The sequence below is a fragment of the Pseudomonas sp. RGB genome (genome assembly GCF_007713445.1).
Taxonomy (GTDB): domain Bacteria; phylum Pseudomonadota; class Gammaproteobacteria; order Pseudomonadales; family Pseudomonadaceae; genus Aquipseudomonas.
The window spans coordinates 55,903-113,573 of sequence record NZ_VMSH01000017.1 but is presented as its reverse complement, the minus strand read 5'-3'; the positions used below and the strand labels follow the sequence as shown (position 1 = coordinate 113,573).

The window sequence follows — 57,671 nt, the reverse complement described above, 5'->3', positions numbered from 1 at the left end:
TGGATGAACACGGTCAATGTGGGAGCGGGCTTGCCCGCGAATGAAGTGTGTCAGTTTGCACATTGGGCACTGACCCACCGCCATCGCGAGCAAGCCCGCTCCCACCTTTTGAAGTGCAGTGCACCAGGTAGCGGGTGTACTCGGTCACATGTGGGAGCTGGCTTGCCTGCGAAGCATCCACTGGGTACGCCTGATGTACCGAGGGGGCTGCATCGCAGGCAAGCCAGCTCCCACTTTGGGTCTGTGCAAGTCTCAGGAATCAGTGTTTCCAGGCAGCCGGGTTCACCAGGTTTTTCGGGCGGTCGCCGGCCAGCGCCGCCAGCAGGTTGTCCACTGCACATCGGGCCATCGCTTCGCGTGTTTCATGGGTCGCCGAGCCGATGTGCGGCGTGGCCACCACATTGTTCAAGCGCAACAGGGGCGAGTCGTGGTTCAACGGCTCACGCTCGAACACGTCCAGGCCCGCTGCCCGAATCGTGCGTTGCTGCAGCGCCTGAACCAGCGCCGCCTCGTCCACCACTTTGCCGCGCGAGATGTTGATAAAGACCGTCTCCGGGCCCATCAGTGCAAACTCTTCAGCGCCGATCAGCTTCTCGGTTTCGGCGGTCAGCGGCAAGGTCAGGCAGACAAAGTCAGCTTCCTTGAGCAAATCCACCAGGCTGCGGTACTGCGCGCCGAAGCGTTCTTCTACCAACGCCTTGGGCGAGTGGCTGTGGTAGATCACCGGCATGCCAAAACCAAAATGCCCGCGTTGGGCCAAGGCTTCGCCGATGCGGCCCATGCCGATGATGCCGAGGGTTTTGCCATGCACGTCGGTGCCGAAATGGGACGGGCCGATGTTCTTGCTCCATTGGCCGGCACGCACCATGTCGGCCAGTTCCACCACCCGGCGCGCGGTGGCCAGGATCAGCGCAAAACCGGTATCGGCGGTGGTTTCGGTGAGCACGTCCGGCGTGTTACTGAGCAGGATGCCGCGTTGGGTCAGGTAGTCGATGTCGTAGTTGTCGACACCCACCGAGACGCTGGCCACCGCTTCAAGGTGTGGCGCCAGGTCGAGCAGCTTGGCGTCCAGGCGCAGGCTGGCACCCAGCAGGCCCTGGGCGCGGGGCAAGGCCTCGCGCAGCTTGGCCAGGCCGGGTTCGTCGAGGGCTTCGATCAGCGTGACGTCGGCCTGCTCATGCAGGCGGGCCATCAAGGGCGCAGAGAGTTTCTTGTATAAAACGACAGACTTTTTCATCGGGTTTTCACCTTCAATCCAAGGGTCGGCATCGGCGCGCGTTCACGGTCGCTGGCGCCGGGCTTGAGGAAAATCGTCAGCACCACCGACAGCATCAGCGCACCGCTCATCAGCAGGTACGAAGCGCCAGGCGAACCGGTGGTGCTGTTGAGGTAACCCACCAGGTACGAACCGCCGAACGAGCCCAGCGCGCCCATGCTGTTGATCAGCGCCATGGCGCCGCCGGCGACGTTGGCCGGCAGGATCTCCGGCACGATGGCAAAGAACGGCCCGTAGGGCGCATACATGCAGGCGCCGGCGATGACCAGCAGGCTGTAGGACCACCAGAAGTGTTCGGCGCCCAACGCGTAGGAGGCGTAGAACGCAATGGAGGCAATCAGCAGGGGTGGCCACACAAAACGTTTACGTTTTTGCAGTTTGTCCGAGCCCCAGGACACCGCGAGCATGCCGATCACCGCCGCCAGGTAAGGCAACGCCGACAGCCAGCCGGCTTCGACCATGTCCATTTGCAGGCCGGCCTTGAGGATCGACGGCAGCCACAGCACAAAGCCGTAAACGCCGATGCTCCAGCAGAAAAACTGCAGCGCCAGGATGATCACTTTGGGCGAGCGGAAGGCCTCGGCGTAGTTCTTCACCGCCTTGATCCCGACTTGCTCGGCGGCCAGCGCGCTTTCCAGGTCTTTTTTGTGCTGCTCACTCAGCCACTTGGCGTCGGCGGGTTTTTCATCCGCCAGCTTCCACCAGATAAACGCCCAGATCACCGCCGGTATGCCTTCGATGATAAACATCCAGCGCCAGCTGAAATGCTGCACCAGATAGCCCGACACCACTGACATCCACAGCATGGTCACCGGGTTGCCGAGGATCAGGAAGGTGTTGGCGCGCGAGCGTTCGGCCCGCGTGAACCAGTGGCACAGGTACACCAGCATCGCCGGCATCACGGCGGCTTCGACCACCCCGAGCATGAAGCGAATGGCGATCAGCATGTAGGCGTTGGACACCACGCCGGTCAGGGTGGCAAGGCCGCCCCAGAGGATCAGGCTGACAAAAATCAGCTTTTTAACGCTGCGTTTTTGCGCGTAGATCGCCCCCGGCACCTGGAAGAAAAAGTAGCCGAGGAAGAACAGCGCGCCCAGCAGCGAGGACATGCCGGGGGTGATCATCAGGTCTTCGGCCATCCCGGAGGCGGCGGCGAAGCCGTAGTTGGCGCGGTCCAGGTACGCCAGGCTGTAGGTGATAAACACGATAGGCATGATGTACCACCAGCGGCGGGTGGCGAGTTTCAAGGTATCCATGGAGTTGCTCCTGAGCTTGTTGTAGTTGTGGCAACAGGGTGTAAGTCATGCAACGGATCGAGTGGGTAACTCCGCACGGGTGGGCAAACCTTCCATGTCGCCGCGGCTCTGCACGGCGCGGCTGCCGATCCAGTTGCCGCGCTGTACCGCTTCGGGGAAGCTGAGGTTTTCCAACAGGGCGCTGATCATGCCCACGGCAAAACCATCGCCGGCGCCGACGGTGTCGACGACTTTTTCCACCGGCACGGCGGCAACGAAGCCCTGGTCCATCTGGGTGCGGTAATAGGCGCCGTCCGGCCCAAGCTTGATGGCCACGGCCTCGGCGCCCTGGTCGAGGTAGAACGCGGCGATGTCGGCCGGGTCTTCAAAGCCTGTGAGCAAGCGACCTTCGCTCAAACCCGGCAAGACCCAATCCGCCATGGCGGCAAGGGCGTTGATTTCGGCGATCATCTGCGCCTGGCTGGCCCATAACGATGGGCGCAGGTTGGGGTCGAACGACACGCTGTGCCCGGCTTTGCGCATCTGTGTCATCAGCTCGCGGGACAGCTCACGGGTGGCCTCGGACAACGCCGGCGGAATGCCGGTGGCGTGCAGGTGACGCGCCTGCAGCAGCTTGGGGCTGATGGCGGCGATGGACAGGTGGCTGGCCGCCGAGCCTTTGCGGAAGTATTCCACCTGAGGGTCTGCGCCGGCCTCTTCGCGGGACTTGAACTGAAAGCCGGTGGGGTGCAGGGGATCGACCGCCACATGCCGGCAATCCAGGCCTTCCTTTTTCAGGGTGTCGACCACAAAACGCCCGAGGGAATCATTCCCCACGCGGCTCAGCCAGGCCACATTGAACCCCAGACGCGACAGGCCAATGGCGACATTGCTGTCGGCGCCGGCAATGCGTTTGTGGAACTGAGCCACCTGGGCCAGATCGCCGGTCTGCTCGGCGACAAACATCGCCATGGTTTCACCAAACGACAGGATATCGATCTCAGACATGGGCATTCTCCGCACGCGGTTGGCCAAGGACGGCGAGGGCGGCGACCTGTTGCGCGGTGACCTCGATCAGGTCATCGCCCTGCAACGGGAATTCCACGGCCCGGGTAATACCTTGGGTCATATGCTTGAGCAGTTGTTCCCACAGATGCAGGTCGGTGGCGCCGGGCGGCAGGGCCACCAGCTTGCCGTCCTGGCGCCGGGCCACGGCCTTGCAGTGCAGGTAATCCACGTGCCGACCGAGCAAACGTGCCGCGGTGAGGGCGGACTGGTCCTGCCATTGCCAGTTGCCGATGTCGAACGTCATCTTGACGGGCAGGCCCAGGCGCTCGACCTCGGTGAAGAACCGCTGCATTGGCTCTATCCGTCCGCCGTGCAGGGTCTGGTCGTTTTCCACCAGCAGTTGCACCGGGTGCCGGTTGAGCAGGGCGTGCAGGCTTTGCAGGTCGTTGGTGTCGGTGAAGTAGCCGAGGGAGACTTTCAGCCAGCGCGCGCCGAATGCCTGGGCGCGGTCGAGGGTGTCATTCAGCTCGGGGTTGGGCTGGGCGCGGCCGGCGACCCACAGTTCCAGCGGCGAGGAGTACACCGATTCCAGGCCATGCGCGGCCGCAGCCTGGGCCAGTGTGGTCGGGTGTTCGGTGGTCAGCAGTTCTTCACGCCATTCGATGCGTTGGGCGCCGGCAGCGCTCAGCACGTCGACAAAACTCAGTTGGCCCTGTTGGCGAACGAGCTCGGCGCCGTAGCTGGAAAGGCTGATGGAGACGGGGTATTTGTGCATTGTTGTTTACCTCTGAAACCGGTTTCATTTTTATACGCAAAACAGTGTGGGAGCGGGCTTGCCGGCGATGGCGGTGTGTCAGGCGACTACGGCTTCGCCTGGTAAACCGTCATCGCAGGCAAGCCAGCTCCCACAAGGGATTGTGTGGAACCACGGATGATTAATTCCGGCAAAAAATCCAGGGTGCGCGTCGGCGCGTCATCGCCGCGCAGGCGTTTGAGCAGGCAGTCGAAGGCACTGGCGCCGATCGCTTCAGTAGGCTGGGCGAGGGCGGTAATGCCATTGCCCACCAGCGGGTACCAGTCCAGATCATCCAGGGCGATCAGGCCGACATCCTCAAACAGCCGGCAGCCTGAAGCCTTGAGCGCACGGGTACAGGCCAGCGCGGCAATACCGTTGGCGCAGAACAGGGCTTTCGGGCCGGGCGTGGCAACGAAGGCTTGCAAGCGGCTTTGCAGCGCGTCGTCCAGTTCCAGCACCGCGCCGGTCAGCCCTGGGCGGCTGGCGATCTCGGCCTTGAAACTGGCCTGGCGCTCCAGGCGTGAACTGGTGCCATCGGCAGCTTCGCTGACCAGCAACACGTCGCGATAACCCTGCTGTTGCAAATGTTCGACGGCGATGCGCACCGCTGCGGCGTTGTCCAGCCCCACCAGGTCGCTGTGCAATGGCTCGACCTTGCGGTCCACCAGCACCAGCGGCATTTCCTGCTGCAGTTGCAGCAGTTGGTCAAGGTGATGGCCGAGGGTGTTCACGATCAGCCCTTCGATGTTGTACGAGCGCAGGGCTGCCAGGTGCTGGCGCTCCTGCTCGTCATCGCGGTCGGTGTTGCACACCACCAGGCTGTAGCCGTGCTTGCGGCAGGCGGTTTCGACGCCATGCATCACGGCAATGGAATAGGGGTTGCGGATATCGGCCACCAGCATGCCGATCAGGCGTGTGCGCCCACGTTTCAAACCACGGGCCATCTGGTTGGGGCGGTAGCCAAGTTCGCTGATGGCCTGTTCGATACGCTGCGCGATGGCGTCGGAGAGCAGGGCGCGGTCATCACCGATAAAGCGCGACACGCTGGCTTTGGACACACCGGCGCGCTCGGCAACGTCAAGCATGGTCACGCGGCTGCGCTGGGCGGCGGAAAATGGAGTCACGATTACGGGCCTTTCTTATTGGAGTTAGCCGTTTCACCGCCTGAGACAGGCTCTGAAACCGGTTTCATAAAATGCCAGGCGACGACTTTCGTCAAGGAATATTTAGAAATAGGCGCGTGCACAACGCTGAAAAAAACGACGAGTGGATGGGCCTACCTGTTAGTTCTGACAGTATCCGTGCGCAGGCTTTAGGCGTTTAATTTTTCCATGGCAGGCGCGAAGACCTTGCTCTCGTGACTCGCCGTGCTGAAACTTTTCCTGAGGCCGGAACATGTCAACTATCCGAAAGCCCTACACGCGTTCCCGGCCTTTAACCAAACTGGCTGTCATTGGCGACGGCTTGGATCCCGTTACGGTCCCAGGTGTTGTGACCACCGACGGCAGAGGGGTTGTGCCGCTGCAACTGCTGCTCAGCCCGTTGAAGGTGCGTATCCCCGCCTGGGAGCCGATGCCAACGCCTGCTGTCCCGGGTGACCCGGCAGATCCGGTGCATACGTGTGAACTTTGGTGGGAGAGCGATGATGGCATCAGGCTTCTCGACCGGTTCCTGATCGGGCCGCCACCACCGGATATTCCGGCGTTTTTTGAGCGTGAAATCAGCATGCTCAACCTGCGCAGCCGCACTCGAATTGCACGCCTTTACTACCCCGTCCGCAACGTCGGCGGGCAGAGCACCAGTTTGCCAGTGACGATCACGATCGACCTGGAACCGCCAAAATTGATCGCCCCGACGGACATGGCACGCTTTGTCGTGCCGCCAGAGCCGGCGATCAACGCCCAGTATTTGACCGACAATCAGCCCACGGCTTTTTACATTCCGGTCTACAACATCGGGGCGCCCAATGACCGTATTGAATTCTTTTTATCCAATTCGCCCGCGCCGCCGTTGAAGCTGGCGGACGGCGGCTCGCTGGTAAATTTCAGCACCACGCCCCCCACGGCAACCTTGAACTCAGATGCGTTTCGCGACCTGAACAATGGCCCTGGGTACCTGTTCTATCGAATTTATGACGAGACCGGCAATTTCAGCACGTTGAGCAGCGGGCTGCCTTTTGTGCTGTCCCTGGGGCTGCCCGCGCCGAGCATTCGTCCTCCGATCTACAACGATGAGTTGATCAAGCGCAATGACGCTCGCGTGGATGAAGGCGGCGGGGTGTTCGTGCGCATAGACAGCTACCCGGGCTGGTCCGCCGCGGCCAGGCATGAAGTGATTGTGTATTGGGATGACCGGCCAACCACGCGCCGCCTGGTGACGCAATTGCCATTCGACGTGGACATCCCCTGGACGGTACTCAGGGGGCCGAGTCCGGTTCTGGCGGCACAGACCGTAGCGGTGCGCTACGAAATCTACGGGCTCAACCCTTTGCCGACGTCGTCCAAGTCGCTTTCCGTCAATGTGAACCTGACGATCGCCGGCCAGGATCACGCCAATGCACCGGCATTGCTGAACCCGACGTTGGCGCCGGTGGAAATTGTGGGCCGCACAGGCACCAACACACTGGTTGATGCGGACCGAGGTTACCCCGTGCGCGTGCGAGTGCGGCTGTTTGATACGCCCCGTGTGGGGGACTCGATGAGCCTGTACTGGAATGGGGTGGGCCCGGTGGCCACCTATGCTGTGAGCGCCGCTGATAGTGCCGGTAGCTGGGTGTTTTTCAGCGATGTGCCGTGGTCCGTGATCAGTGGCGGCACTGGCGCGGTGTACGCGGTGCATTACACCACCACGAACGGCTTTAACGAGCAACGCTCTCCCGTTACCAATGTGAATACCCAGCTTGTCCCACTGCCTGCACCGCTTATACAGCACACGCTGACCAATGGTTACTTGACCTGCAGTTCGCAAACCAACCCGGTTAACGGTGTGCCCTGGTCAATGTTGAAAGATGGCGTGCGATGGTTAATAACGCCCAACCCCGCGTTACGGGTGGGCGACATGGTCAAGTTTATATGGCAAGGCTTCAATGAGAATAACTGGAGCACATTAAATACAAGCGTTGTCGTCACTCGGTCACTGTTATGGGAGACCGCACATACAGTCGCCGGTGCAGTTATTGTTCTGGATTCGTTTGATATGACGCTGCTGCCGGTGCGCAAGTACGGGTCGGCGACCGGCAGTTATGAAGTATGGCGTGAGGGTGTGAAAGTTGGCGAGTCACTCCCGGGGCGAGTCAGGGTTGATTTGACCTACGGTACAGGGCGGTATTGTTCTGCGAATGGAATCGTGTCGGATTGAATCATCGGTGTGTGTCATGTGTGCATTAGGTATTTGGCTTTTTACGGTAAGGCTTCGTGGTGGATAAACAAAGTTTATTCACTTGGCGAAGCGCATTTTGGTCTTAGCGGTTTAACTGTCCGGAGCAAGATAATGGAACTTACAAACAGACAAATCATAGATGCTTTTGTACCTAGGGCGCCCTCCGATTACACGCCCGAAAGATTTCAACTTGGCGTGTTTGCTGACCAAGTGATTGGATACACGGGGTTGCTGACGCGTGCGGCTTCAAAAGGACAGTCCACCAATTTGAATATTCCCCTGTGGGACGGCGCAAGTACCGACCCTGCGGCGATGGATGTATTAACTGTCGAGATTGCTCCGTACCTGGATCTGAGTGGTTTGGATGTAGAGGCCGAAGATGCCTATTTCGGCTCCAGCAGCACCCGGTTTCAACGCCGATTGACAAGTCAACCCGATCCAGTGCCGGTGGCAATACCGCAAGCCTATCGTCCCCCTGGTGTGTATTTGGTCAGGTACCGGGTGCTCATCGCCGACTCGGGCGTCGATAACTTTTCAGTCCCGCAGCTGCTGGTCGTCGACGAGACGTCTCCCTACGACCGCCCCCGCGTCAATCCGCCGGAACCCTCGCTGCCGGTGGGCTTGGTCGGGCCTCTGGACCTTGCCTATATTCAGAGTCAGCCAAACCAGACGGCGCTGTTTCCGATTCCCTATGATGCGCAAAACGGGTTATCCGATGGCGATTACGTCGAAATGTTTTTCGGCTCTTCGGATAAGCCTTACGCGTTTGCGCGGCCTAACCCGGAAACAAAATTCCGGATTGATCCGGCTGTGCCCCTGACGCTTCCGTTGCCGGCAAGTGTTGTCGCGGCTGAGCGCAGGGGCAACTACAGTATGCGCTACCGCCTGTTTGACGTGGCCGGCAACCCCTCCGAGCTCTCGTACAGCCTGGATCTGGCAGACCTGGCACAGGCGCCATTGCCCACCGAGTTTTCTGCGCCAACGGTTGAACTGGCAGTGCCCGGCGACGGCCTGATTGACCGTGCTGATGTGGTGTCGGGAGGCGGCGTGCGAGTGCTGGTTCCCAGCTACACGAATGCGCTGCGCCCCACCGATGAAATCGTCGTTACGCTGAGCTCAGCGTTCGCCTCAATTCCGGTCACGGTGGCGCTGGGCACTACTGCATTCCCGGTGCCAGCTCTGTTCACTGCGGCCAATGTGGATACGCTGTACGGGCCTCAAACCCCCGGCAAGAACCGGGTGCCTGTGACGGCTTCGTACGTCGTGCGTCGCGGCGCAACCACCTATCCGACGCCGCCTTTGGAAACACCGTTCGATCTTGACCTGTCTATCGTTGGGCCTGTGGGGCCGGTGATCGTGGGGCCTGGGAACTTGAATCCCAACCTGTCGCCAGTGGTGGTCCAGGCGATGCGCGCCGGGGGCACATTCGGGCCTGATAACCATCTGGAGGCTGATGACGTAAATCTGGCAGCAAGGGCTCGGATCCCATTGTGGACGACGCCCGCATTGCCCGCCGACTCACTGCCGTTCACAGTGACCTTGAATTATGGTGGCCGTCTGCAAGCGCAGAATGTCGTGACCCTGCCTGCCAGTGGGTTCGTGGATTTCACCATTCCCTTCAGTGACATCAGAAACTTGGGCGGCCCTACGCAGTTGGCGTCTTACACCATCACGTCGGCGGCCAGTGCAAACCCGAGTGTGTCGGTCAATACAACGGTGATCGTCGACTCTGTCATTTTGCGAATGGAAGCGCCGAGAGTCCTTAATAATACCGGTACGCTGAACTGCGACACGCTGAGGCCGATTAACAGTGGCAGACTGGTCATTCATATTCCAGGCTCGGATTATTTGAGCGCGGGGCAACTTATAAACGTGACGTTCGTCGGGTTCCAGAATAATACCCAGACACCACCGTCCGTGGTCACCGAGTCTCGAACTTTTACAGTGCCCGACGCCTCGGCTGCCAGTATTGGATGGGACCTTACATTTGACGTAAGTTCTACGGTCTTGTTTAACCCGATCAACGCCAACCGCTCGTTGTTGACCCAAGGTTCGGCAACAGTAACCTTTGATACTCAATATCTGGGGCAAACAGTGCCTTCGCTTCCCGCCAATTATCGTGTGCGGGGTTTCCGTCCTGGCACGGGAAGTTCCAACTATTGCGCCGGCGGCGTGGTGCCCGCTTAGTTTTAAATACAGGGGTAGTTACCAAAGAGGGGCGGCATCCTCTTTGGTACTCCCAACTTTGTATTGATTCCTTTAAAGGCGCAGAGGGCGCCATAGCCCCACAGCAGCTGTTGATTTTTATCAGATTGATTGGGAGAAATCCTACAGATTTTAAGCGAGTGCTCGTCAATCATGGCGCCGCTTAATGGGCTGGGTCCCACCAGATTTGGAACCCGCCCTATTGTTTCGTGCAGGAACTAGAGGTTCATTATATGTCGGCAGTATTTAACTTCAAACCAACACCCTTGAGCCTTGCGTTGTCAGCCCCGGCCGTCACGTTAATGTTCCTAGTGGCTCCCACTGCGCACGCGCAAACCCAAGTCATTTTGCCCAATACGTCGATATCGGCCGCTACGCCGCTTGATAACTATGTGCTGTCTGGCGGATCAAGCTTGATTGCGCACGGTGCGACGACCCGGCAGATTCAAATGGTTAACGCCGGTTTGACGCTGGAGCCGGGCAGCAAAACGTTAGATATCGAAGCCCGACTGCAATCGAAAGTGGTCGTTGATAACTCCCAGGTGACGGCGCGCCCCACGATCACCCAGGCCATTTCGGTCGCGGGTAACAGCAGTGCATTAATCACCAATAACAGTACGGTCACCAATGCCACGGGTTGGGGGGTGAGTGTCACCCGAACGACAGGCGGCACGGATGGTTCGTCCCTCACGGTAAAAGACAGCAGTGTTATCGGTGCAACTCGCGGTATTTCCGCCGCCGGCTACGGCACGGTGAACCTGGACAATGCCCGCGTCGACGCTACGGCTGCGACAGGTATAGGTTTGGTACTGCTTAATGCCGATGCTGTGGCGCGCAATAACAGCCTTATTACTGGCGGGGTGAACGGCGTCAATATGCGCATGGAGGGGGATCTGACGCGGACCAACTCCTTGATCCTGGATAATTCCGTGGTTCAGGGCAAAAGCGGCTCAGCCATCCTGGTCAATCCGCCGCTCACCAACAGCACCAAGGCTGATATCCAGGTTCTCAACGGTTCGAACCTGCTCAGCGGTAATGGTGTGCTGCTTCAAGTGGACAATAACTCCAGCGCCAACCTGTTCGTCGACAACAGCCAGTTGACCGGCGACGTGGTCATTGGCGCGGGCAGCACGGGCATGGTGCAACTCAACAACAATGCCTCGCTCACCGGCCAGTTGCGCAATGTCGAGCAACTCGATGTCAACAGCAATGCCCAGTGGGTGCTGGTGGGTGACAGCCAGGTCAATACCCTGAAAATGGGCGGCGGCAACGTAGTCTTTGGCGCCCCGGGCCAATTCTTTCAACTGAACACCAATAACCTGACCGGTAACGGCACGTTCAAAATGCACACCAACTTCAACACCGGCGAGACCGACCTGTTGAATGTCAATGGCAACGCCGAAGGCAATCACCAACTGTTGATTGGCGCCAGTGGCTCGGAGTTGGCCACCGGTGAGGCCATCAAAGTGGTACACACCGAAAGCGGCGGCGCCAGGTTCGGGTTGGTGGGCGATACCGTCGATGTCGGCGCTTTCGAATATGGGCTCAAGCAGGAAGGCACCGACTGGTACCTGGACACCGAGAAAAAGGGCACCAGTACCAGCGCCAAAGCCGTGCTGGCATTGGCCAACGCTGCACCTGCGGTACTGGTGGGTGAGTCGAGCATTTTGCGCACCCGCATGGGCGAAGTCCGCTTTGGCCAGGGCAAGAGCCAGGGCCTGTGGATGCGCGGCTACGGCAACAAGATTGACGTGGCGGCCAACAGCAACGGCGTGGGCTACTCACAGAACCAGACCGGCCTGACCATTGGTGCCGATACGGCGCTGGATGCGGGTGATGGCCAGTGGACGCTGGGGGTCATGGGCGGTTACAGCAACTCAACCCTGGGCCTGAGCCGTGGCAGCAGCGGTATGGTCAACAGCTACTACCTGGGTACCTATGCAACCTGGCTGGATGAAGAAAGCGGCGTGTACGTCGACCTGGTGGGCAAGGTCAACAAACTCAAAGGCCAAAGCCAGGTCAACATGAGCGACGGCCAACGTGCCAAAGGCAAATACACGCAAGATGCGGTGAGCGCATCTGCCGAGGTGGGCAGAAACATCAAGCTCGATGATGAGGGCCTGTATGTTGAACCGTTTGCCCAGTTGTCCATCGCCGCCATTGGCGGCGCCAACTACACCATGGACAACGGCCTGAAGGCAAAGAGCGATCGTGCTACGTCAGCCATCGGCAAAGTGGGTGTCACCCTGGGCAAAAATGTCCAGCTGGACAGCGGCAGCATTCTGCAGCCGTACCTGCGCACGGCGGCGGCGCGTGATTTCAGCCCGGACAACCGGGTGTACATCAACGATCAGAGGTTTAATAACAACCTCTCGGGCGCGAGCGTCGAGGTCGCGGGCGGTATGGCTGTTTCGTTGTCGAAAAACCTTAGCCTGCATGCCGAAGTCAGTCACAGCAAAGGCAAGGCGTACGACATGCCTTGGGGCGCAACTGCAGGGTTGCAGTACGCCTTCTAAAGTACGTGTGCACGTGAATAGGGGAAGCCTTGGCTTCCCCTTTTTTTCGCCCGTCTGATCAGCGCGCTGGGCCTAACTGAACAAGCCTGCGGCAATGTTGATCGAAAAACCCAGAATCGCCGTATTGAACAGAAACCCGATCAACGACTGGCCCAGCACCACTTTGCGCAGACCGCGCGTGGCCACGCCCACATCGGCTGTTTGCACCGCCACGCCGATGGTGAACGAGAAGTACAGGAAGTCCCAATAGTTGGGGTTGCGCAAGCCTTCGGCAAAACGCAATGCCGGCTCCTCGCCCTCCCAGGTGTAGAAAAGGCGCGCGTAGTGCACGCTGAAAATCACCCCGGTCAACAACCATGAGCCGACCACGGTCATGCCGGTAAAGCCGTAGTGCAGCAGGCGCGCTGTGCTGTCGAGGTCTTTGCTGCCCACCAGGTTCACCGTGATGGTCGCAAGGCTGGCAATTGCCGCGATGCACACCATGAACAGCACCAGCCCGGCGTTTTCGTCTTCAATCTCGGCGATGCGTTTTACGTCGTCGGCGCGAGCACGGGTCGCCAGCCACAGCATCAGCAGCAGGTAGGTCCAGACGCCGGCGTTCCAGCCGATGAGGATTTTGCTGATCAGCGTATCGGCAGGCGCCAGAATGCCCACGGCAAGGCCGAGTACGGCGGCGGATGAAAGGCGAGGGTGGGTGCGGGCGAGGAAGGCCATAGGTGCTCACAACAAGAGAGGTTGTGAGCACCATAGCGCATTTTCGGACGGGTTATGGACGCTTGCGCACCCACTTCATGACGACCACAAAGAACACCGGCACAAACACCACTGCCAGTGTTGCGGTGATCATCCCGCCGATCACCCCGGTGCCAATGGCTTGCTGGCTGGCGGAGCTGGCGCCAGTGGCAATCGCCAGGGGCACCACGCCGAGGATAAACGCCAGCGACGTCATGATGATCGGCCGCAAACGCAGGCGCGCGGCTTTCAAGGTGGCGTCGATCAGGTCCTCGCCTTGCTCATACAAGTCCTTGGCGAATTCGATGATCAGGATCGCGTTCTTCGCCGACAAGCCGATGATGGTGATCAAGCCGACCTTGAAAAACACATCGTTAGGCATGCCGCGCAAACTCACCGCCAATACCGCGCCGAGCACGCCCAGCGGCACCACCAGCAACACCGAGGTCGGGATCGACCAACTTTCATACAGCGCCGCCAGGCACAGGAACACGATCAGCAGCGACAGGCCCAACAGCAACGGCGCCTGGGAGCCGGACAAACGCTCCTGCAGCGACAAGCCGGTCCATTCCTGGCCCAGCCCTGCGGGCAGTTGGCTGACCAGGCGCTGGATTTCTTGCATGGCTTCACCCGTGCTGTGCCCTGGCGCCGCTTCGCCGCTGATGGCGATGGCGGGGTAGCCGTTGTAGCGGGTCAGCTGCGCCGGGCCCTGGGTCCATTTGGCTTCGACAAATGCCGATAACGGCACCATCTTGCCGGTGTTGTTACGCACATTGATCTTCAACAAATCCGCCACCTGGCTGCGCTGATCGCCTTCGGCCTGCACCACCACCCGTTGCATACGGCCCTGATTGGGGAAGTCGTTGATGTAGGCCGAGCCGATGGCTGAAGACAACACATTACCGACGTCAGCAAAGGAAACCCCCAGTGCATTGGCCTGCTTGCGGTCCACTTCCAACTGCACTTGCGGCGCCTCGGCCAGGGCGCTTTCACGCACGTTGGCCAGGATCGGGTTTTTCTCGGCGGCCGCCAGCAGCTCAGTACGCGCCGCCATCAAGGCGGCATGGCCGACACCGCCACGGTCCTGCAACCGGAACTCGAAACCACTGGAGGTGCCCAGGCCATCTACCGGCGGTGGCAGAATCGCATAGGCAATCGCATCCTTGAGCTCGCTGAACGCGGCGTTGGCGCGGTCGGCAATTGCCGCCGCCGAATCGTCGCTGCTGCGTTTGGACCAGTCCTTGAGCGTGGTGAACGCCAGCGCCGCGTTCTGCCCGGAGCCAGAGAAACTGAAGCCCATGATCATGGTGGTATCGCCCACCCCAGGCTCCTGGGCGTTATGCGCCTCGATCTGCTCGGCCACCTGCACCGTGCGGTTCTTGCTCGCACCCGGTGGCAGCTGGATGTCGGTGATGGTGTAACCCTGATCTTCCACCGGCAGGAACGAGGAGGGCAGGCGGCTGAACATCCAGCCCAGGCCCACCAGCAGCACCAGATAGATCAGCAGGTAACGGCCGCTGCGTTTGAGGGCGTAGGCCACCCAGCCTTCATAACGGTCGGTCAGGTGTTCAAAACGCGTATTGAACCAACCGAAAAAACCGCGCTTGGCGTGGTGCTCGCCCTTGGCAATCGGCTTGAGCAACGTGGCGCACAGGGCCGGGGTCAGGGTCAAAGCCAGGAACGCCGAGAACAGAATCGAGGTGGCCATCGACAGCGAAAACTGCTGGTAAATCACGCCCACCGAGCCCGGCATAAAGGCCATCGGCAGGAACACCGCGACCAGCACCAAGGTGATGCCGACGATGGCCCCGGTGATCTGGCCCATGGCTTTGCGCGTAGCCTCCTTGGGCGACAGGCCCTCGGTGGCCATGATGCGCTCGACGTTTTCGACCACCACAATCGCATCGTCCACCAGAATGCCGATGGCCAACACCATGCCGAACATGGTCAGCACGTTGATCGAAAACCCCAGCAACAGCATGGTGGCGAACGTGCCCATCAGCGCGATTGGCACCACCAGCGTCGGGATCAGCGTGTAGCGCACGTTCTGCAGGAACAGGAACATCACCGCAAACACCAGCGCCATGGCTTCCAGCAAGGTGTAAACCACCTTGGTGATCGAGACTTTGACGAAGGGCGAGGTGTCGTACGGGATCTTGTACTCCACATTGGCCGGGAAGTAGCGCGACAGCTCGCCCATCTTCGCCCGCACCAGCGTTGCGGTGCTCAGCGCGTTGGCACCTGGCGACAGCTGCACACTGACGGCGGTGGACGGCTTGCCGTTCAGGCGCGTGGAAAACTGATATTCCTGGCTGCCGATTTCCACCCGCGCCACATCGCCGATGCGCACGGTGGAGCCGTCCGGGTTGGCCTTGAGCACGATGTCGGCGAACTCCGCCGGCGTCGACAGCTGGCCTTTGACCAGAATGGCGGCGGTGATTTCCTGGGTGCTGGTGCCCGGCAAATCACCGATGCTGCCCGCCGAGACCTGCGCATTCTGTGCGCTGATCGCGGCGTTGACGTCGGCGGGCGTGAGGTTGAAGCCAATCAGTTTCTGCGGGTCGATCCAGATACGCATCGCACGCTCGGCGCCATACAGCTGCGCCTTGCCCACGCCCTCGATGCGCTTGAGCTCGTTCATCACGTTGCGCGCCAGGTAATCGCTGAGCGCCACGTCATCGAGCTTGCCGTCGTTGGAGGTCAATGTCACCAGCAGCAGGAACCCGGCGGAGACTTTCTCCACCTGCAACCCTTGCTGGGTCACGGCTTGCGGCAAGCGCGGCTCTACCGCCTTCAGACGGTTTTGCACATCGACCTGGGCCATTTCCGGGTCGGTGCCCGGCTGGAACGTCGCGGTGATGGTCGCCGAGCCCAGGCTGCTTTGGGACTCGAAATACAGCAGGTGATCGGCGCCGTTGAGCTCCTGCTCGATCAGGCTGACGACGCTTTCGTCCAGGGTCTGGGCCGAGGCGCCCGGGTACACCGCGTAGATTTCCACCTTCGGCGGCGCGACGTTGGGGTACTGGGCCACCGGCAGCTGCGGGATCGCAAGCGCGCCGGCCAGCAAGATAAACAGGGCAACCACCCAGGCGAAGATCGGGCGGTCAATAAAGAACTGCGGCATTGTCAGGTATTCCTTTGCTTAGCGGACCGAGGCCTGGGCATTCGGCGCAGGGCTGTCGTCCACTTCGACTTTTTCACCGGGGCGTGCGTGTTGCAGGCCTTCGACGATGATGCGGTCACCGGGCTTGAGGCCGTTGCTGACGATCCAGCGATCCTCGATCACTGCGCCAAGCTCCACCGGTTGCTGGCTGACGACCTGTTCGGCGTCCAGCAAGAGCACCATCGGGATGCCGGCGCTGTCGCGGGTAATGGCGCGTTGCGGCACGCTGATGCCTTGTTTGTCCACCGCCTGTTCCAGGCGCACGCGTACAAAGCTGCCGGGCAACAGGTCGAGGTCCGGGTTGGGGAACTCGCTGCGCAGGATGATCTGCCCGGTGCCGGGGTCGACGCTGATTTCGGCAAACAGCAATTTGCCTGGCAGCGGGTACAGGCTGCCGTCGTCCTCGATCAGCGTGGCTTTGGCCTGGTCCTGGCCGACCTGCTTCAAGCTGCCGGCACGGAAGGCACGGCGCAGGTCGTTCAACTCGCGGGTGGACTGGGTCAGGTCGGCGTGGATCGGGTCCAGTTGCTGGATGATCGCCAGCGGCGTGGCTTCGTTTTGCCCGACCAGCGCGCCCTCGGTGACCAACGCGCGGCCGATGCGCCCGGAAATCGGCGCGGTCACGGTGGCGTAGCCCAGGTTGAGTTTGGCGCGCTCGACGGCGGCTTTGTTGGCGGCGACTTCGGCATTGGTCTGGCGCACGGCGGCGCGGGCATTGTCGTAATCCTGGCCGCTGATCGCGTTGCCTTCGACCAACTGGCTGTAGCGCTGCTCCTGCAGACGCGCCTGGAAAGCGTTGGCCTGCGCCTTGCTCAGGTTGGCCTGGGCGCTGTCCAGGTCGGCTTTGAACGGGGCCGGGTCGATGCGAAACAGCACGTCGCCCTGTTTCACGTCGTGACCTTCCTTGAACACGCGCTGCACGACCACACCGGCCACCCGCGCACGCACTTCGGCAATACGCGGCGCGGCGATCCGCCCGCTCAGTTCACTGGTGATCGACAGGGGCTTGGCCTGCAGGGTCTCGATGCGCACTTTGGCCAGGGGCATTTGCGGCGCCTCGTCCGCCGACTGGCCACATGCGCTCAGGGCGAGCGCCAGGGCCAGCAGGCAAAACGGCGCAAACAGATTCTTCGACATGCTCATATCCCAATATTGACTGGCGCATCCTAAAGACACCTGCGCCGTGGTGCTGTGAAGCTGTGTAGCTCGTCTGTGAAGAAATGTAAGGTGCGACCCATAGTCGCCTGAGGCCGTATATCCTTGCACAATCCTGCAAACAGCAAAGATCACATGTGGGAGGGGGCTTGCCCCTAATGGCGGTGGATCAGCCAATAAATCTATCCACTGAACCACCGCTTTCGCGAGCAAGCCCGCTCCCACATTGGGTTTCTGTACACCTGATGAACTGCATTATTTGGAAACACCATGCCCAACATCCTCCTGGTGGAAGACGACGCCGCACTCTCCGAGCTGATTGCCAGCTACCTGGAGCGCAATGGCTACCATGTCAGCGTGCTCAGCCGTGGCGACCACGTACGCGAACGCGCGCGCCTCAACCCGCCGGACCTGGTGATCCTCGACCTGATGTTGCCCGGCCTCGATGGCCTGCAGGTGTGCCGCTTGCTGCGCGCAGACTCGGCGGGTTTGCCGATCCTGATGCTCACTGCGCGCGACGACAGTCACGACCAGGTGCTGGGCCTGGAAATGGGCGCCGACGACTATGTCACCAAACCTTGCGAGCCGCGCGTGCTGCTCGCCCGTGTGCGCACCTTGCTGCGCCGCAGCAGCCTGTCCGAACCTCAGGCGGCCAACGACCAGATCGTCATGGGCAACCTGTGCATCGACCTGTCGGAGCGCACCGTGAGCTGGCGCGAGCAGGCTGTGGAGCTGTCCAGCGGTGAATACAACCTGCTGGTGGTGCTGGCCCGGCACGCCGGTGAAGTGCTCAGCCGCGACCAGATCCTGCAGCGCCTGCGTGGTATCGAGTTCAACGGCACCGACCGCTCGGTGGACGTGGCCATCTCCAAGCTGCGCCGCAAGTTCGACGATCACGCGGGCGAGGCGCGCAAGATCAAAACCGTGTGGGGCAAGGGGTACCTGTTCAGCCGTTCCGAGTGGGAATGCTGATCCATGTTTCGTGTCCTGCTGCGCCTCTACCTGATCACCATCATCACCTTCAGTGCGGCAATCTTCCTGATTCCGCGGTTGGTGATCCAGCTGTTCGAACACCGTTACATGGACTACAACGTCGAGCAGACCCGTGGCCTGCAGACGCTCATCGTCAAACAATACCTGCGCGCGCCGGTTGAGCGCTGGTCCCAGGTGACCGAGCAATTGGGCCGCGACTTCGCGCCGCTGAAAGTCAAACTGCTGTTACGCCAGGACGCCAGCTACACGCCCGCCGAAGAAAAGCTGCTGGAGCAGGGCAAGCCGGTGATCCGCCTTGGCGAATGGGGCTGGATGGAAGAAATCAGTTCGCCGGTCAACCAGCAGTTTGCGGTCAAGCTGACGATTCCCCCTGACCCGATGGACATGAACCTGCTGTACTGGTCGATGAACGTGCTGATCGGCGCCGCGCTGCTGGCTTGCCTGCTGTTCTGGCTGCGCCCGCACTGGCGTGACTTGGAGCGCCTGAAAAGCACCGCCGCACAACTGGGCAAGGGCAACCTGGGCGAGCGCACGCAGATTCCGCCCAGTTCCAACATTGGCAGCCTGGCGTCGGTGTTCGACACCATGGCCGACGATATCGAGCGCCTGCTCAATCAGCAGCGCGACCTGCTCAATGCGGTCTCCCATGAACTGCGCACGCCGCTGACCCGCCTGGATTTCGGCCTGGCGCTGGCGTTGTCCGAAGACTTGCCCCAAGCCAGCCGCGAGCGCCTGCAAAGCCTGGTGGCGCACATTCGTGAGCTGGACGAGCTGGTGCTGGAATTGCTGTCCTACAGCCGTCTGCAAAAACCGGCGCAACTGCCGGAGCGAGTCGACGTGGTGCTCGACGAGTTTGTCGACAGCGTGCTGGGCAGCGTCGATGACGAGCTGGAAAACCCCGAGATTGTCATCGACGTGGCGCTTGATTGCGCGGTGGAGCGCTTCAGCCTCGACCCGCGCCTCACCGCCCGCGCGCTGCAAAACTTGTTGCGCAATGCCACGCGCTATTGCGACAAGCGCATTCAGGTGGGCGTCAAGGTGTGTGCCAAGGGTTGTGAGATCTGGGTGGATGACGATGGCATCGGCATTCCGGTAGACCAGCGTGAGCGGATCTTCGAACCTTTCTATCGCCTGGACCGCAGCCGCGACCGCGCCACCGGAGGCTTCGGCCTCGGCCTGGCCATCAGCCGGCGCGCGATGGAGGCCCAGGGCGGCACGTTGACGGCCCAGGCGTCACCCTTGGGCGGGGCACGGTTCCGGCTGTGGTTGCCCAGCGTCGGCTGATCAGAGCACCTTGACGGCGCGGCCGATCGCCTGGATCGGCCCGGTGGGTTTGCCGGTCGGCGAGCCATTCGGGTCTTCCAGGGTCAGCTCGAACAATTGGTTGGGCGCCAGTGGCGGCAGTTTGTCCAGCGGCACCGACAGCGTCTGGCCTGGCTTGACCAACCCCAGCGACACCGGGCCTTGCCAGCCATCCGCCTTGGTCCAGAACTGCAGCGCCTTGTCGGCAGGCACTTGCATCACACCCAATGGAATCAACTGGATCTGTTGAGTATTGCTGGCCTGGATCACCCAGCCCGGAGCCTGGCTTTGCGGCGCCACCAATACCACCACAAAAGTGGGTTCTGCAGTGGGCGGGCGGGTCAGCAGCAGCGTCGCCAGTACCCACGTCGCCACCAGCCCCGCGCCGGCCAAACCGCGCCATAGCGCCAGCAGGTTCCACCACGGTGTGTGCAGGTCGGCGCGGGTGTCGGCAGGCGTGACGGTCCGCTCGATGCGCCGCCACAGCTGGGCAGAAGGGGGTACCGGTTCGGCCAATGCGGTCAGCGGCAAAAGGCGCTGCTCCCATGCGTCCACCGCCGCGCGCAACTCGGCATCCTCGGATAAGCGTTGCTCAACCTCGGCGCGTTGCGCGGCGGGCAGGGTGCCCAGCACGTATTCGCCAGCCAGTTCGTCCAGAGGGTTGCTCATGCCATGCACTCCCGCAGCGCAGCGAGGCTGCGTTTGATCCAGGCTTTGACGGTCCCCAGTGGGGTGTTCAGTTTCTGTGCGATTTGGCTGTGGGAATAGCCGTCGACGTAGGCATGCAGGATGCACGCGCGACGGGCCGGGTCGAGCTGCTCCAGGCAGGCGTGGACCTGCCCCGAGCGCGAAGCGAATTCAACGGTGTCGGTTGTGGCGATGTGCTCGTGCGCGTCGCCCAGGGGTAATTCGCGGTAGTGATTGCGTACGGCATTGAGCGCCAGGTGCCGGGTCACGCTGAACACCCAGCCACGCGCCGAGCCGCGGCTGGGGTCGAAACTGCCGGAGCCCCGCCAGATCCTGATAAACGCGTCATGCACGATGTCTTCGGCCAGGGATTTGTCCCTGGCAATGCGAAAAGCCACGCCGAGCAAACGGCTGCTGTCCTGCTCATAGAGCTGGCGCAAGGCGCGTTGATCCCCACGGGCGCAGGCCAGTAGACAGGTTTCGTAATCAAAATCGGCGTCAGGCAAGGCCACGTGTTTCCACCATTGTCATAACAATCGCCACCGCGCTGCAGGGAGCCGGCATGCCGGCGAAAACGGGCACGGGCGCAGCGTAAACCCAGGTGCCCTGCGTCATCGTTGACGACCCTCGCCGGCAAGCCGGCCCTTACAGGGGCAGCGTAGCCGAGTTTGTTCTCAGTTGGCCGCCCAGAAGATGTAGTCGGCCTGGTACTTCACCACTGCCTGCGTGCCTTTGTTGGCAGCGCTGCACTCGGTGCTCGGCGCCACGCCACCCTTGAGCGCCACGCGCTGGATATAACTCACACCGCTCATTGCGCCTTTGCCTTCGGCCGGGTTGGCCTTGACCAATTGGTACGGCAGGTTGCCCGCACTGGACGGCGCCACGGCCAACTGCGTGCCGGTGATTTTCGAACCGTCCTGGGCTTCCCATGTAGCCGGTGGTCCGAAATAGGTGCCCACTGGCTTGCCACTGCGGTCATTCAACACCGCCTTGGGGCCGACGAACGTCCACTCGGTCTGGCCGGGGGCGTTAGCTTTGTCGCGGCATTCGTAGGTGATTTCGCCGACGCCTGTGGTCTCCAGCGCCACCTTGTGCCCATCCGGCACCTTGATGCTGTCGGGCAGGCCGGTCTGGGCGAAAGCCATTGGCGCGGCGGCCAGCAGGGCGGTCAGGCAGAACAGTGCTTTAGCGTTCATCGGTGTTTCTCCATTGAGTAAAACAGCGGGGTCACTGTAAGCACTACCCAGGCCGCGCTCGATTGGATGCAGTGATTAGAAAATAAATGCACAAGGGCGCACACTGTGCCCCCCGCTTTACCCGAGGAGAGATTGGCAATGACTGGTGTTCACACGTCTGCTCAACAGGGTTTCTCTACCCAGGCCGCCACTTACGCCCAAGGCCGGCCCGACTATCCACGACAACTCACCGGCTGGCTCACTGATGCGCTGCACATCGATGCGCAATCGACGGTAATCGACCTGGGCGCCGGTACCGGCAAGTTCACCCGTTTGCTCAGCACCCTGGCGCCAACGCTGGTGGCGGTCGAGCCGGTCGAAGCGATGGGCGCGCAGCTCAATAAACTGTTACCCGATGTGCGCTTGGTCAATGGCACCGCCGAATCCATTCCCCTGGAAACCGCCGTCGCCGAGGCGGTGGTCTGTGCGCAGGCGTTCCATTGGTTTTCTACCGAAGCCGCGCTGGCAGAAATCCACCGTGTGCTCAAACCCGATGGGCGCCTGGGGTTGGTGTGGAATGTGCGCGATGAATCGGTGGATTGGGTCGCCGCCATCACCGACATCATCACCCCTTATGAGGGCGACACGCCGCGCTTTCATACAGGCCGCTGGCGCGAAGCCTTCACCGGCGAGTATTTTTCCGCACCCGAAATGACCTGCTTTGCCTATCAGCATGTCGGCAGCCCTCAGGAGGTGATCATGGATCGCTTCCTGTCGGTGAGCTTTATCGCGGCGCTGCCCGCCGCCGAGAAAGCCCGCGTGACTGCGCAATTGCAGGCACTGATCGACACGCATCCTGCCTTGCGGGGGCGTGACACTGTGGCGTTTCCGTATCAGACGCAGGCCTACGTCTGTCAACGGCTGACACAAAAGGCATAAAGTCAGATCATATTGATATAAGTCGTTATAAGAAAAATCGCTATCCTGCGGCCAGAAATTTATAAGGCCGCGGGTAGTTGTATGGATGTGGGTAACTTTGGTTTTGTCATCGCCGGCCTGGTGGTTGGTTTTATCGTCGGCATGACCGGTGTCGGTGGGGGGTCTTTGATGACCCCGATCCTGTTGTGGTTCGGCATCAACCCGGCGACCGCCGTGGGCACGGACTTGTTGTACGCGGCCATCACCAAGTCGGGTGGCGTGCTGGTGCACAGCAAGAACAAGAATATCGACTGGACCATTACGGGTTGGCTGACCTTGGGCAGTGTGCCTGCGGTGCTGCTGACCCTGTGGTTCCTTGCCAGTCTGCACACCGACCCCAGCGCCATGAACGCGGTGATCAAGCAGGCGCTTGGTGTGGTGTTGTTGCTGACGGCGCTGGCGATTCTGTTCAAGAAAAGCCTGCTGGCTTTTGCACAGCGGCATGCGGGTGATGACTATCACATGAGCTCGCGCAACTTGAACCTGTTGACGGTGGTGACCGGTGCGATCCTTGGCACCATGGTTGCCCTGACGTCCATCGGCGCGGGTGCGCTTGGGACCGTGGCGCTGTTTATTCTGTACCCGTTTCTGGCGACGCGTCGGCTGGTGGGTACCGAGATTGCCCATGCTGTGCCGCTGACGCTGGTTGCGGGCCTGGGGCACGCGAGCATGGGGAATATGGATTGGCATTTGCTGGGCTTTTTGCTGATGGGGTCGTTGCCGGGGATTTACCTGGGGAGTCACATGACCGGTAAGGTTCCTGATGGTGTGTTGCGGCCTTGTCTGGCGGTTATGTTGATGACTATTGGCTATAAGTTGGCGTTCTGATGTTTTCAGGTTTCTGAGTGGGGTGAGTACATATCCGTTGCTGCGGTAACGGCGGCTGGCGGTTCCGCTCTTACAGCGGGTCACTTTTGGCAAAATCACAGCAACACACCTCTATCTGATGCACAGACACCCAAATGTGGGAGCGGGCTTGCCCGCGAATGCGGTGGTTCAGTCAGCCCATGTGTCACTGGCACACCGCCTTCGCGAGCAAGCCCGCTCCCACCTTTGACCGAGTACAAACGACACCCACCTACCTGACGCACAGAGATCCAAATGTGGGAGCGGGCTTGCCCGCGAATGCGGTGGTTCAGTCAGCTCATGTGTCACTGGCAGGCCGCCTTCGCGAGCAAGCCCGCTCCCACAAGTTGACCGAGTGAAGATGCCAGCACCTCACTGCTTGGCTTTTCTGTGGGAGCTGGCTTGCCTGCGATGCAGGCACCTCTGTGTATCATTGACACCCAGTAGATGCCATCGCAGGCAAGCCAGCTCCCACATTTGATTGAGTTCAGCTTCAAGGGTCAGGTCGGCTGTCGGGCAGCCTCGCTTCCGCTTTTGATCTAACCACTCAGGTCGGCTACCAGGCCGCCGTGCTCTGCTTTTGATCTCAGGCATACCGAAGCGTGAGCGAGGTGCCGAGTGCTGGGGCAAGAGCCCTTTGGTTACTTTGGGGCTTTTCCAGAGTGACCCGCCGTAAGGGCGGAACCTATCTCAGCCGTCACCCAAACAACGGATATACCCCCTAACCCTGATCGATCAGAAAGCCTATCCCTTGGCCGGCCCATTCCCGATTTGCCACACAAACGGCGGCTCAGTGCCGTTAATCACCCAGTCCCCCACAATCCGCGCCTTGTAGATCACCGGATTATGCGACGACACCGTACGGGCATTGCGCCAGTGGCGATCAAGCGCTTTACCCTGGCGCACATCCGACGCCCCCAGCGCATTGAACAACTCCGTGGTGGCCCGCTGCACCAGCGCCGACACCACCACCTGCGCCGTCGCCGATTCAATCTCGGCCGCCACATTCGCCTCCCGCTCGGCCACCTCATCCCCGGCAAACCGCGCCAGGTACGCCTGTTGCGCCGGCACCGCAGCCTTCAACGCACTGGCCTCGGCGGCATACACCAGCGCCGCCACTTCACCCACCACTTGTTGAACCTGCGCATCCTGGCTGACATGCGCGGCATTGCCGTGGCTGTAAATGCGTTTGCGACTGCGCACCTGATGAGCCACGTCGCTGAGTGCCGCACGGCCAATCCCGGCCAGGCTCGCCAGCAACACCAGCTGATAAAACGCGGTCTGGTACTTGAACCGGGTGGCAAAGTCGATGACGTTTTCCGCGTCCACCACAGCATCGGTAAAACGGCTGGTGCCACTGCCCGTGGTGCGCTGGCCAAAGCCGTCCCAGTCATCGCTTTGCACCACGCCAGGCTGGCGCGTGCGGGTGGCGGCGATCACATCGGCGCCGGTATCGCTGCGCTGGGCGTACACGTCGATCCAGTCGGAGAAAAGGCTGCCGGTGCTGTAGAACTTTTCACCGTTGAGTTTCCATTTATCGCCGTCGGGGCTCACCTGAGTGACCACCTCGCCGATGGCCACGTTGCCGATTTCGGTCCAGGCGCAGCCGACGATGTCGCCCTCGACAAAGCGCTTGAACCACAGGTCGCGGCCAGCGCTGGGTGGCGCATTCAGACGGTCCTCGGCGAAGGCGAAATGCCCGCGCAACGCCTGGGGCACATTCGAATCGGCGGCGGCCAGCTCGATCAGCAACTCGAACAACTGCGGCAGCGACGCGCCGCCGCCGCCGTATTCCACCGGCACCCGCACGGCGCCAAAGCCGGCCTGCTTGAGCCATTGGATCGGTTCATAGGGCAGGGCGCGGGTCTGTTCGCGCGCTACCGCACCTGCGGCAATGCGCTGGAAGATCGGCCGAAAACGCGCGGCCAACGTGGGGTAATCGACACCTGTGGACAGCGGGTTGATGACGTGTTGTTCGCTCATGGGGGGCAGCTCCTTGGCAGTATCAGTCCTTGGGTGATTGCACAGTTCGTGCCGATGGCTGCAGCCCGTGTTTGCAGGGGATGAAAGCCATCCACTGTTGCTCCGGCAACAGCAGATCGACAAATCGGTGTAATCCATGACATTGGCGGCTCAGCCCTGCGAGATGGGGATTTTTACCGCGACGCCCATGGCCAGGGCGTTTGCACCGGCCTGGCACGCTTGCTGCTCTAGCCCTGGAACATCCCTTCGTGCGAGGTACTGCCAGATGAGTCAGCAAGCCGTGAAATTTGCCTATTGGGTGCCCAACGTCAGCGGTGGGCTGGTGGTCAGCAAGATCGAGCAACGCACCCATTGGGGCATCGACTACAACCGCAAACTGGCGCAGTTGGCCGAAGCGGCCGGTTTTGAATACGGCCTCACGCAAATTCGCTTCACCGCCGGCTACGGCGCGGAGAACCAGCATGAATCCGTAGCCTTCAGCCATGCGCTGCTGGCGGCGACCACCACGCTCAAGGTGATCGCGGCCATCTTGCCCGGCCCGTGGCAGCCGGCCTTGGCGGCCAAGCAACTGGCGACGATCGACCAGCTGACCAATGGCCGTATCGCGGTGAACATCGTCAGTGGCTGGTTCAAGGGCGAGTTCCAGGCCATCGGCGAACCCTGGCTGGAGCACGATGAGCGTTATCGCCGTTCCGAGGAGTTTATCCGCGCGTTGAAAGGCATCTGGACCCAGGACGACTTCACCTTCAAGGGCGACTTCTACCGCTTCAACAATTACACCCTCAAGCCCAAGCCCCTGGGCCAACCGGAAGTGTTCCAGGGCGGCAGCTCGCGCGCCGCGCGGGACATGGCGGCGCGCGTGTCGGACTGGTATTTCACCAACGGCAACACCCCGCAAGGCATCAAGGCTCAGGTCGATGACATTCGCGCCAAGGCGGCGGCGAATAACCATTCGGTCAAAGTCGGCGTAAACGCCTTTGTGATCGCCCGCGACACCGAAGAAGAAGCCCGCGCGGTGCTCGCCGAGATCATCGACAAGGCCGATCCGGAGGCGGTGAATGCCTTTGGTGACGCGGCCAGGCAGGCCGGCAAAGCCTCACCGGAAGGCGAGGGCAACTGGGCCAAATCCAGTTTCGAAGACCTGGTGCAGTACAACGACGGCTTCAAGACCAACCTGATCGGCACACCGCAGCAGATTGCCGAGCGCATCGTCGCGCTCAAGGCCGTGGGCGTGGACCTGGTGCTGGCGGGCTTCCTGCATTTCCAGGAGGAAGTCGAATACTTCGGCAAGCGCGTGTTGCCGCTGGTACGTGAGCTGGAAGCCAAGGCCGGGATCAAGCAAGTGGCTTGAACAGCACCACCGCCGCGCGCAACTTGTTGTTGCCAAAGCGGCACATGCGTTCGAACTCCCCGTGGCTGACCGGCAAGTGCTGGCAGTCCAGGGGCTGGCGGTGCTGGCTGTGGTCCACATCCGGGTCGTGCAGGTAGACGAAGTCGTCGTCGCAATCGGTGACCATCACCCAGTGTGGCGACTTGGAGCGGGTGAGGCGGTAGCTGCTGATCAACACCAGCGGCTGCCCGCCATCGCGCAGTACCTGCGGCAAATCCAACGCGCCGCCGAACACCTGCTCGACGTCGCTGCCGGCCAGTTCTTCTTCGAACGCCTCGTGCACCAGACGCATGACGTCCTTTTTATGCTGGTCGCGCACGCCGTCCAGAAACAGCGGGCCGCGCACATTCACCTGCATGCGTACGCGAAAGCCCCGACGCCACGCCGCCAGGGCCAGGCCTTGCGGGCTGCAGCCGCCGTGGCCGGCGGTCATGAACACGGTGGTGGCTTCACGCCAGATTTGCAGCTCTTCGCGCCGGCCGGCCACGCGCGTCGGCACCAGTGCGCCCATGGCCATCAGCAGGCACGCGGCGCCACAGGTGAAGTCGGTGGTTTGCTGGTAATACGGCACGTTTTGCGGGCGCGCGTCCTGGTGCTGAACGATGCGTTTTTCCAGGCGCAGGGCCGGTGCATGGTCTTCGTAATAGTCATTGATCAGCGCGAAGCGCCGGTAGCCATTGCGCTCGTACAGGGCGAGGGCGCCGGGGTTGTCGGTGCGCACTTCCAGGCGCAGGTAGGCGCAATCATGCGCCACGGCGCAGGCTTCGATGCGCGAAAGCAGCTGCTTGCCCAGGCCCATGCCGCGTGCGTGTTCGGCGATGGCGATGGAGTACAGGCGCGCCAGTGAGGTGCCGCGATGGAACAGCACCAAGGCGTAACCGAGCAAAACACCGTCATTTTCGGCAACGAGCAACTGGCCATGAGCGCGGCTGATCATCCACTGGAAACTGCGCGGCGAAAGCCGGTCGGTGGTGAAACAGTGCTGTTCCAGTGCCACCAGTTCGGGCACGTCAGCGGGGGTTGCAACGCGAAAGGAAAGAGCCATATGACCGCCGTAAAAGTTGCGTAACGAAACGGGACTTCTCTAAAAGATCGTGCTTAATAGAAAAGGTCGAGTTCTCTAAAGCGGATCAAATATTATGTCGGCGGTACAAAGTCATTGGCGTGAAGTATCCGAGCAAACTGTCGCGGCGACAATAACTTCCACGGGTTATTTTTCTCCTCCCCTTAAAGGCTCCAGTCAAGTTGTGATCATTGTCGAACGCAAGGAAGATTGGGCCTCCTACTTTCCCAGCGAAGACATCGTCACCGCGCAGGAATACCTTGAACAAACCCGCGAGAGCGAGACGGGCAAGCGCGTGCAGGTGATCAACCTGTGCCGCAGCTACAAATACCTGGGGCATGGTTATTACTGCTCGCTGTTGGCCGAGGCGCGCGGGCACAAGGTGATTCCGTCGGTGCGCACCATCAGTGAACTGACGAAAAAGTCGCTGTATGGCCTGTCGCTGGATGACCTGGATAAAACCCTCGATAAAGCCTTGAGTCATCATCTCTACAGCAATACCGAAGGCTTTACCCTGACACTTTACTTTGGTCGGACCAATATAGAACCGTTGCAGGAGTTGGCCCGTCAGTTGTTTGAAACCTTCCCGTGCCCGATCCTGTTAGTTGAGTTTCGCAAGAACAACGGCTGGCACATCGAAGGGGTCAAATCTGGCGTGTTGCACAAGTTGCGTGACGACCAGGAAGACCAGTTTGCCCACGCCCTGGACAACTTCAGCCGCAAGATCTGGCGCCAACCGCGTTCACGCAGGCTGGCCCGTTACGACCTGGCCATCCTGCACGATCCGCAGGAGCAATTGCCGCCCTCCAATGCCCGCGCCCTGGAAAACTTCGTGCGGGTCGGCAAGGGCCTGGGCATCGATGTGGAACTGATCGAGCGCAAGGATTACTCGCGCCTCGCCGAGTACGACGCCTTGCTGATCCGCGAGACCACCAGCGTCGACAATCACACCTACCGCTTCGCCAAAAAGGCCGAGAGCGAAGGCCTGGTGGTGATGGATGACCCGGCGTCGATCCTGCGCTGCACCAACAAGGTGTACCTCACCGACCTGCTCAACAGCCACCAGCTGGGGATGCCCGCCACCGAGATTCTGTACAAGGAGCGACCGGAAGATTTCGAGCGGGTGGGCGAGCGCCTGGGCTTCCCGCTGGTGTTGAAGATCCCCGACGGCTGTTTCTCGCGCGGTGTGATCAAGGTGGAAAGCCAGGAGGCCTTGCTCAAGGCCACCGCTGAATTGTTCGAGCATTCGGTGCTATTGCTGGCCCAGGAATTTTTCTACACCGAGTACGACTGGCGCATCGGTGTGCTCAACCGCAAGCCGATCTTTGCCTGCCAGTACTTCATGTCCAAGGGCCATTGGCAGATCTACAACCACAAGGCTATCGGCCAGGACATCAACGGCGAATGCCGTACCCTGGCGGTCCACGAAGCGCCCAAGGCGGTGGTGGAGCTGGCGGTGAAGACCGCCAACCTGATCGGCGACGGCCTTTACGGTGTTGACCTCAAGCAGTCCGGCGACAAGGTGGTGGTGATCGAGGTCAACGACAACCCGAACATGGACGCCGGTATCGAAGACGCCTACCTGCAAGACGACCTGTACGCCCTGGTGCTGGAGGAGTTCGTGCGGCGCCTGGAGTTGAAGCGCCAGGGCCAGGTGTGGTGACGCGCGATGATCCAGCGCTTTGAATTGACCGGTGGAAAGTTGTGCGGCGCAGGAGGTGATGATGCGCCGATCATGTTGTTCAACAACCCGGACCTGGCCGAACGTGAATGGCTGCGCGACCACCACAAGCTGGATGAACATGCGCTGGCCTCGGCCCTTGACCCGGATGAAGTGTCACGCATCGAATTTCACCCCGACAACCTGTTCCTGATCTGGAAACGCCCGGAAAACTACTCCGGCGGCGGCAACCTGGTGTTTGAGGTGTCGTCGTGCGGCTTGTTGTTTTCGCAGGATCGCCTGCTGGTGATTGCCACCGATGAAACCCCGCTGTCGGGGCTCGGCGCGCGCCGGCCGCTGCACACGCCGTTGGATGTGCTGCTTGATTTGTTGCTCAACAACATCCACCACTACCTGGGCCACCTCAAGGTGATCAAGCTGGTTGCGCGCGAATTGCAGCAACAGTTCAACGCGTCGATGAGCAACCATCACCTGATGCAGATGTTCAGCCTCAGCGAAAGCCTGATCTATTACATCAATGCGCTGCACAGCAACGGCGCGGTGCTGTCGCGGCTGCGTAATCACGCTGAAAAAGAGCATTTCAGTGCCGAGATCCTGGGGTTGATCGACGACCTGATCATCGAAAACCATCAGTGCTACAAGCAGGCGGAGATCTATTCCAATGTGTTTTCCGGATTGATCGACGCGCGTGGCAACCTGATGAACAACAGCATGAACAACCTGCTGCGCAAGTTGACCCTGATTAACGTGGTGTTCCTGCCGCTTAACCTGATTGCCAGTGTGGGTGGCATGTCGGAATTCAGCATGATGACGGCGGGTACGCCGTGGTGGGTGTCGTACCCGCTGCTGATGGCCGCGATGGCGTTGGGGGCCGGCTTGATGGTGCTTGGGCTCAAGCGAATGGCGGGTGGGGCAAGTGTGGTGTGATGGGAGTACAGAGCCGTTGTTGCGGTAAGGCCGGCTTGGTAATGCGCTGGGGGCCTGCGTTCCACAGCGCATCACCCTGATGTCATCCGATCCAAAAATGTGGGAGCGGGCTTGCTCGCGAAGGCAGTGTGTCAGCTACACATGAGTTGACTGACCCACCGCCTTCGCGGGCAAGCCCGCTCTCACAATTTGACCGAGTTCACCTACCAGCACCGCGGTGCTTTGCTTTTCTGTGGGAGCTGGCTTGCCTGCGATGCAGGCACCTCGGTCCATCAGGTACTCCGGGTTGATGCCATCGCAGGCAATCCAGCTCCCACATTAGAGTGGGTTCAGCTTCCAAAATCAGGCCGCCTCGGCTTTGCTTGTGATCTAACCACTCAACTGCCGTCACCCCAAAAATGGGTATGCCCCAGCACCAGCCGCCACACCCACATCTACACGCCTCAATCCGTTACCTGCAAGGTAAGCACCTCAAACCCGTCGGCCGTTACCGCCACGGTATGCTCCCACTGCGCCGACAGGCTGTTGTCCTTGGTCACCACCGTCCAGCCATCTTTCAAGTCGCGCACCTTGGCGCTGCCCTGGTTAAGCATCGGCTCGATGGTAAACACCATGCCTTCACGCAGTTCCAGGCCGGTGCCGGGGCGGCCGAAGTGGAGGATTTGCGGTTCTTCATGCATCTGGCGGCCGATACCATGGCCACAGTATTCGCGCACCACGCTGTAGCCGTTGGCCTGCGCATGGCTCTGGATCGCATGGCCGATATCACCCAGGCGCGCGCCCGGCCTGACTTGGCGAATGCCGGCCCACATGGCTTCAAAGGTCTGTTCCACCAGGCGCCGCGCCTTGGGCGCCACGGTGCCGATCATGTACATCTTGCTGGCGTCAGCGATAAAGCCGCCTTTTTCCAGGGTGATGTCGATGTTGATGATGTCGCCGTCCTTGAGAATAGCCTTGGCGCTGGGCATGCCATGGCACACCACCTCGTTGATCGAGGTGTTGATGCAGAACGGATAGTCATATTGCCCCAGGCTTGCCGGGCGGGCTTTGAGGTCGTTACGAATGAACGCCTCGACGGCGCTGTCCAGCTCCAGGGTGGAGCGGCCGGCGGCGACAAAGCCGTCAAGCATGTCGAAAACCTGGGCCAGCAGACGTCCGGATTCACGCATCACTGCCAGTTGGGCGGCGGTCTTGATCATCAGCTGCGCCCCCGGATCAGGTCGGGCTTGTCCAGCAACAGTTTGTTGATCAGCTCGTTGTAGGGCAGGTGTGGGTTGAGTTCGGCGAGCAGGCCGATCTTGATCCAGAACTCGGCCTGGGCGTTGATGGAGCGGTCCATGGCAGCGCTGGCCAGGCGAAGCTGTTCGTGCAATTGGTCGGTGATCTTGACGATGCCCATGACGTTCACTGTGTGGAATTGATATACAAAGCGTATACGTTTCGTATGTTGTCCGTAAACCCCTGCCGGATAATGGGTAGTTGGGCATTGACGTGGCCGGTGAGTGGCGGTTAATTTCGTGACATGACATTTCAAGCCTTTCGCAGCCAGCCAAGCATTATTACCGCCATTCCTCATATGGCGGGATAGCACACGGCTGTACCCAAACCCGCCCTAGAGGCGGGTTTTGTTTTTCCGTCTCAGGGCCCTGTAAAAAAGCCAGGAGACACCCCATGAGCATGTGCCCCGTCCCCCACACCGCTGATACGGCATTGCTTGAACACTATGTGAAAAAGATTCTCGCCGCCCCTGTATATGACCTGGCAGTGCGCACCCCCTTGCAAGCGGCACCGGCGCTCTCGGCATTGCTGGGCAATCAGGTGTTGCTCAAGCGCGAAGACCTGCAGCCGACTTTTTCTTTCAAAATCCGCGGGGCGTACAACAAATTGGTGCAGCTCACGCAGGCGCAAAAGGCGCGGGGCGTGGTGACGGCGTCGGCGGGCAACCACGCCCAAGGTGTAGCGCTGGCGGCGCGCGAATTGGGGATCAAGGCAAGCATTGTGATGCCGTGCACCACGCCTGAGCTGAAGGTGCTCGGCGTTCGCTCCCGAGGCGCCGAGGCGGTGCTGCACGGTGAGAGCTTTGCGTTTGCCCTGGCGCATGCCCTGCAATTGGCCGAGACCTCGGGTTGCACCTTTGTCTCGCCGTTCGATGACCCGGACGTGATCGCCGGCCAAGGCACCGTGGCGATGGAAATTCTGCGCCAGCAACAGGGCGCGCTGGACGCGATCTTCGTGCCGGTGGGCGGCGGCGGTTTGATCGCCGGGATCGCGGCGTACGTCAAATACCTGCGGCCCCAGGTGCGCATCGTCGGTGTCGAGCCTGAGCGGTCCAGCTGCCTGTTGGCGGCGCTGCGCGCGGGCGAGCGCGTGGTGTTGCCCAGCGTGGACGGGTTTGCCGACGGCACGGCCGTGGCGCAGATCGGCGCTTATGGTTTTGAAATCTGCCGCGACTGGGTGGACGAAGTCATTACTGTCAGCAACGACCAGCTGTGCAGCGCGATCAAGTTGATCTATGACGATACGCGTTCCATCACCGAGCCATCCGGGGCACTGGCGGTAGCGGGCATCCGCAAGTACATGGCGCAAAACGCGCTGCGTGGGCAAACCTTGGTGGCAGTGAACTCCGGGGCAAATATCAACTTTGATAGTTTGCGACATGTTGCAGAAAGAGTCGCAGCACAGGGTTCAAATTAGTGCATAACCGTTTAATCAACGCTGTTCGCCGAGAATTTGCGCGCAGTTCCAAGACTTATATAACCGCGCGTGCCGCTTATGAGGAAAAGTTACAACGAGAATGGATTTTGCCGAGTACGCTGGTGATTGTAAGCGTCTTCCAGGGTCGGTAAGACGTGGCAGACACGCATCTGCCGGACATAACAATCTGTTGGCAGTCTCATGAAAGGAGAGGTTGGCCATGCTTTCGGAATTAGAACTTCGCAGTATTATTGAAGGAAGTTTCCTGCCTAAACGGTGCGAATGCACCAAAGCCGAAGATGCTTCGTTGACGATCAAAGTCTATGACGACCGTGACCGCGACCGAGTGGATTTGGAAGTAAAAGGTATAAACGCTGACAAACTCGACAGCAGTCGAGCCATTTGCAACCTGATCAGCGGGTTGCGTGAAGACCTCAAGCACACCCATTCGCCCGCTCTGCAAAGAGTGGGAGGGCGCGGCTAGTAATCAGGCGTTGTGCGAGGTTGAGTCACTGGGGAACTGCGGGCCTGGTAGAAGCCAGGCCCAATACGGTTCTGTCGCCAGTGTAAGGAATCAATTCTGGAAATCGCAGGCTTCGGACATTTTCCGGTAGCCGACGTCTTCGACTTTGCCCGCGGTGTCGACAAACTTGATATCGGCGTTGATGACTTTGCAAACGTTGGTGTCGGTTTCATGCATCGCAATCACCGTTTTAACGTTCATGGGCATGCCGTACTGGTAGGGCACCGGTTTGGTCGCTGTGGCTTGGGTATCTGCCTGGGCCAGGCCCGAGACGGTTGCCAGCGCCAATGCGCCGCCAAGCATCAAAGTGCGCAGTTTCATGGTAGTTCTCCGCAAGTGGGTACACCTTCACTCTCGGCTCGCGGGATTAACCATCGATTAATTTTGCCTTGGCTGACAAAACCTTCATCTTTTTTACCAGCGCACGGTGTTGGCCGACATACAGCCCAACGCGTTGGATGTACCCGTCGCGGTCAGCAGGCTTTGCTCGCCCTGACGCTGACTGCAAGCCACGAAAATACGTGGCCTGCAGTCATGGGCAATCAGCCCAGCTGAGCGCGGTACGGCAAGTCCGGCCCGGTCTTGCTGCACGTCAGGGCGGCGGCGCGAATGGCGAAGTCGAGCATGCTGTCGATCTGCTCACGCGACAGCTGCTGCAGGCCCTCTACGGAGTCAAGCTGCTGCTCGGTCAGCCAGGCAATCAACGCCGCCTGGAAGGTATCACCGGCACCCACGGTGTCGGCGATCACCACCTTGACCGCCGTTGCAGACCAACTGCCGTGCTGGCGACTGAACACCGTTGCGCCGTCGCCGCCTCGGGTCAGAAACACCAGTTGGCAACGGTGCTGCAACCAGCCTTGCAGCACGCTTTCCGGTGACTGGTCGGGGTAGAGCAGGTGCAAGTCTTCGTCGCTGACTTTGATTAGGTCGGCATGCTTGACCAACTCGCCCACGCGATCACGCCACAGTTGGATATCCGGCTGCGGGTTGAGCCGCACGTTGGGGTCCAGGCTGATCAGGCGTTTGCCGCTTTCGCGCTTGACCAGGTTCAGCAGCGTGTCGCCGATGGGTTGCACCACCAGCGAAAACGAACCGATGTGCAGCCCACGAATTTCATGGCCCAGCGTGGGCAAATGCACCACCCGCAGCTGGCGGTCGGCGCAGCCTTCGTCGCGAAAGCTGTATTGCGGTGAGCCATTGGCGCCCACAGCCACCATCGCCAGCGTGGTCGGCGCGGGGAATTCCACCAGAAATTGCTCACTCACGCCCTCGTCCTTGAGCACTTGCAGCAAGCGCTGGCCGAGAAAATCATTGGACAACCCGCCGAACAACGCGGAGTCGATGCCCAGACGGCGCAAGCCCACGGCCACGTTGAACGGCGAGCCGCCGGCAATCGCCTTGTAATTGACCTTGGACGCCTGACCGCTGGCATCCTCCTCGCTGAAAAAATCAAACAGCGCTTCGCCACACACCAGATACATAGTCGTTCGCTCTTAAAGGGTTGCCACGAGTTGTTGATAGCGCTCGTAAGCGTGTTGGTAGGCACTGACACTGGCCGCCACCGGCAGCGTGCGGCTGGCCGGATCGACGCTGACGCATTTGTCGCACAAGCTGGCCAGGGACTCGCCGGACTGGCTCCACGCCGCCTGGATCGCCGCGCCCAGGGCGGCGGCTTCGCTTTGTTCGGTGCAGACCACTTCGGTGTTCATGATATCGGCGACCATCTGACGCCACACCGGGCTTTTTGAACCGCCGCCGATCAGGCGGATGCGCAGGCTTTGCAGGCCGCTCTGGCGCAGCAGGTCCAGGCCATAACGCAGCCCAAAGGTGGTGCCCTCGACCACCGCACGGCAGAGGTTGGCGCGCGTCAGGTTGGTCATGGTCAAGCCGTGCACGCTGCCGGTGGCGTGGGGCAGGGCGGGCACACGTTCGCCGTTGAGAAAGGGCAGCATGCTGACGCCGTCGGCGCCAATCGGTGCCTGGGCGACCAAGGCGTTGAAGGCGGCCAGGTCGAGGTCGAACAATTCGCGTATCACGCCGGTGGCGTTGGTCAGGTTCATCGTGCAAATCAACGGCAGCCAACCGCCGCTGGAGGAGCAGAAGGTCGCCACCGACGCTTGTGGGCTCACAGTCGGCTGATCGGCAAACGCATACACGGTGCCCGACGAACCCAGGCTCATGGTGATCACGCCGGGCGCGATGTTGCCGGTGCCGATGGCGCCCATCATGTTGTCGCCGCCGCCGCTGGAGACCCTGGCGTTGGGGTTGATGCCCAGGCGTTCGGCGATGGCGGGCAGGATCGTGCCCACGCTTTGATTCGCCTCGATCAGTTCAGGCAGGGCAGCTTGCAGGCGGCCGCTGGGGTCGATGTGCTGAAGCAGCGCCACGTCCCATTCGCGCGTGCGCACGTTGAAATAGCCGGTGCCCGACGCATCGCCGAATTCCGCGACGGCGCGGCCGGTGAGCCAGAAGTTGAGGTAATCGTGGGGTAGCAAGATATGCGCGATGCGTGCGAACACGTCCGGGTGCTGCTCGCGGGTCCACAGCAGTTTGGACACGGTGTAACCCGGTGCAATCGCCACGCCGAGGCGTTCCAGGGAGCCGCTTTCGCCACCCAGGTGTTGCAGCAGGCGGTCGTTTTCCGGTGCGGTTTCGGTGTCGCACCAGAGTTTGGCCGGGCGCAGCACCTGGCCCTGGTCATCCAGCAGCACCAGGCCGTGTTGCTGGCCGGAAACGCCGATGCCGAGGATGTCCTGGCCGTCCACGCCGGCCTGCTGCAAGGCGCGGTGCGTGGCTTCGGTAAAGGCGTCCAGCCATTCCTGGGTATGTTGTTCGCGCCGGCCATTGGCGCCGCTGATCAGCGTGTGCGCAGCGGCGCCCAGGCCCAGTACCTTGCCGCTTGTGGCGTCGAGGACGATGGCCTTGGTGCCTTGGGTGCCGCAGTCGATGCCAAGGTAAAGGTTTTGCTGGGTCATGGTGGAGTGCTCAGCAGTGTTGTTGTTTTGGATTGAAAACCCGATCAACGGTGGGAGGGGGCTTGCCCCCGAAAGCAGTGGGTCAGTGAAGGGCATTTGACTGATACACCGCCATCGGGGCAAGCCCCCTCCCGCAGGGTTAAGCCGGTTTCTTCAGGAGGTGCTGCAGGGTTGCGGTAACGCCGTTATCGCGAAGGCTTGCATAGCACCGCTCAAACGCTGCCACAAACTCGGGAGAGTTGGGAATAGCCTTGCCAAAAATCTCCTCCACACCCAGCAACCGCTGGCTGATCAACGCATCATCGCTCACCAGTCCCTGACAGAACGCCGCGCGCGGATCAGGGATTTTGTAGCTCACGCCATTCTCATCGACGCCCTTCAAGTACAGCGCCCAGGCCGCGACCACCAGCGCCGCGCGCTCGGTCTCACGCCCATCGGCAATCAAGCGATTGATGGTTGGCACGGTGAACTTGGGAAACTTCGACGACCCGTCCGAACACACCCGCTCCAACTGGTCGGCAATCGCCTGATTGGAGAAGCGATCCACCAGAGTCTGCTTGTACTCGGTCAGGTCGATGCCCGGCACCGGCGCCAGGTTTGGCGTAACGTCCAGGTCCATATAGGCGCGCATGTAAGCCACAAACACCGGGTCGTTCATGGTCTCGTGCACAAACCGGTAACCCTTGAGAAAACCCAGGTAAGTCAGGGCCAGGTGGCTGCCGTTGAGCAGGCCGATCTTCATCTCTTCGTAGGGCGTGACGTCATCGGTGAACTGTACGCCGACCTTTTCCCAGGCCGGGCGTCCATTGACGAACTTGTCTTCCAGCACCCACTGCACGAAGGGTTCGCACACCACAGGCCAAGCATCGTCGATGCCATGGTCGTCATGCAGCTGCAAGCGGTGGGCGGTGCTGGTCATCGGCGTGATGCGGTCGACCATGGCGTTCGGGAAGCTCACGTTGGCCTTGATCCACGCGTGCAGCTCGGCGTTGTGCAGGGCGGCGAAGGCCAGCAGCGCTTTGCGCGTGACGGCGCCGTTGTGCGGCAGGTTATCGCAGGACATCACCGTAAACGCCGGCACACCGGCCGCGCGACGTTGGGTAAGCGCCGCGCAGATAAAGCCGAACACGGTTTTCGGCGATTCGGGGTGCGCCAGGTCATGCTGGATCTGCGGCAGGTGGGCCATGAACTCGCCGTTGCTGTCGTCGATGCAGTAGCCGCCTTCGGTGATGGTCAACGAAACGATGCGAATCTGCGGGTCGGCCAGCTTGTCGATCAACGCCTGGGCGCCGTCTTCGGCCAGCAGCATGTCGCTGATCGAGCCGATTACGCGCACTTCGGTGTCGTCGGTATCGCCCAGTTCATACAGGGTGAACAGGTAATCCTGGCCAGCCAGGTCATCGCGGGCCTTGCGGTCTTCAGCGCGCAGGCCGACCCCACAGATGCTCCAGTCGAGGCCCTCGCCTGTGTTCATCAATGCGTCGGTGTAATACGCCTGGTGCGCGCGGTGGAAACCGCCGACGCCGATATGCGCGATGCCCTGCGTGGTGCTGGCAATCGCATAGGCCGGGATCTTCACGTGCGGCGCCAGTTGGGTCAGGTTCTGTTTATTCAGTTTCATCACAAATCTCGCGAAATCAGGCGGCAGCGCGCAGTGGACGGGCCACGGCCACGCCGTCGGTGTCGAACAGATGGCAGTGCGCCGGGTCCAGGTGCAGGTGCAGGGTCTCGCCGTACTGGCTGGCCATGTCACCACGAATGCGCATGGTCAGCGGCTCGCCGTTGGCGGTGATCACGTGGCAGAAGGTGTCGCTGCCCAGGCGTTCGCCAACGTCGGCGGTGACGGTCAGCGTGGTTTGGCCGGGCGAGGCGATTTCCAGGTGCTCCGGACGAATGCCCAAGGTCACTGCGCTGCCGACGCTCAGGGTGGCGCCGCTCAATGGCAGGCTGATGGTGGTGCCGGCGTCCAGTTGCACGTCGCAGCCCTGGCCTTCGACACGGGTGACTTTGCCCTTGAGAAAGCCCATTTTCGGCGTGCCCAGAAAACCTGCCACAAACAGGTTGGCCGGCTGGTGATACAGCTCCAGCGGCGAGCCGACTTGTTCAATGCGGCCGCTGTTGAGCACCACCACTTTGTCGGCCAGGGTCATGGCTTCGACCTGGTCGTGGGTCACGTAAATCATGGTCGCCTGCAGCTCTTTATGCAGGCGCGCCAGTTCCAGGCGCATCTGCACGCGCAGGGCGGCGTCGAGGTTGGACAGCGGTTCATCGAACAGGAAGATCTTCGGGTTACGCACAATCGCGCGGCCGATGGCCACACGCTGACGCTGGCCGCCGGACAACTGTTTGGGCTTGCGCTCCAGCAGCGGGCCGAGCTCAAGGATGCGCGCCGCTTCGCTGACCTTGCTTTCCACCAGCTTCTTGTCGACACCGGCCAGGTCCAGGGCAAACGACATGTTCTTGCGCACGCTCATGTGCGGGTACAGCGCGTAGGTCTGGAACACCATTGCCAGGTCGCGCTTGGCCGGGGTGACTTCGGTGATGTCGCGGCCATCGAGCTCGATGGTGCCTTCGGTGACTTCTTCAAGGCCGGCGATCAGACGCAGCAGGGTGGATTTACCGCAGCCCGAGGGGCCGACGAAGACCACGAATTCCTTGTCGTTCACTTCCAGGTCGATGCCCTTGATGATGGAAAAGCCTTCGAAGCCTTTTTGAAGATTCTTGATTTTCAGGTTGGCCATGGGATGGGCCTCCGCTTTGAATTTTTTATTGAAAGACCGTTATTTCACGGCGCCGAAGGACAAACCGCGCACCAGCTGTTTCTGGCTGATCCAGCCGAAAATCAGGATCGGCGCGCAGGCCAGGGTCGACACGGCCGACAATTTGGCCCAGAACAAGCCTTCGGGGCTGGAGTAAGAGGCGATCAGCGCGGTCAGCGGCGCGGCATTCGAGGAGGTCAGGTTCAACGACCAGAACGCCTCGTTCCAGCACAGGATCAGCGACAGCAACACCGTGGAAGCCAGGCCACCCTTGGCAATCGGCAGCAGCACGCGGACCATTTCCTGCCACAGCGTGGCGCCATCCAGGCGGGCGGCTTCGAGGATGTCCTTGGGGATGTCTTTGAAGTAGGTGTAAACCATCCACACCACAATCGGCAGGTTGATCAGGGTGTAGATGATGATCAGCGCGATGCGCGTATCCAGCAGGCCAAAGCTCTTGGCCAGCAGGTAGATCGGCATCAGCACGCCCACCGGCGGCAGCATCTTGGTGGACAGCATCCACAGCAGCGTGCCCTTGGTGCGCTGGGTTTCGTAGAACGCCATGGAGTAGGCGGCCGGTACCGAAATCAGCAGGCACAAGGCCGTGGCGCTGAACGAAATCACCACGGAGTTCCAGGCGTAGGCGAAGTAGTTGCTGCGCTCGTTGATGTGCAGGTAGTTCTCCAGCGTCGGCGTGAAGATGAACTGCGGCGGGGTGGCGAACGCGTCGATTTCGGTCTTGAAGCTGGTCAGCACCATCCAGAAGATCGGGAAGAAAATCAGGATCGCGATGGCCCAGGCCAGGGTGCCGAGCAACAGGCTTTGCAGGCGGCGAGATTGTTGAAGCGTCATGGCGCGGCCCTCAAGGCTTGTCAGTCAGGTTTTTGCCGATCATCCGCACCAGGATGATCGCCGCGATGTTGGCGATGACCACGGCAATCAAGCCGCCGGCCGAGGCCATGCCCACGTCAAACTGCACCAGCGCCTGGTTGTAGATCAGGTAGGCGAGGTTGGTCGAGGCGTACCCCGGACCACCGTTGGTGGTAGTGAAGATTTCGGCAAACACCGAGAGCAAAAAGATCGTTTCGATCATCACCACCACGGCAATCGGGCGCGCCAGGTGGGGCAGGGTCAGGTGCCAGAAGATCGCGATGGCGCCGGCACCGTCCAGGCGTGCGGCTTCCTTTTGTTCCTGGTCCAGGGACTGCATGGCGGTCATCAGCAGCAGGATGGCGAAGGGCAGCCATTGCCACGACACAATGATGATGATCGACAGCAACGGGTAGTGCGCCAGCCAGTCCACGGGCTCGGCGCCGAACAGCTTCCACACCGCGGCGAGAATCCCCGACACCGGATGAAAAATCAGGTTCTTCCAGATCAGCGCACCGACGGTGGGCATGATGAAGAACGGCGAAATCAACATCACCCGCACCACGCCACGGCCGAAAAACTCACTGGCCTCAAGCAAGGCGCTGATCAACACGCCGAACACCACGCTGATCAACAGCACGCTGCCCACCAGCAGCAAGGTATTGGTGGCGCCGGGCAGGAAGCCCGAGTCGGTGATGAAGTACGTGAAGTTTTCCAGGCCCACAAATTGGTTTTCGCCGGGGTAGAGCAGGTTGTAGCGGATCAGCGAAAAGTACAGGGTCATGCCCAGCGGCACGATCATCCACAGCAGCAGCAAGGCCACCGAGGGGCTGACGAGGAACCAGCCGGGGTTGGCCAGGCGGCTTTTGCGCGGCTTTTCAGGCGCGGCGGTTTGCACTTTGGCAGTGGTGGTATTCATAGGATCAGAACCAGTCAAGTACGTGCAGAGCGAGAGTCGAAGCGCGGTCAGTGTGGGAGCTGGCTTGCCTGCGATGGCATCAACTCGGTTTAAACAGAAAGACCGAGGTGTCTGTATCGCAGGCAAGCCAGCTCCCACATAACGCAGTTCCCACATTTACAGGGGGATGCCTGCTTTACTTGGGATAACCCGCCCGCTTCATTTCACGCTCGGTGGTGGTCTGCGCGGCGGTCAAGGCTTGATCCACCGTTTGCTGACCGGTCAGCGCGCCCGAGAAGAACTTGCCGACCTGGGTACCAATCGCCTGGAACTCAGGAATGGTCACCAACTGGATACCGATATACGGCACCGGCTTGAGGGTCGGTTTGGTCGGGTCGGCGACTTTCAGCGATTCCAGCGTTACCTTGGCGAACGGTGCGGCCTTCATGTATTCGTCGCTGTAGGTCGACTTGCGCGTGCCTGGCGGTACGTTGGCAATGCCGTCGGTCTTGGCCACGAGCTGGCTGTATTCCTTGGACGTCGCCCAACTGGTGAAGATCTTGGCGGCGTCCTTGGCTTTGGAGCTGGTGGGGATCGCCAGGCTCCAGGAGTACAGCCACGACGTGCCCTTGTCGGTCGTCTCGTGCGGGGCGAAGGTGAAGCCCACGTGGTCGGAGACCTTGCTCTGAGTCTTGTCGGTGACAAACGAGCCGGCCACGCTGGCATCGACCCAGATCGCGCACTTGCCGCTGTTGAACAGCGCCAGGTTTTCGTTGAAACCGTTGCTGGAAGCGCCCGGCGGGCCGGATTTCTTCATGTTGTCGACGTAGAAGTTCAGCGCGTCCTTCCACTCGGGGCCGTTGAATTCGGGTTGCCACTTCTCATCGAACCAGCGCGCGCCGTAGCCGTTGGCCAGGGTCGTGATCAGCGCCATGTTCTCACCCCAACCGGCTTTGCCGCGCAGGCACAGGCCGTACTGCTCTTTGGTCTTGTCGGTGAGTTTTGCTGCGAATTCGCCGATCTGGGTCCAGGTCGGGTGCTCGGGCATAGTCAGCCCGGCGTCCTTGAACAGGTCGGTGCGGTAGTAGGTGATCGAGCTTTCGGCGTAGAACGGCAGGGCGTACAGCGAGCCCTTGACGGACAAACCGTCACGCACCGAAGGGAAAACATCGTCGAGGTCGTAGGACGCCGGCAGATCCTTCATCGGCTCCAGCCAGCCTTTGGCGCCCCAGAGTGCGGCTTCGTACATGCCGATGGTCAGCACGTCGAACTGTCCGCCCTGGGTGGCGATGTCGGTGGTCAGGCGTTGGCGCAGCACGTTTTCTTCGAGCACCACCCAGTTCAACTTGATGTCCGGATGCTCGGTCTCGAAGGTCTTCGAGAGTTTTTGCATGCGGATCATGTCGCTGTTGTTGACGGTGGCAATGGTCAGGGTTTGCGCGCCAAAACTGACGGCGCTGAGGGTCATGCATACAGTCATGCAAGAACAGGCAAGCAGCGTTTTTGCTGTGAACTTCATCGCGCACTCCATTTCTGCGCCCAGGGGCTACAGAAGGACAGTTATTGTTGTTGTGTCTTCCCACGAACAGTCAGGAAGAGTGTGCGTTGATTACAGCCTTCAAATGGGGTTATGACAAATCCTTGGGCGCACTTGGACTGATACTTTTTTGCACTCATCACTTCGCTTGCTGAACCAGTTAAGCCAGGTTCTGTTCCGTCAGCCGCTGCACCGCCAAGCGCCGGTAGTGGGAGGGCGTCATGCCCTTGAGTTGCTGAAAGCGCCGGTTGAAGTTGGAGATGTTGTTGAAACCCGACTCGAAGCACACGTCGGTCACGGCTTTATCGCCGTCTGCCAGCAATTCGCAGGACTTGCTGATGCGCAACCGATTTACGAACTCGATAAAGGTGCGCCCCGTGGCCTGTTTGAATACGCGAGAAAAATACGTCGGCTTCATCCCCAGGTATTCCGCGACTTCCTCCAGCGATAATTCGCGGGCGTAGTGGGCAAAAATGTAGTCCACCGCGCGGTTGGTGCGGTCGATGCTGTGCTCGTCCGCCAGTTGCGGGGTGGTCACGCCAGACAACAATTGGTAGTGCTCACACGCGCTCAGCACTTCCAGCAGGATAAAGAAATGCCCCAGGCGCGCCATGCCCTGGGCGTCTTCGATGCGCTGCATCAACGTCATGGCCTGGGCGATGGTTTTTTTGCAGCGGAACTCGATACCGTATTGCGCACGTTCCAGCAACGGCGCCAGGCTCTTGAGCTCGGTAAAGATCTGACTGCCGCCCTCAAACAGCTCATCGGTGAAGTTGACCAGCATGTCGCGCTTGGGCACGACCTCGTCTTCCTCCACCTGGCTGATCCAGTTGTGGGGCAGGTTGGGGCCGGTGAGGAACAGGCTTTCCGGGTAAAAATTGCCGATGTAGTCGCCGATAAACACCTTGCCGGAGCTGGCGACAATCAAGTGCAGCTCGTATTCCTTGTGGAAATGCCAGCGCACCAGCGGGCACGGGAAGCCATGTTGGCGATAGATGATGGACAGACCGTTGTGATCGTCCATCAGCTCGTAGGAAGGGTCGGTGATTCGCGTTGCTCGGGTCATGCTGCCGTCGCTTTATTGTGGTTGCTGCCAAGGATAATGCCCCCTTGCGCGCGACCTCGCCAGCCTCGGTGTTTACACGCTGCGGTTTTTGGCCTCGATCCACTGGGACATGTACTGCGTACTTTTATGCGCATGGTGGCGCAGCATGCTGCCGGTGAAGTTGTCCCGGCGATGGGCCGCGAGCTGGAGGCGGCACTGCTCCAGGCATTGCACCAGCGCCGGGCCGTGCAGGGCCTGGTCGTAGCGGCGGGCAAGCAGGCGGCGGCCATCCTCCTGAGCCTGGGTCCACCGTTCGCGGTCCTGGTACAGCGCCACGGCGGCCGCTGCCAGGGCTGGCGCGCTATGTTCGATCGCACCCGGCCACGGTTGCTCATCACCCATGCCTTCGGCGCCGATGGGCGTGGTGACATTCGGCGTGCCGCAGAGCATTGCGTCCATCAGCTTGCCCTTGATCCCGGCGCCGAAGCGCAGCGGTGCCAGGCAGATACGCGCGGAGCCCATGACTTGCAGGGCGTCTTCGGCCCAGTTCATCACATGAAAGCCCTGCGCCGGGTTGTGCAATGCCGTGGCCTTGGGCGGGGTGTAGGAACCGTAGATATGTAACTGTGCTCCTGGCAATTGCTGACGGATCAGCGGCCACAGGCTGCTCTTCATCCACAACACCGCATCCCAGTTGGGCGCATGGCGAAAGTTGCCAATGCTCAGGAAGTGCGCGCGGTCCTCGAACGGTGCGAAGGGTTCGGTCGGCGGTTCCAGCATCAACGGGCACCCGTGGAGCAGGGCGGCGGGCACCTTGAACTGTACGGTGAGCAGGCGGATTTCCACGTCGGAGATCACCAGGCTGATATCACAGCGGTAAATCGCTGCAATCTCGCGCTTGGCCAGGTCGGTGTCGGCCATCCGCCGGAATTCTTCCTTTAATGCAGGATTGAACAGCGCGCTGAAGTCATCGCTCTCGGGGTGGGCCTTGAGGTGGTCCTTGAAACGCTGGTGGCGGGCGTCCCGCAAGCTTTGCAAGTCGGACGTTTCCAGCACGCGCAGGGCGTCGGGGCAGCATTTCTCCACGCGCCAGCCGAATTGCTCTTCCATCATGAAACGGTCGAACACCACAATATCCGGGGCCAATTCGCGAATAAAATCATCGAAACTGCTGTTATTGAGTTCGATGGCGCATTCGGTGATGCCCAACGCCGGCAAGTCGGCCTTGTGTTCGCCCACGGTTGCCGGGCTGCTGAACGTGATGTCCCAGCCCTGGTCCAGGAAGCTCTGCAATATCTGCATCATGTGCCCGCCGGCGGCCGAGGAGCGTGGTTCCGGCCAGACATAACCAATGACCAGGACTTTGGTAGCGGGCTGATTCATCAACAACGAATTCCTTGAAGGGCGGGCGAAAAGCGCGCAATTAAACCATAGCCGTTGTTAATCGGGCGCCCGCGTGACAATTTACGCCCGGCCATAGGTAGCTTCGCCCGTTTGTGGTTAACTTCTGCGTCTCGAATTCGTTTCAATAAACCCAGCATAAGGATTCTCTTCATGGCTCAAGTCACCCATCGTGGTAACCCAATCAAGGTTGAAGGCGAGCTGCCGCAAACCGGTACCCAGGCCCCCGATTTCATCCTGACTGCCGGCGACCTGTCGGACGCAACCCTGGCCACCTTCGCCGGCAAGCGCAAAGTACTGAACATCTTCCCAAGTGTTGACACCCCAACCTGCGCCACTTCGGTACGCAAGTTCAACGCCCAGGCCAACGACCTGAACAACGCCGTGGTGCTGTGCATTTCCAGCGACCTGCCGTTTGCCCAGGCCCGTTTCTGCGGCACTGAAGGCCTGGAAAACGTGAAGAACCTGTCGGATTTCCGCGACCCGGGCTTCGCCGTTGACTACGGTGTGTCGATTGTCGAAGGCGCGCTGCGCGGCCTGACCGCCCGTGCCGTTGTGGTACTGGACGAAAACAACAACGTGCTGCACAGCGAGTTGGTCAGCGAAATCGGCCAAGAGCCGAACTACGAAGCCGCCCTGGCTGTTTTGAAGTAACTGTATCAGCGCATTACTGTCTTTTCGCAGTAACACGCTTGATAGATGATTGCGGCCTGGCCTAGTCCAGGCCGTTTTCATTTAGAGTCAGCGGCTTAGCTAAATAGCCCATAAACTAAGGCCAGAAGTTAAAAGTTGTAATCCAAGGTAAATAGCCGGTAAAGGCGCTTTTCTTAATGCGCCTCAGTGCTTATCTTTCAGCCTCCCAAAGTAGAAGCTCTCGCGCCCAATGGTTGATCACTCCATGCAATCCTCCCCCCGCAACTCCCGCCGCTGGCTGTTCGGCCTGCTCGTGCTGCTGGTTATCGCCGTCCTGTGCTGGAAATTCTGGCCCGGCAGCCATAAGGATGCCGGCGAGAAAAAACCGGCCGGGCATGCCGGCAAGTCGGGGATGATGCGCCCGGGCTTCGGCGGTTCCACCGGCCCGATTCCCGTGCGCGTGGCGCCGGCGGTGCTGGGTGAGTTCCCGGTGTACTACAAGGCATTGGGCACGGTCACCGCGCTCAATACCATTAACGTACGCAGCCGGGTGGGCGGTGAGCTGGTGAAGATTGCCTTTGAAGAAGGGCAGATGGTCAAGGCCGGCGACCTGCTGGCGGAAATCGACCCGCGCAGCTACCAGAATGCCTTGCTGCAGGCCCAGGGCACGCTGTTGCAGAACCAGGCGCAGTTGAAAAACGCCCAGGTTGACGTCCAGCGTTACCGCGACCTGTATGCCCAGGACAGTATCGCCAAGCAGACCCTGGACACCGCCGAAGCGCTGGTCCTGCAATATCAGGGCACGGTCAAGACCAACCAGGGCGCGGTGGACGACGCCAAGCTCAACCTCGAATTCACCAAGATCCGCGCGCCTATCGGTGGCCGTGTGGGCTTGCGTCAGGTCGACGTGGGCAACCTGGTGGCAGCCAACGACACGACCTTCCTGGCGGTGATCACCCAGACGCAGCCGATCAGCGTGGTCTTCACTCTGCCGGAAAACACCCTGGACACCGTCCTCGCCCGTTACCACGCCGGCAACAAGCTGCCGGTGGAAGCCTGGGACCGTGGCGACGCCAAAAAACAGGCCGTGGGTGTGCTGCAAAGCCTGGACAACCAGATCGACGTGACCACCGGTACCCTGAAATTCAAGGGCCGTTTCGATAACAAGGACCAGGCGCTGTTCCCCAACCAGTTCGTCAACGTGCACCTGCTCGCCGACACCTTGCACAACGTGGTGCTGGCGCCGTCTGCCGCGATTCAGTTTGGCAACAACGGCACCTTCGTCTACAAGCTCGACGGCGACAAGAAGGTCAAGGTCCAGCCACTGGTGGTCGGCGATACCGATGGCGACAACACCGTGATCAAGGAAGGCCTGGCGGCCGGCGACCGCGTGGTGATGGAAGGCACCGACCGCTTGAAGGATGGCAGCGAAATCGAAGTGGTCAACGACAGCAGCGAGGTGCCGACCACCCCGACCGAGCACCTGCAAGGCAAGCCTGCGGCAAAAGGGGAGACCGGCGCTAACGCCGGCAAGGCGCAAAAGGTCGGTTCATGAACCTGTCGCGGCTGTTTATCCTTCGCCCGGTTGCCACCACGCTGAGCATGCTGGCCATTGTCCTGGCCGGCATTATTTCCTATCGCTTGCTGCCGGTATCGGCCTTGCCCCAGGTGGATTACCCGACCATCCGGGTGATGACCCTGTACCCCGGCGCCAGCCCCGATGTGATGACCAGCGCGGTCACCGCGCCGCTTGAGCGCCAGTTCGGGCAAATGCCCGGCCTGACCCAAATGGCGTCCACCAGCTCGGGCGGTGCATCGGTGCTGACCTTGCGTTTCAACCTCGACATCAATATGGATGTCGCCGAGCAACAGGTGCAGGCCGCGATCAACGCCGCGACCAACCTGCTGCCCAAGGATTTGCCGGCACCGCCGGTGTACAACAAGGTTAACCCCGCGGACACCCCGGTGCTGACCCTGGCGATTACCTCCAAGACCATGCTGCTGCCCAAGCTCAATGACTTGGTGGATACGCGCATGGCGCAAAAAATTGCCCAGATCAGTGGCGTCGGCATGGTCAGCATCGCCGGCGGCCAACGCCAGGCCGTGCGCATCAAGGTCAACCCCGAGGCCCTGGCCGCCAATGGCTTGAACCTGTCGGACGTGCGCACGCTGATCGCCGCGTCCAACGTCAACCAGCCCAAAGGCAACTTCGACGGCCCGACGCGGGTGTCGATGCTGGACGCCAACGACCAGTTGGTCTCACCCCAGCAATACGCCGAATTGATCCTGGCCTACAACAATGGCGCGCCGCTGCGCCTCAAGGATGTGGCACAGATCGTCGACGGCGCCGAAAACGAGCGCCTTGCCGCCTGGGCCAACGAAAACCAGGCCGTGCTGCTGAATATCCAGCGCCAGCCGGGCGCCAACGTGATTGAGGTCGTCGACCGTATCAAGGCGTTGCTGCCGAGCATCACCGACAACCTGCCGGCCGGCCTGGACGTGACGGTGCTCACCGACCGTACCCAGACCATCCGCGCCTCGGTCACCGATGTGCAACATGAATTGCTGATCGCCATTGCCCTGGTAGTGATGGTGACGTTTCTGTTTTTGCGTCGTGTCAGCGCCACGATCATTCCGTCCATCGCCGTGCCGCTGTCGCTGATCGGCACCTTTGGCGTGATGTACCTGGCGGGCTTCTCCGTCAACAACCTCACGCTGATGGCCCTGACCATCGCCACCGGGTTTGTGGTCGACGATGCCATCGTGATGCTGGAGAACATCTCGCGCTATATCGAGGAAGGCGAGACGCCGCTCAATGCTGCGCTCAAGGGCGCCAAGCAGATCGGCTTCACCCTGATTTCCCTGACCCTGTCGCTGATCGCGGTGTTGATCCCGCTGTTGTTCATGGCTGACGTGGTGGGGCGGCTGTTCCGCGAATTCGCGATCACCCTGGCGGTGGCGATCCTGATTTCCCTGGTGGTCTCGCTGACCTTGACGCCGATGATGTGCGCGCGGCTGCTCAAGCGCGAACCCAAGGAAGAAGAACAGGGCCGTTTCTACAAGGCCAGCGGCGCCTGGATCGACTGGCTGATCGAAGCCTACGGGCGCAAGTTGCAGTGGGTGCTCAGGCACCAGCCGCTGACCCTGCTGGTGGCCATCGCCACCCTGGGCCTGACGGTGGTGCTGTACCTGGTGGTGCCCAAGGGCTTCTTCCCGGTGCAGGACACCGGGGTTATCCAGGGTATTTCCGAAGCGCCGCAGTCGATTTCGTTTGCCGCGATGAGCCAGCGCCAGCAAGAGCTGGCCAAGGTGATCCTGGCTGATCCGGCGGTGGAAAGCCTGTCGTCCTATATCGGTGTGGATGGCGATAACGCCACCCTCAACAGCGGGCGCCTGTTGATCAACCTCAAGGCGCACGGCCAGCGCGACTTGAGTGCGGCCCAGGTGATCACACGGCTGCAGCCGGAAATCGACAAGCTGGTGGGCATTCGCCTGTTCATGCAGCCGGTGCAGGACCTGACGATCGAAGACCGCGTCAGCCGCACCCAGTACCAATTCAGCATGTCGTCACCCGACGCCGACCTGCTCGCGCTGTGGAGCGACAAGCTGGTACACGCCCTCAGCCAGTTGCCGGAACTCACGGATGTGGCCAGCGACCTGCAGGACAAAGGCCTGCAGGTGTTCCTGGTGATCGACCGCGACGCCGCCTCGCGCCTGGGCGTCAGCGTATCGACCATCACTGACGCACTGTACGACGCCTTCGGCCAGCGGCAGATTTCCACCATCTACACGCAGGCCAGCCAGTACCGGGTGGTGTTGCAGGCGCAATCCGGTGAAACCCTCGGCCCGGCGGCGCTCAACCAGATCCATGTGAAAACCACCGACGGCGGCCAGGTGCGCCTGTCGAGCCTGGCCCACGTGGAGCAGCGTCAGGCGCAGTTGGCGATTGCGCACATCGGCCAGTTCCCGGCGGTGATGATGTCGTTCAACCTGGCCCCCGGCGTCGCGCTGGGCAAAGGCGTGGAACTGATCAACCAGACCCAGAAAGACATTGGCATGCCAGTGGGCGTGCAGACCCAGTTTCAGGGCGCGGCGCAGGCCTTCGAAGCGTCGCTGTCGAGCACCTTGCTGCTGATCCTGGCGGCGGTGGTCACCATGTACATCGTGCTGGGCGTGCTCTACGAGAGTTACATTCACCCGATCACCATCCTCTCGACGTTGCCGTCGGCAGCGGTGGGGGCCTTGCTGGCGTTGCTGCTCAGCGGCAATGACCTGGGCATGATCGCGATCATCGGCATCATCCTGCTGATCGGTATCGTGAAAAAGAACGCGATCATGATGATCGACTTCGCGCTCGACGCCGAACGCAACCAGGGCCTGGACCCGCAGACCGCGATCTACCAGGCGGCGCTGCTGCGTTTTCGGCCGATCCTGATGACCACCCTGGCCGCCCTGTTTGGTGCAGTGCCGTTGATGCTGGCCACCGGCTCCGGCGCCGAGTTGCGCCAGCCCCTGGGCCTGGTGATGGTCGGCGGCTTGCTGGTGAGCCAGGTATTGACCTTGTTCACCACGCCGGTGATCTACCTGTACTTCGACCGCCTTGGCCGCCGCTGGCGCAAAGAGCCGCAAAGCCTGGAGCCGGTTGAGTCATGAACCTGTCCGGACCGTTCATTCGCCGGCCGGTAGCGACCATGCTGCTGAGCCTGGCGATCATGTTGCTCGGCGGCGTCAGCTTCAACTTGCTGCCGGTGTCGCCGCTGCCGCAGATCGACTTCCCGGTGATCGTGGTCTCCGCCAGTTTGCCCGGGGCCAGCCCCGAGGTGATGGCGTCCACCGTGGCCACGCCGCTGGAGCGCTCGTTCGGCGCAATTGCCGGCATCACCACCATGAGCAGTTCGTCGAGCCAGGGCTCGACGCGGGTAATCCTCGCCTTTGACTCCGACCGTGATATCAACGGCGCGGCGCGCGAAGTGCAGGCGGCCATCAACGCCTCGCGCAACCTGCTGCCCAGCGGTATGCGCAGCATGCCGACCTACAAGAAGATCAACCCGTCCCAGGCGCCGATCATGGTGCTGTCGCTGACCTCCGACGTGCTGCAAAAGGGCGAGCTGTACGACCTGGCCTCGACCATTCTTTCGCAAAGCCTGTCGCAGGTGCCGGGCGTGGGTGAAGTGCAGATCGGCGGTAGTTCCCTGCCGGCGGTGCGCATCGAGCTGGAACCCAAGGCCCTCGACCAGTACGGCGTGGCCCTGGACGACGTGCGCAACACCATCGCCAACGCCAACCAGCGCCGGCCCAAGGGCTCGCTGGAAGACAGTGAGCGCAACTGGCAGATCCAGGCCAACGACCAACTGGAAAAGGCCAAGGATTACGAGCCGCTGCTGATTCGCTACCAGAACGGCGCGGCCCTGCGCCTGGGCGACGTGGCAAAAATCAGCGACGGCGTGGAAGACCGCTACAACAGCGGCTTTTTCAACAATGATTCGGCGGTGCTGCTGGTGATCAATCGCCAGTCCGGCGCCAACATCATCGAGACCGTCCGGCAGATCAAGGCCCAGTTGCCGGCGTTGCAGGCGGTGTTGCCGTCCAGCGTCAAGCTCAACCTGGCGATGGACCGTTCACCGGTGATCACCGCGACCCTGCATGAAGCCGAGATGACCTTGCTGATTGCCGTGGCCCTGGTAGTGCTGGTGGTGTACCTGTTCCTGGGTAATTTCCGCGCGTCGTTGATCCCGACCCTGGCGGTGCCGGTGTCGTTGGTGGGCACCTTTGCGGTGATGTACCTGTTCGGCTTCTCGCTGAACAACTTCTCGCTGATGGCGCTGATTCTGGCCACGGGCCTGGTGGTGGACGATGCCATCGTGGTGCTGGAGAACATTTCCCGGCACATCGACGATGGCGTGCCGCCGATGAAGGCGGCGTATCTGGGCGCGCAGGAAGTCGGCTTTACCTTGCTTTCGATGAACGTGTCGCTGGTGGCGGTGTTCCTGTCCATCCTGTTTATGGGCGGTATCGTCACCAACCTGTTCCGTGAGTTCTCCATCACCTTGTCGGCGGCGATCATCGTCTCGCTGATCGTGTCGCTGACCTTGACCCCGATGCTCTGCGCGCGTTGGCTCAAACCGCACATCAAAGGGCATATGAGCGGTTTGCAGCGTTGGAGCCACAGGATCAACGAGCGCATGGTGGCGGTGTATGCCACCAGCCTGGACTGGGTACTGCGCCACCGACGCCTGACCCTGCTGAGCCTGTTGCTCACCGTGGGCGTGAACATCGCGCTGTACGTGGTGGTGCCGAAAACCTTCATGCCGCAACAGGACACCGGTCAGTTGATCGGCTTTGTGCGCGGCGACGACGGGCTGTCGTTCAATGTGATGCAGCCGAAGATGGAGACCTTCCGCAAGGCGGTGCTCAAGGACCCGGCAGTGCTCAGCGTGGCCGGCTTTATCGGCGGCAACAACGGCACCAACAACGCGGTGATGCTGGTGCGCCTCAAGCCTATCGCCGAGCGCAAGATCTCGGCCCAGGCGGTGATCGAGCGCATTCGCAAGGAAGTACCGCTGGTGCCGGGCGGGCGCTTGTTCCTGATGGCCGACCAGGACCTGCAGTTTGGCGGCAGTCGCGACCAGACCAGCGCGCAGTATTCCTACATCCTGCAAAGCGGTGACCTGGCCGCGTTGCGCCTGTGGTACCCGAAAGTGGTCGCCGCGTTGCGCGAGCTGCCGGAGCTGACCGCCATCGACGCCCGTGAAGGCCGTGGCGCGGCACAGGTGACGCTGGTGGTCGACCGCGACCAAGCCAAGCGCCTGGGCATCGACATGAGCATGGTCACGGCGGTGTTGAACAACGCCTACAGCCAACGGCAGATTTCCACCATCTATGACAGCCTCAACCAGTACCAGGTGGTGATGGAGGTCAACCCGAAATACGCCCAGGACCCGATCACCCTGAACCAGATGCAGGTGATCACCTCCACCGGCGCGCGGGTGCCGCTATCGACCATTGCCCACTACGAAAACAGCCTGGCCGACGACCGGGTCAGCCATGAAGGCCAGTTCGCCTCGGAAAACATCGCGTTTGATATGTCGCCCGGGGTCACGGTGGAGCAGGGCACGGCCGCCATCGAGCGCGCGATTGCCAAGGTGGGCTTGCCCGAAGACGTGATCGCCAAGATGGCCGGCACCGCCGACGCGTTTGCCGCGACCCAGAAGGGCCAGCCGTTCATGATCCTCGGCGCACTGGTGGCGGTTTACCTGGTGCTGGGCATTCTGTATGAAAGTTACATTCACCCGCTGACCATCCTCTCGACCTTGCCGTCGGCCGGTGTCGGCGCGTTGCTCTCGATCTACCTGCTGGGCGGCGAGTTCAGCCTGATCTCACTGCTGGGCTTGTTCCTGTTGATCGGGGTGGTGAAGAAGAACGCGATCCTGATGATCGACCTGGCCCTGCAACTGGAGCGCCATGACGGCATGAGCCCGGTGGAATCGATCCGCAGCGCGTGCCTGTTGCGCCTGCGCCCGATCCTGATGACCACGCTGGCCGCCATTCTCGGCGCCTTGCCGTTGCTGCTCGGCTCCGGCGACGGCGCGGAAATGCGCCAGCCGCTGGGCCTGACGATTATTGGCGGCCTGGTGTTCAGCCAGATCCTGACCCTTTACACCACCCCGGTGGTTTACCTCTATCTTGACCGCGCGCGCCACCGCTTCAACGCCTGGCGCGGCGTGCGTACCGATGCTGCCTTGGACACTGCGCTATGACCGATTCAACCTTGACCCAATTGGCCATGAGCATGCCCCGTGGTTTGCGCGTTGCCAGCCTGCTGCTGTGCGGCGCGTTGCTCAGCGCCTGCGCCATCGGGCCTGACTACAAACGTCCGGATGTCATCGAGCCGGTGCAATTCAAAGAAGCCCAGGGCTGGAGCCAGGCCACGCCCAGCGACTCGCTGGCGCGAGGCGCCTGGTGGGAGCTGTACGGCGACCGCCAACTGAATGACCTGGTGACGCGCCTGAACAACGCCAACCAGACCGTGGCCCAGGCCGAAGCGCGTTTCCGTCAGGCCCAGGCCCAGGTGCGCAGCGCGCGCGGTGCGTTCTTTCCAACGGTGGACCTGAGTGCCGGAAAAACCCGCGCCAGCCAGGGCACCGGCAGCAGTAACGCCAGCCTGAGCAGTTCCAGCAGCGGTATCCGCGACACCCTCAACGCGCAACTGGGCGTGAGTTGGGAAGCGGATGTGTGGGGCAAATTGCGCCGCGGCCTGGAAGCCAATGAAGCCACGGCCGAGGCCAGCTCGGCAGACCTGGCGGCGATGCGCTTGAGCCAGCAATCGGAGCTGGTGCAAGACTACTTGCAACTGCGTGTCATGGATGAACAGACGCGGTTGTTGCAGGCCACGCTGGACACTTATCAGCGTTCGCTGCAAATGACCGAGAACCAATACCGCGCCGGTGTGTCCGGCAAGGACGCGATCGCTCAGGCGCAAACTCAGCTCAAGACCACCCAGGCCAGCCTGATCGACTTGATCTGGCAGCGGGCCCAGTTGGAAAACGCCATTGCGGTATTGATCGGCGAGGCACCGGCCAACTTCAACCTGGCGGTGAGCAAAGATATTCCAGCCTTGCCGCAGATTCCCGTGAGCCTGCCGTCGCAACTGTTGGAGCGCCGTCCGGACATTGCTTCGGCTGAGCGCGCGGTGATCGCTGCGAACGCAAATATCGGTGTGGCCAAGGCGGCTTATTATCCGGATTTGACCTTGAGTCTGGCCGGGGGCTATTCCAGCAGCACCTACGCCGACTGGATCAGCTTGCCGAACCGCTTCTGGTCGGTGGGGCCGAAGTTGGCGATGACGTTGTTCGACGGTGGGCAGCGTTCGGCGGAGGTTGATCGCAGCGTGGCCTCGTATGACGAGACGGTCGCCAAGTATCGCCAGACGGTGCTGGATGGTTTTCGCGAGGTTGAAAACTACATGGTGCAGTTGAAGGTGCTGGAGGATGAGGCGGTTGTCAGCAATGAAGCGCTGGAAGCTGCGCGCGAATCGCTGCGGTTGACGCAGAATCAGTACAAGGCCGGGTTGATTGCGTATCTGGATGTCGTCACGGTGCAGGCCACGGCCCTTAGCAATGAGCGGACCGTGCTGACGTTGTTGCAGACGCGGTTGGTGGCGAGTGTGCAATTGATCGCGGCGCTGGGCGGTGGGTGGGATGGGCAGGTGGCGTTCAAGGAGTGATTGAGCCGCTGTCCGTTGCTGCCCTCTAGAGCTGGGAGGGGGCAAGCCCCTCCCGAAGTCGCCGATCCAGACGCCACTTCAAGCCCCGACCACCGCAACGTTAAGCCAGTAGATTGACGTCAAAGCGCCACTAATTGCCCCATGGTAATTAATCAACGCGCCCATAATTATTCTCGCTACAATCGCCCGCTTTGCCACTTGGCACGGGCGCTCCAGGCCCGTCAGTTCTGAGACATTCCATGCTGATCGGTAGCTATTCCCCCTCCTTGGTCGTGATTTCCTTGTTCGTCGCGATCCTGGCGTCCTACACCGCGCTGGACCTCGCCGGCCGTCTCGCGACCGCCAGGGGCCGCGCCGTGTATGTGTGGATGACGGGCGGCGCATTGGCGATGGGCGTAGGCGTGTGGTCCATGCACTTTATCGGCATGTTGGCCTTGCGCCTGCCGTTTGCCCTCGGGTTTGACCTGGGCGTCACCGCGCTGTCCCTGCTGATCGCCGTGTTGTCCAGCGGCTTTGCCTTATGGTTGGTCAGCCAGCCACGCCTGCCGGCGTGGCAACTGGCATTCGGTGCGCTGATCATGGGCGCGGGCATCAGCAGCATGCACTACACCGGCATGGCCGCGATGCGCATGACGCCAGGCATCGACTACGACCCGACTCTGTTCGGCGCTTCATTGTTGATCGCGGTCATCGCGTCCGGCGCTGCGCTGTGGATCGCTTTCAACCTGCGTCGCAACACGCCTTACGTACGCCTGGCACGCGGCGGCGCAGCCGTGGTGATGGGCATCGCAATCGTGGGCATGCACTACACCGGCATGGCCGCCGCGCGCTTTGATGACAACAGCTTCTGCGGCGCCGCCCTGACGGGCCTGAGCGGCAAGGGCCTGGACAACCTGGTGCTGGTGACCACGCTGGCCGTGTTGATCATCGCGCTGCTGACTTCGTTGCTTGACGCTCGCCTTGAAGCGCGCACTGCCGTACTCGCCGATTCCCTGACCCTGGCCAACCAGGAACTGACGCACCTGGCCCTGCACGACATGCTCACCGGCCTGCCCAATCGCACCTTGCTCGCCGACCGTATTCAGCAAGCCATTCAGGCGGTGAAGGAGCAGGGCGGTTGCTTTGCCCTGATGTTTATCGACCTGGACGGGTTCAAACCGGTCAACGATGCGTTTGGTCATCACATGGGTGACCAGTTGTTGCGCGAGGTGGGCCTGCGTTTGCGCGAGGACCTGCGCAGCCATGACACTTTGGCCCGTATCGGCGGTGATGAGTTTGTGTTGCTGGTGCAATTGACGCAGCCGGACGACGCCGTGGGCCTCGCCGAACGTCAGGTCGGGCTGATCAACCGTGCCTTCAAGGTTGCCGAGCATGAACTGAAAATCTCCGCCAGCATCGGTATCGCGCTGTTTCCGGGCAACGGCAATAACCCGCAAGAGCTGTTGATGAACGCCGACGCTGCCATGTACCACGCCAAGGGCATGGGCAAGAACGGTTACAGCTTCTTTGATGCGTCGATGAACACCAACGCACGCAAGCAGTTGCAGTTATTGCAGGACCTGCGCAACGCCCTCGAGCACGAGCAATTTCGTTTGTATTACCAGCCCAAGATCGATGCGTTGAGCGGCATCCCGGTCGGCGCCGAAGCCTTGCTGCGCTGGGAGCATCCGCAGCAGGGTCTGTTGTTGCCTGCGACGTTTATCGACCTGGCGGAAAAGACCGGGTTGATTATTCCTATCGGCGAGTGGGTGTTGAACGAAGCCTGTCGTCAGATGCGGCTGTGGTATGCGCTGGGCTATGAAGACTGGCGCATTGCGGTGAACCTGTCGGCCTTGCAGTTTTGCCATGCCGGGCTGGTTAAGAGTGTGGCCGCAGCCCTCGACCGTCACCAGTTGCCGGCTAATAGCCTGACCCTGGAAATCACCGAAACCACCGCCATGAGTGACGCCGACGCGAGCATGACGGTGCTGCAGCAGTTGTCGGACATGGGCGTCGACCTGTCCATCGATGACTTCGGCACCGGCTATTCGAGCCTGATGTACCTCAAGCGCCTGCCCGCCAATGAGCTGAAGATCGATCGCGGTTTTGTCCGCGACCTGGAACACGACAGCGACGATGCTGCCATCGTTTCCGCTATCGTCGCCCTCGGTCAGGCCCTGGGGCTGCGGATTGTCGCCGAAGGCGTGGAAACTGATGTGCAGCAGAGTTTCCTCACCCGCCTGGGGTGCAACTCGCTGCAAGGCTATCTGTTGGGGCATCCCTTGCCGGCTGACGGTTTCATGGCCGACATCCAGCGTGCCGAAGAGGCGGGAGCGCCTGACAAAAGCCGTGCGTGACGAGTATTCTTGGCCCCAACCCTAACCATCAGGTTGAGTCAGGAGACCGCACGCATGGACAAAGTCGTCATCATCACTGGGGGCAGCCGTGGCATCGGCGCCGAGACGGCATTACTGGCCGCTCGCGAGGGCTACCGCATCTGCATCAACTATCAGTCCGACGAAAACGCCGCCCACAGCGTGCTCGAACAGGTTCGCGCCCTCGGCGCCCAGGCGATTGCAGTGCGTGCGGATGTCAGCATCGAAGATGAAGTGGTTGCGCTGTTCAGTCGCGTGGATGCCGAGCTG

At 61.1% G+C, this 57,671-nt stretch carries 44 protein-coding genes (1 of these 44 running past the window's edge); 19 read left to right on the top strand and 25 right to left on the bottom strand.

Annotated elements, in window-relative coordinates; translation table 11 throughout:
- Window positions 1–259: 259 nt before the first annotated feature.
- The 5 genes from FPT15_RS25970 to FPT15_RS25950 form a co-directional block, all read right to left on the bottom strand.
- Window positions 260–1,237, bottom strand: coding sequence for a D-glycerate dehydrogenase (locus FPT15_RS25970; protein ID WP_145165684.1), 978 nt, complete (start codon window positions 1,235–1,237; stop codon window positions 260–262).
- Entirely contained in the window at window positions 1,234–2,532 is a 1,299-nt protein-coding gene (locus FPT15_RS25965) for an MFS transporter (protein ID WP_106577856.1), read from the bottom strand. Before FPT15_RS25965 ends, FPT15_RS25970 begins: the two co-directional genes overlap by 4 nt.
- 45 nt (window positions 2,533–2,577) lie before the next feature.
- Window positions 2,578–3,519 carry a sugar kinase gene (locus tag FPT15_RS25960; protein ID WP_145165683.1) on the bottom strand — a complete coding sequence of 314 codons (942 nt, stop codon included), beginning with the start codon at window positions 3,517–3,519 and terminating at the stop codon, window positions 2,578–2,580.
- Window positions 3,512–4,294 (bottom strand): sugar phosphate isomerase/epimerase, encoded by a 783-nt coding sequence (locus tag FPT15_RS25955; protein WP_145165682.1) that lies wholly within the window; start codon window positions 4,292–4,294, stop codon window positions 3,512–3,514. The genes FPT15_RS25960 and FPT15_RS25955 overlap by 8 nt, the downstream gene beginning before the upstream one ends.
- 86 nt (window positions 4,295–4,380) lie before the next feature.
- Entirely contained in the window at window positions 4,381–5,439 is a 1,059-nt protein-coding gene (locus FPT15_RS25950; RefSeq protein WP_145165681.1) for a LacI family DNA-binding transcriptional regulator, read from the bottom strand.
- A 391-nt stretch (window positions 5,440–5,830) separates the two neighbouring features.
- Here FPT15_RS25950 and FPT15_RS25945 point away from each other — a divergent pair, with 391 nt between their 5' ends.
- The 3 genes from FPT15_RS25945 (at window position 5,831) to FPT15_RS25935 (ending at window position 12,414) form a co-directional block, all read left to right on the top strand.
- Entirely contained in the window at window positions 5,831–7,672 is a 1,842-nt protein-coding gene (locus FPT15_RS25945; RefSeq protein ID WP_256676518.1) for a hypothetical protein, read from the top strand.
- Window positions 7,673–7,804: 132 nt separating this feature from the next.
- Entirely contained in the window at window positions 7,805–9,880 is a 2,076-nt protein-coding gene (locus tag FPT15_RS25940; protein WP_145165680.1) for a hypothetical protein, read from the top strand.
- Between the two features lie 251 nt (window positions 9,881–10,131).
- The gene (locus tag FPT15_RS25935) at window positions 10,132–12,414 is read left to right on the top strand and encodes an autotransporter outer membrane beta-barrel domain-containing protein (RefSeq protein WP_369302323.1); all 2,283 of its coding nucleotides are present in this window, start codon (window positions 10,132–10,134) and stop codon (window positions 12,412–12,414) included.
- 72 nt (window positions 12,415–12,486) lie between these two features.
- Here the strand turns inward: FPT15_RS25935 and FPT15_RS25930 are convergent, their stop codons facing one another.
- From FPT15_RS25930 to FPT15_RS25920, 3 genes are read right to left on the bottom strand one after another with little or no spacing between them, the layout of a single operon-like run.
- Window positions 12,487–13,128 carry a DUF1345 domain-containing protein gene (locus FPT15_RS25930; RefSeq protein ID WP_106577860.1) on the bottom strand — a complete coding sequence of 214 codons (642 nt, stop codon included), beginning with the start codon at window positions 13,126–13,128 and terminating at the stop codon, window positions 12,487–12,489.
- Between the two features lie 52 nt (window positions 13,129–13,180).
- On the bottom strand, window positions 13,181–16,270 hold the full coding sequence (locus tag FPT15_RS25925) for an efflux RND transporter permease subunit (RefSeq protein WP_145165679.1): 3,090 nt from the start codon (window positions 16,268–16,270) through the stop codon (window positions 13,181–13,183).
- Window positions 16,271–16,288: 18 nt separating this feature from the next.
- A complete protein-coding gene (locus FPT15_RS25920; protein WP_145165678.1) occupies window positions 16,289–17,446 on the bottom strand; it encodes an efflux RND transporter periplasmic adaptor subunit in 1,158 nt (385 codons plus the stop codon).
- A 288-nt stretch (window positions 17,447–17,734) separates the two neighbouring features.
- Here FPT15_RS25920 and FPT15_RS25915 point away from each other — a divergent pair, with 288 nt between their 5' ends.
- Both FPT15_RS25915 and FPT15_RS25910 read left to right on the top strand, forming a co-directional pair.
- Window positions 17,735–18,436: a response regulator transcription factor gene (locus tag FPT15_RS25915; RefSeq protein ID WP_145165677.1), complete on the top strand. Its 702-nt coding sequence runs from the start codon at window positions 17,735–17,737 to the stop codon at window positions 18,434–18,436.
- 3 nt (window positions 18,437–18,439) lie between these two features.
- Window positions 18,440–19,741 (top strand): ATP-binding protein, encoded by a 1,302-nt coding sequence (locus FPT15_RS25910; RefSeq protein ID WP_145165676.1) that lies wholly within the window; start codon window positions 18,440–18,442, stop codon window positions 19,739–19,741.
- Here FPT15_RS25910 and FPT15_RS25905 read toward each other — a convergent pair whose 3' ends face one another.
- From FPT15_RS25905 to FPT15_RS25895, 3 genes are all read right to left on the bottom strand, one after another.
- Window positions 19,742–20,428, bottom strand: a complete 687-nt coding sequence (locus FPT15_RS25905; RefSeq protein ID WP_145165675.1) for an anti-sigma factor domain-containing protein — start codon at window positions 20,426–20,428, stop codon at window positions 19,742–19,744. It abuts the gene before it with no gap.
- Complete coding sequence (locus FPT15_RS25900) at window positions 20,425–20,952, bottom strand: sigma-70 family RNA polymerase sigma factor (protein ID WP_145165686.1); 528 nt, start codon at window positions 20,950–20,952, stop codon at window positions 20,425–20,427. Before FPT15_RS25900 ends, FPT15_RS25905 begins: the two co-directional genes overlap by 4 nt.
- 168 nt (window positions 20,953–21,120) lie before the next feature.
- Window positions 21,121–21,642: a DUF3455 domain-containing protein gene (locus FPT15_RS25895; protein WP_145165674.1), complete on the bottom strand. Its 522-nt coding sequence runs from the start codon at window positions 21,640–21,642 to the stop codon at window positions 21,121–21,123.
- Between the two features lie 138 nt (window positions 21,643–21,780).
- On the opposite strand from FPT15_RS25895, the gene FPT15_RS25890 reads away from it, so the two are divergent.
- Both FPT15_RS25890 and FPT15_RS25885 read left to right on the top strand, forming a co-directional pair.
- On the top strand, window positions 21,781–22,560 hold the full coding sequence (locus FPT15_RS25890) for a class I SAM-dependent methyltransferase (protein ID WP_145165673.1): 780 nt from the start codon (window positions 21,781–21,783) through the stop codon (window positions 22,558–22,560).
- An 81-nt stretch (window positions 22,561–22,641) separates the two neighbouring features.
- Window positions 22,642–23,427, top strand: coding sequence for a sulfite exporter TauE/SafE family protein (locus FPT15_RS25885; RefSeq protein ID WP_145165672.1), 786 nt, complete (start codon window positions 22,642–22,644; stop codon window positions 23,425–23,427).
- Window positions 23,428–24,189: 762 nt separating this feature from the next.
- Here the strand turns inward: FPT15_RS25885 and FPT15_RS25880 are convergent.
- Window positions 24,190–25,428: an acyl-CoA dehydrogenase family protein gene (locus tag FPT15_RS25880; protein ID WP_145165671.1), complete on the bottom strand. Its 1,239-nt coding sequence runs from the start codon at window positions 25,426–25,428 to the stop codon at window positions 24,190–24,192.
- 265 nt (window positions 25,429–25,693) lie between these two features.
- On the opposite strand from FPT15_RS25880, the gene sfnG reads away from it, so the two are divergent.
- Window positions 25,694–26,779: a dimethylsulfone monooxygenase SfnG gene (gene sfnG / locus FPT15_RS25875; protein WP_145165670.1), complete on the top strand. Its 1,086-nt coding sequence runs from the start codon at window positions 25,694–25,696 to the stop codon at window positions 26,777–26,779.
- Here the strand turns inward: sfnG and FPT15_RS25870 are convergent.
- On the bottom strand, window positions 26,763–27,863 hold the full coding sequence (locus FPT15_RS25870; protein ID WP_145165669.1) for a GNAT family N-acetyltransferase/peptidase C39 family protein: 1,101 nt from the start codon (window positions 27,861–27,863) through the stop codon (window positions 26,763–26,765). The two genes, sfnG and FPT15_RS25870, sit on opposite strands and share 17 nt — an antisense overlap.
- 94 nt (window positions 27,864–27,957) lie before the next feature.
- Between FPT15_RS25870 and FPT15_RS25865 the strand changes: the two genes are divergently transcribed.
- A complete protein-coding gene (locus FPT15_RS25865) occupies window positions 27,958–29,544 on the top strand; it encodes a RimK family protein (protein ID WP_145165668.1) in 1,587 nt (528 codons plus the stop codon).
- Window positions 29,545–29,550: 6 nt separating this feature from the next.
- A complete protein-coding gene (locus FPT15_RS25860; protein WP_145165667.1) occupies window positions 29,551–30,489 on the top strand; it encodes a magnesium transporter CorA family protein in 939 nt (312 codons plus the stop codon).
- Between the two features lie 443 nt (window positions 30,490–30,932).
- Here the strand turns inward: FPT15_RS25860 and map are convergent, their stop codons facing one another.
- Together map and FPT15_RS25850 are read right to left on the bottom strand one after the other, a co-directional pair.
- Complete coding sequence (gene map / locus FPT15_RS25855; protein ID WP_145165666.1) at window positions 30,933–31,688, bottom strand: type I methionyl aminopeptidase; 756 nt, start codon at window positions 31,686–31,688, stop codon at window positions 30,933–30,935.
- On the bottom strand, window positions 31,688–31,888 hold the full coding sequence (locus FPT15_RS25850) for a ParD-like family protein (RefSeq protein WP_003190946.1): 201 nt from the start codon (window positions 31,886–31,888) through the stop codon (window positions 31,688–31,690). Before FPT15_RS25850 ends, map begins: the two co-directional genes overlap by 1 nt.
- A 272-nt stretch (window positions 31,889–32,160) precedes the next feature.
- Between FPT15_RS25850 and ilvA the strand changes: the two genes are divergently transcribed.
- Window positions 32,161–33,183 (top strand): threonine ammonia-lyase, biosynthetic, encoded by a 1,023-nt coding sequence (gene ilvA / locus FPT15_RS25845; RefSeq protein ID WP_145165665.1) that lies wholly within the window; start codon window positions 32,161–32,163, stop codon window positions 33,181–33,183.
- Between the two features lie 220 nt (window positions 33,184–33,403).
- On the top strand, window positions 33,404–33,667 hold the full coding sequence (locus FPT15_RS25840) for a DUF1652 domain-containing protein (protein WP_145165664.1): 264 nt from the start codon (window positions 33,404–33,406) through the stop codon (window positions 33,665–33,667).
- 90 nt (window positions 33,668–33,757) lie between these two features.
- On the opposite strand, the gene FPT15_RS25835 is transcribed toward FPT15_RS25840, so the two are convergent.
- The 10 genes from FPT15_RS25835 to FPT15_RS25790 all read right to left on the bottom strand — a co-directional run bounded on the left by FPT15_RS25835 (window position 33,758) and on the right by FPT15_RS25790 (window position 45,173).
- Entirely contained in the window at window positions 33,758–34,027 is a 270-nt protein-coding gene (locus tag FPT15_RS25835; protein ID WP_145165663.1) for a DUF2790 domain-containing protein, read from the bottom strand.
- Between the two features lie 221 nt (window positions 34,028–34,248).
- On the bottom strand, window positions 34,249–35,187 hold the full coding sequence (locus FPT15_RS25830; protein ID WP_145165662.1) for a carbohydrate kinase: 939 nt from the start codon (window positions 35,185–35,187) through the stop codon (window positions 34,249–34,251).
- A 12-nt stretch (window positions 35,188–35,199) separates the two neighbouring features.
- The gene (gene xylB, locus FPT15_RS25825) at window positions 35,200–36,681 is read right to left on the bottom strand and encodes a xylulokinase (protein ID WP_145165661.1); all 1,482 of its coding nucleotides are present in this window, start codon (window positions 36,679–36,681) and stop codon (window positions 35,200–35,202) included.
- Between the two features lie 139 nt (window positions 36,682–36,820).
- A complete protein-coding gene (locus tag FPT15_RS25820; protein ID WP_145165660.1) occupies window positions 36,821–38,302 on the bottom strand; it encodes a mannitol dehydrogenase family protein in 1,482 nt (493 codons plus the stop codon).
- A gap of 16 nt (window positions 38,303–38,318) precedes the next feature.
- On the bottom strand, window positions 38,319–39,422 hold the full coding sequence (locus FPT15_RS25815; RefSeq protein WP_145165659.1) for an ABC transporter ATP-binding protein: 1,104 nt from the start codon (window positions 39,420–39,422) through the stop codon (window positions 38,319–38,321).
- 39 nt (window positions 39,423–39,461) lie between these two features.
- Entirely contained in the window at window positions 39,462–40,292 is an 831-nt protein-coding gene (locus FPT15_RS25810) for a carbohydrate ABC transporter permease (RefSeq protein ID WP_016968929.1), read from the bottom strand.
- 10 nt (window positions 40,293–40,302) lie between these two features.
- On the bottom strand, window positions 40,303–41,229 hold the full coding sequence (locus FPT15_RS25805) for a carbohydrate ABC transporter permease (protein ID WP_106577881.1): 927 nt from the start codon (window positions 41,227–41,229) through the stop codon (window positions 40,303–40,305).
- Between the two features lie 175 nt (window positions 41,230–41,404).
- Window positions 41,405–42,688: a sugar ABC transporter substrate-binding protein gene (locus FPT15_RS25800; protein ID WP_372241497.1), complete on the bottom strand. Its 1,284-nt coding sequence runs from the start codon at window positions 42,686–42,688 to the stop codon at window positions 41,405–41,407.
- A gap of 217 nt (window positions 42,689–42,905) precedes the next feature.
- Window positions 42,906–43,811 (bottom strand): AraC family transcriptional regulator, encoded by a 906-nt coding sequence (locus tag FPT15_RS25795; protein ID WP_106577883.1) that lies wholly within the window; start codon window positions 43,809–43,811, stop codon window positions 42,906–42,908.
- 72 nt (window positions 43,812–43,883) lie between these two features.
- Window positions 43,884–45,173: a glycosyltransferase gene (locus tag FPT15_RS25790; RefSeq protein WP_145165657.1), complete on the bottom strand. Its 1,290-nt coding sequence runs from the start codon at window positions 45,171–45,173 to the stop codon at window positions 43,884–43,886.
- A 171-nt stretch (window positions 45,174–45,344) separates the two neighbouring features.
- On the opposite strand from FPT15_RS25790, the gene tpx reads away from it, so the two are divergent.
- From tpx to FPT15_RS25755, 7 genes are all read left to right on the top strand, one after another.
- Entirely contained in the window at window positions 45,345–45,845 is a 501-nt protein-coding gene (gene tpx, locus FPT15_RS25785; RefSeq protein ID WP_106577885.1) for a thiol peroxidase, read from the top strand.
- A gap of 229 nt (window positions 45,846–46,074) precedes the next feature.
- The gene (locus FPT15_RS25780; protein WP_145165656.1) at window positions 46,075–47,379 is read left to right on the top strand and encodes an MdtA/MuxA family multidrug efflux RND transporter periplasmic adaptor subunit; all 1,305 of its coding nucleotides are present in this window, start codon (window positions 46,075–46,077) and stop codon (window positions 47,377–47,379) included.
- Complete coding sequence (locus FPT15_RS25775) at window positions 47,376–50,477, top strand: MdtB/MuxB family multidrug efflux RND transporter permease subunit (RefSeq protein ID WP_145165655.1); 3,102 nt, start codon at window positions 47,376–47,378, stop codon at window positions 50,475–50,477. Before FPT15_RS25780 ends, FPT15_RS25775 begins: the two co-directional genes overlap by 4 nt.
- Window positions 50,474–53,581: an efflux RND transporter permease subunit gene (locus tag FPT15_RS25770; RefSeq protein WP_145165654.1), complete on the top strand. Its 3,108-nt coding sequence runs from the start codon at window positions 50,474–50,476 to the stop codon at window positions 53,579–53,581. Before FPT15_RS25775 ends, FPT15_RS25770 begins: the two co-directional genes overlap by 4 nt.
- Window positions 53,578–55,047 (top strand): efflux transporter outer membrane subunit, encoded by a 1,470-nt coding sequence (locus tag FPT15_RS25765; RefSeq protein ID WP_145165653.1) that lies wholly within the window; start codon window positions 53,578–53,580, stop codon window positions 55,045–55,047. Before FPT15_RS25770 ends, FPT15_RS25765 begins: the two co-directional genes overlap by 4 nt.
- A gap of 239 nt (window positions 55,048–55,286) precedes the next feature.
- Window positions 55,287–57,383 carry a bifunctional diguanylate cyclase/phosphodiesterase gene (locus tag FPT15_RS25760; RefSeq protein WP_145165652.1) on the top strand — a complete coding sequence of 699 codons (2,097 nt, stop codon included), beginning with the start codon at window positions 55,287–55,289 and terminating at the stop codon, window positions 57,381–57,383.
- 54 nt (window positions 57,384–57,437) lie between these two features.
- Window positions 57,438–57,671: the start of an SDR family oxidoreductase gene (locus tag FPT15_RS25755; protein WP_106577891.1), read on the top strand. The gene runs 513 nt beyond the window's last position; only the first 234 of its 747 coding nucleotides appear in the window; it begins with the start codon at window positions 57,438–57,440; the stop codon falls past the right edge of the window.

Bases quoted from the DNA above. Each gene is read 5' to 3' on its own strand.
- FPT15_RS25970 (WP_145165684.1), bottom strand. From the start codon at position 1,237: ATGAAAAAGTCTGTCGTTTTATACAAGAAACTCTCTGCGCCCTTGATG.
- FPT15_RS25965 (WP_106577856.1), bottom strand. From the start codon at position 2,532: ATGGATACCTTGAAACTCGCCACCCGCCGCTGGTGGTACATCATGCCT.
- FPT15_RS25960 (WP_145165683.1), bottom strand. From the start codon at position 3,519: ATGTCTGAGATCGATATCCTGTCGTTTGGTGAAACCATGGCGATGTTT.
- FPT15_RS25955 (WP_145165682.1), bottom strand. From the start codon at position 4,294: ATGCACAAATACCCCGTCTCCATCAGCCTTTCCAGCTACGGCGCCGAG.
- FPT15_RS25940 (WP_145165680.1), top strand. From the start codon at position 7,805: ATGGAACTTACAAACAGACAAATCATAGATGCTTTTGTACCTAGGGCG.
- FPT15_RS25935 (WP_369302323.1), top strand. From the start codon at position 10,132: ATGTCGGCAGTATTTAACTTCAAACCAACACCCTTGAGCCTTGCGTTG.
- FPT15_RS25930 (WP_106577860.1), bottom strand. From the start codon at position 13,128: ATGGCCTTCCTCGCCCGCACCCACCCTCGCCTTTCATCCGCCGCCGTA.
- FPT15_RS25925 (WP_145165679.1), bottom strand. From the start codon at position 16,270: ATGCCGCAGTTCTTTATTGACCGCCCGATCTTCGCCTGGGTGGTTGCC.
- FPT15_RS25920 (WP_145165678.1), bottom strand. From the start codon at position 17,446: ATGTCGAAGAATCTGTTTGCGCCGTTTTGCCTGCTGGCCCTGGCGCTC.
- FPT15_RS25915 (WP_145165677.1), top strand. From the start codon at position 17,735: ATGCCCAACATCCTCCTGGTGGAAGACGACGCCGCACTCTCCGAGCTG.
- FPT15_RS25910 (WP_145165676.1), top strand. From the start codon at position 18,440: ATGTTTCGTGTCCTGCTGCGCCTCTACCTGATCACCATCATCACCTTC.
- FPT15_RS25905 (WP_145165675.1), bottom strand. From the start codon at position 20,428: ATGAGCAACCCTCTGGACGAACTGGCTGGCGAATACGTGCTGGGCACC.
- FPT15_RS25895 (WP_145165674.1), bottom strand. From the start codon at position 21,642: ATGAACGCTAAAGCACTGTTCTGCCTGACCGCCCTGCTGGCCGCCGCG.
- FPT15_RS25890 (WP_145165673.1), top strand. From the start codon at position 21,781: ATGACTGGTGTTCACACGTCTGCTCAACAGGGTTTCTCTACCCAGGCC.
- FPT15_RS25885 (WP_145165672.1), top strand. From the start codon at position 22,642: ATGGATGTGGGTAACTTTGGTTTTGTCATCGCCGGCCTGGTGGTTGGT.
- FPT15_RS25880 (WP_145165671.1), bottom strand. From the start codon at position 25,428: ATGAGCGAACAACACGTCATCAACCCGCTGTCCACAGGTGTCGATTAC.
- sfnG (WP_145165670.1), top strand. From the start codon at position 25,694: ATGAGTCAGCAAGCCGTGAAATTTGCCTATTGGGTGCCCAACGTCAGC.
- FPT15_RS25870 (WP_145165669.1), bottom strand. From the start codon at position 27,863: ATGGCTCTTTCCTTTCGCGTTGCAACCCCCGCTGACGTGCCCGAACTG.
- FPT15_RS25865 (WP_145165668.1), top strand. From the start codon at position 27,958: ATGTCGGCGGTACAAAGTCATTGGCGTGAAGTATCCGAGCAAACTGTC.
- FPT15_RS25860 (WP_145165667.1), top strand. From the start codon at position 29,551: ATGATCCAGCGCTTTGAATTGACCGGTGGAAAGTTGTGCGGCGCAGGA.
- map (WP_145165666.1), bottom strand. From the start codon at position 31,688: ATGATCAAGACCGCCGCCCAACTGGCAGTGATGCGTGAATCCGGACGT.
- FPT15_RS25850 (WP_003190946.1), bottom strand. From the start codon at position 31,888: ATGGGCATCGTCAAGATCACCGACCAATTGCACGAACAGCTTCGCCTG.
- ilvA (WP_145165665.1), top strand. From the start codon at position 32,161: ATGAGCATGTGCCCCGTCCCCCACACCGCTGATACGGCATTGCTTGAA.
- FPT15_RS25840 (WP_145165664.1), top strand. From the start codon at position 33,404: ATGCTTTCGGAATTAGAACTTCGCAGTATTATTGAAGGAAGTTTCCTG.
- FPT15_RS25835 (WP_145165663.1), bottom strand. From the start codon at position 34,027: ATGAAACTGCGCACTTTGATGCTTGGCGGCGCATTGGCGCTGGCAACC.
- FPT15_RS25830 (WP_145165662.1), bottom strand. From the start codon at position 35,187: ATGTATCTGGTGTGTGGCGAAGCGCTGTTTGATTTTTTCAGCGAGGAG.
- xylB (WP_145165661.1), bottom strand. From the start codon at position 36,681: ATGACCCAGCAAAACCTTTACCTTGGCATCGACTGCGGCACCCAAGGC.
- FPT15_RS25820 (WP_145165660.1), bottom strand. From the start codon at position 38,302: ATGAAACTGAATAAACAGAACCTGACCCAACTGGCGCCGCACGTGAAG.
- FPT15_RS25815 (WP_145165659.1), bottom strand. From the start codon at position 39,422: ATGGCCAACCTGAAAATCAAGAATCTTCAAAAAGGCTTCGAAGGCTTT.
- FPT15_RS25810 (WP_016968929.1), bottom strand. From the start codon at position 40,292: ATGACGCTTCAACAATCTCGCCGCCTGCAAAGCCTGTTGCTCGGCACC.
- FPT15_RS25805 (WP_106577881.1), bottom strand. From the start codon at position 41,229: ATGAATACCACCACTGCCAAAGTGCAAACCGCCGCGCCTGAAAAGCCG.
- FPT15_RS25800 (WP_372241497.1), bottom strand. From the start codon at position 42,688: ATGACTGTATGCATGACCCTCAGCGCCGTCAGTTTTGGCGCGCAAACC.
- FPT15_RS25795 (WP_106577883.1), bottom strand. From the start codon at position 43,811: ATGACCCGAGCAACGCGAATCACCGACCCTTCCTACGAGCTGATGGAC.
- FPT15_RS25790 (WP_145165657.1), bottom strand. From the start codon at position 45,173: ATGAATCAGCCCGCTACCAAAGTCCTGGTCATTGGTTATGTCTGGCCG.
- tpx (WP_106577885.1), top strand. From the start codon at position 45,345: ATGGCTCAAGTCACCCATCGTGGTAACCCAATCAAGGTTGAAGGCGAG.
- FPT15_RS25780 (WP_145165656.1), top strand. From the start codon at position 46,075: ATGGTTGATCACTCCATGCAATCCTCCCCCCGCAACTCCCGCCGCTGG.
- FPT15_RS25775 (WP_145165655.1), top strand. From the start codon at position 47,376: ATGAACCTGTCGCGGCTGTTTATCCTTCGCCCGGTTGCCACCACGCTG.
- FPT15_RS25770 (WP_145165654.1), top strand. From the start codon at position 50,474: ATGAACCTGTCCGGACCGTTCATTCGCCGGCCGGTAGCGACCATGCTG.
- FPT15_RS25765 (WP_145165653.1), top strand. From the start codon at position 53,578: ATGACCGATTCAACCTTGACCCAATTGGCCATGAGCATGCCCCGTGGT.
- FPT15_RS25760 (WP_145165652.1), top strand. From the start codon at position 55,287: ATGCTGATCGGTAGCTATTCCCCCTCCTTGGTCGTGATTTCCTTGTTC.